We start from the raw sequence: 57,671 nt of genomic DNA on the forward strand, positions 1-57,671 counted from the left end.
CGATTTTTCAGGCTGTTCGCCATTAACCCGAACTCAATCAAAAATCATCAGCATGTCAAAGAACTATTGAATTTCGGCACAATGGCCGCTTGATTATTTATATTTTTTGAACAAACTATTGAATTAGATAAGTCAAACCTCTGTGATTAATTTGCAGAGGTTTTTTTTGTTAAATTCGTGTTCGTTTGGGAGTGAATTTATCCTTTAAAATTGTCGATTATGAAAAAGATACTCAATGTTCATCGGAATAACAACCCTGAAAAATACCAATGTATTGGCTGTTCACCACATAACCCAATTGGAATTAAATTAGAATTTTGGGATGATGGCGAAAACGTTATTGCGAACTGGAGTCCGCGTCCTGAATTTATGGGCTGGGAGAATGTATTACACGGCGGAATTCAGGCTACTTTGCTTGATGAAATTTCAGCTTGGGTTGTTTATACAAAGTGTAAAACGGCAGGAGTTACCGCTGAGATGCAGGTAAAGTACAAAAAACCGGTTTATACCAATCAAGGCGAATTAACAATAAAAGGAAAGTTAGTTGAGATGAATAAGAGATTAGCAATTATACATGCTGAGATCCTGGATCAGAATAGCCTGCTTTGTGCTGAAGCTGATGTTAAGTATTTCATTTTTCCGGAAGAAATTGCCCGTGAAAAATTTCACTACCCCGGAATCGAAGCTTTCTACGAATAATCGTTTTGATTAATTATGCTTCGGCTGGAATATTGAGATTGTTTTTCATCGGTCCCCAAGGTGCTGTAATTTCTGTTGATCCATAGCTACTGATACTATCTTCTTTGTCTTGTTTAATCGTCGGAAGCTGCTCATCACTGTGCTTAATCTCGGGAGTCGGTGTTATTTCAGCAGGAGCAGTAATCGAAACGCTATCCGGAATAAGCGGCTGATTAATTTTCACCTCATGGGTTAGTTTTAAACCTAGTAAATAAAAGACTGATGATGCAAGAATAATTAATTTCATGTGTTTCTATTTTTCAATTTAAGTTCGTGCAATTTCGATACTTAATACTGTCAAAATTACCCTTTTTTACTTCATGTATCCGAAAAATATCGATGAACGACCGATATTTTTCTTTAAAAAATGTTAATAGAGCTTTTAATCGTCTATTTCAATTTCAGAAATTGGTCGATCAAGTCTTCGAATAATTACACGTTGAGGTGGTAATTATCAAGTATTTTCAGGCAAGTAACTGATTTTCATCAGGCGAATTGAGGTCGTGCTCAGGATAAACAATTCCGCAATCGGCTCTCACGCGATCTAAAATTTCGATTAAATCAAGCGATTTTTGGAGAGACATTAAATTGCTTTCGGTTTTACCTTCATCCAAGCATTGCATAACATGTTGTGCCTCGAATTGGTAGCCAGTACCGTTAGTTTGTTCAACCGGAATGTTTAGTTCTTCGTTCATTCCCTCTTCCCAAATGGTCAGCGTAGTAGGCGTAAACCAGCGTTTGTTTAAGCGTAGGTAACCTTTTTCGAACCAAAACTCAGTTTGGGTAGATGAGTAAGCTGCAAACGACGCACTTAAGGATGCCATGGCACCATTTGAATAACTGAAGCTCATCAAAATACTCTCGTCGCAATTGGTAAAACCACATTGGACAAGCGTTTTTATTTGAGAGGGTTTGCCTAAAGCCAGAAGTGAAGCAAATACCGGATAGATACCAATATCAAGCAAAGCACCACCTCCGAGTTCTGGATTATACAAACGTTGTGCTGCATCTTTTGGGGAATTAAAAGCGAAATCGGAACGAACGATCTTTAGTTGGCCTAATCGTTTTGATTCAATGATTTCCATGGCCTTAATAAAGCTGGGTTGAAACCGAGTCCAAAAGGCTTCCATTAAAAAGGTGTTATTGGCTTTTGCACAAGCAATCATTTCTTTTACTTCTGTTGTGTTTATTGCAAATGCTTTTTCGCACAGGGTAGCCTTTTTATGCTGAAGAGAAAGTAGCGCGTGTTGACGGTGATGAGAGTGCGGCGTGGCAATATAAACGATATCAACTTTTGGGTCATTTACCAACTCTTCGTAACTCCCGTAAGCTTTTTCAAAATTAAATTTGGAGGCAAAAAGCTGCGATCGTTCTATGTTTCTCGAAGCGGCAGCATAGAGATTAGCTTGAGGGAGGAGTATTAAATCAGCAGCAAATTTGGATGCTATTTTCCCACAGCCTAAAATTGCCCAGTTGTATCTTTTTGTCATGCTTGCGATCTAAGTAGTGCGAATAATTTAATGTCATGTTTCGAGTCTTTAACAATTAGTGATAGAAGCGAAACCGAAAATATCAAATAGGTCCGTGACCTTAGATGGTTTTGATCGGGGAAAGATACAAAATATTGAATGAATAATTTTTCATCGAATGCCTCGTATTCATACAAAGAATAATTCTTGGTGCAAGTTTTTTCATTAACTTGTGTCAAGTAGGTAGTTTAAAATTGCCGATGGACGAAGAACAGTTAATTCAAGCAATACAGACGGGCGATGAGAGAGCTTTTAAAGAACTGGTAGAAAAATACCAGTTGTTGGTCGTGAACACATGCAAAAGCTTTGTACATAATATGCACGATGCCGAAGATATTAGTCAGGACGTGTTTATTGAGGTATTTAATTCTGCGCACAAATTTCGAGGAGAGTCGAAGCTATCAACCTGGATTTACCGGATTACTGTTAATAAATCATTGAACTTTATCCGCGATCATAAAAAGCAATCACTCTTTCAATCTATTGGGAATACCTTGTTTGGAACGAGTCAATCGTTGGATGTGAGATTAAACAGCTATGCCGACCGACCAGATTTTCAGGCTGAAAACAATGAGCGAAAAGCGAACTTATATCAAGCGATTGATGCACTCCCGGAACGGCAGCGGATTGCCTTTAACTTAAATAAGTTTGAAGATTTGTCGTATCGGGAAATAGCCGATGTAATGCAATTGTCGGTATCTTCGGTGGAGTCACTAATGCATCGGGCAAAACTGAATTTACAGAAGTCGTTGTATGCGTGTTATAAAAATGAAAATTGAATGCAAGTTTTTAACTTGCTTGGTGTCATATTATTAAATGTTTAGACTATGAAGCATCAGCAAATCAGGGATAAGCTAATTTTTTTTCGGGAACAGTCGTTGCCGGAAAATGAAACGAGAATCATTCAGGAGCATCTTGTTCACTGTAAAGAGTGTAGCCTGTTTCTTGATCGATTGAATGAAGATTTTGCTACTATTCAGTCTGAAAAGCTTGTTTCAGCCGATCCCTTCTATTATACCAGATTAAAAGCGAAAATGGAGCAGCATGAACAGTTGGGAGTCACGTCCAGATCATGGGCGCAAGTTGTTGTATTTTCTGTGCTATTGATCTTTGCAATAAGTGGTGGGATCATGCTTGGCAAGAATTTCTCAACTTTAGATTATCAGAACGAAACAGTAACCTCGGAATTGTTGCTTTTTGATGGCGTGAAGCAGGAACCAATTGAACAATTTTTATTGACTGAAGAATGATGATTGCGAAAACAAAAATATTAGCCTGGCTGGTGGTGATTCTGTTAGCTACCAATGTCTCAACAATCTTGTCGTTTGCTTACCACAGATATACTGAGCTAAAACAAGAGTCAAATGAAGAAATGACGCAAATCCCCGGAGAACAACGTACGCGCTATTTTAAAAAACAACTTGGATTGTCCCCTGGTCAGGTTGATCTTTTCAGAGAGGTTAACCGAAGCTATAATCAGCAGGCCCGAGGGATTACTCATGAACTGGAATTCCTCAGAGCAAGCCTTGTTGACGAAATGATACGTGATACTCCTGATCAAAGTCGTTTAAAGGAATTGTCTGTGCAAATTGGGGAGCAGCATGCCCAGTTAAAAACAATAACTTACTCGTTTTACCTTAGTTTAAAGAAGCTTTGTAATGACGAGCAAAAAGAACAGTTAGCTCATATTTTTAGATCGCTGGTATCGGCAGATCAAAATATTCAACTCCCTCAGCGAAACCGAGGAAAACATAAAGGACAATAGAAATTGCTTGGCTTTCCCATTAAGCGGCTTCACAGTTTTTGTGAAGCTTTTTTTTGAAAATAAATGAAATGAAGCGCAAGTATTTTCAGGAAGGTGTGTCTTATTAATAAATATTCAATTAAACATTTGCTTGTAACGTTTTTCAGGGAAAGCCTGTGGAAATAATTAATGATTTTAAAAATTAAAGAGATGAAAATTAAAGTAATGATTTTAAGTGTGCTGCTTGTACTCGCACTTTCAGTAGTTGGAATTAGTCAACCTAAGTCGTCGGGATCGCTCCCATGTATCAATGAAATTTCTAATTTGAGTGACAAGCAGAAAAGCCAGATTACGGAATTGGAAAAAACTCACCAGACGGAGATGAATACCTTTCGAGCAGAACGCAGAGCAACAACTGACTCGGATAAGAAAGATCAGGTTTACAATAAGATGCAGCAAGCAAAGAGCAATCATCGTAGCCAGGTTTTACAAATTCTGAATGAGGACCAAAAGAAAGAATACCTGGCTATTCAGAAATCGGGCAGAGGGCAATTTAGAAATAATTCGGGAAGACAATGTGGTGTCCCCAATGGCAAAGGTTTAGGTCAGGGACGTGGGAGAAAAGGGTCGGGGAACTGCAATGGCAATTTTCTTGGCAATAGAGGACAGGGACGAAATAGAGTGAATAATAATAGATAAAATAGAGGAGACTATAATGAAAAAATTAGCTCATATCTTTTTATTAGTTGGTATTGTATTGACAGCTTGCGAACAGCACGAAATGAGCGGAGCTGAACTATCAGAGCTTTCTTTACTTTCAGTAGGGCTTGATGGGAACACTGATTTATTAATTCATAGTTTGAAGTCAGCTTTGGTTGTTGAACCAACTGAATTAACTGATGCTGAAATCGAAGGTCTCAGATGGATGCGGGAAGAAGAAAAGCTCGCTGGTGATCTTTATGCATTATTCAATGCGGAGTATGCTATGCGGATTTTTGCTAATATTTCGCGCAGTGAGAATACCCATACCAATGCGGTGATTTATTTGCTTGAGCAATTCGAAATTGAAGACCCCGCAGTTGATGCTTCGGGGGTATTTGCGAATGAAACCTTACAAGGGATATATAGTGACCTGAAAGCGGCAGGCGAAGTTTCGCTGTTGGAAGCACTTAAGGTTGGAGCGTACGTTGAGGAGCTGGATATTTTGGACTTAGAACAGCGTTTGGAAGACACTTGTAACGAAGATATCGAGCTAGTGTACGAAAACTTACTACGTGGTTCGCGCAATCATCTGCGTGCATTTACTCGTGTGTTGGCTCAAAACGGGTTTGATTATGAGCCAACATTATTAAGTGACGAATATTATACGGAAACGATAGCTGCAGAAATGGAGCGAGGTCGTGGAGCTGGAAACTGCGCGCTTGGTTACGGCTACGCCAATCGTAAAAATGGCAATGGTGGTTTGAGTGGTGGATCCAGCTCATCTGTTTGTGATCGTATTCCAGCTTCAGGCGGGACGGGGCAATAGAATCGCTATAGGAATCGAAAAAGAGGGAACTAGTAATTTTTGATGAAAAGTCAAAGGGGAAACAATTGAATATTGTTTCCCCTTTTTAATTTACTTTTATTCTATGAGTCTTTTCAGCTCCAGGCTGAAGTAATAAAGTTCCTTTTTATAGAATTGAAAGTAGCTGGTGAGCACATCAATTTTTTCAAGGATAAAATCATTCAATTCTTCATCATTAGAGATCGCTGACAGTCTATCCAGAAATTCCCAACGATGATTCTCAAACCAACTTTCGTTTCGTAATTTTCGTCTACCACCATAATTACTGTAATAATAGACATACACATCCGTAGCGTGTTCTTTTGTCGGTTCCTCTAATAACCGCTTTAAACCACCGCTTAACGATCTCATTAAGAGCCAGTAGCGATTAAATTCCTCGCTATATTCGCAGAGGTATTTCAGATTTTTAACCTTAATATAGAATTCGTGGACTTCGTGCTTAATTAAGTTGGTTTCAAGCTCATCAATTATTTCAGGTGTATGGGTAATAAATTCTTTAACAAATTCATTTTCACTCTGCGGGTACGATGTATCATTACTTACCCGGTGTTCATTGTTAAAGTATTTATAAAACCTCTGAGCTGGAGTCATATTTTCTTGTATTGAGTAGCTAATTTCAGACATTTTGAGCTAATTGTCAATGGGTTATCGGGACGAGTTATTAAACCCTCACTTTTGGTTATCAAGACAGGTTGTACACTGACCGAAATCGATAACTAGTTAACGAGAAAAGGTATGATTTATTTCCTAATAACGACTGCGAGCGTTTAACCTGCTCAAATACATGCGGTTGGAAAAATCAGCACATTGTGGAATGCTAGTGGGTTTCAATTTTGTATAAGACTGGCTGATTATTAGTTGTTTGAAATGAGAAAAGGCAGAGAACTAATAATCTCTGCCTTTCAATATTTAATCGTAGCCTGTGTACTTTCTTTATTGTAGAGGGAAAATTTTCTTTTCCCGGATGTATTCGATCACCTTTTCAGGGTTATTCCCATTTTGAGTAGGATCAAGATTTAGTGCTGCATTTACCGGAGCTTCAAAAGGAATGTCAACTCCTGGAACATACTGGATTGTTTCATCTTCATACAAATCAGGCTTATTCTTTTTACAAAACTCAAGCGACGCATCCATATGAAATAGGTGGAATTGATTTTCACCGATTATTTCACCTACTTGTGTTCGTATCGATTCGTCGGGAGAAATGAACGAGCATATTGTGATAATACCCTGGTCGTTTAATAATCGACAAACTTCTGCTACCCGACGCAAGTGTTCAGCCCGGTCGGTTGGTGAGTAATCCAGTTCTTTTGACAGGCCGGAGCGAACCGAACTTCCATCAAGTAATACAACTGTTGCACCCATGTCAAATAGTTGCTTTTCAAGGCTGAAAGCAAATTCGTTTTTGCCCGATCCATGTAGGCCGGTTACCCAAAGAGTAGCTCCTTTTTGGTTGTATCGTTTCTGATATTCTTTTTGTGCAATTAATCCTTCTCCTTTTCGGATTTGATCGCGGTGTTTGTCACTAATTTTCGAGGGTAAATCATCCGGGCTTAATTTGTCGATGATCATTCCAACTGCAACCGTATTGTTGGTTACCGGGTGAATTAAAACAAATGCTCCAGTATTTTTATTCTTTTTATAAGGGTCGAAAAATAGTGGTTTGTTGGTTGTTAAAACTGCCCGCCCGATCTCATTCAGCTTCAAGTGATCAATTTCTGATTTTTGAAGGTTGTTGACATCAACTTTATATTTGACCTGATCGATACGCGCTTTTGTATTGTTGTTGGCATGCTTAATGAAAAACTGTGTGGTCGGATCCATTGGCGTTTCATCCATCCAAACCAGCATCGTTTCAAAATGGCGCTCAATTCGCGGTAAATTATCAGGGTGCACCAACATATCTCCCCGGGAAATGTCAATTTCATCTTCGAGTGTAACCGTAACAGCTTGTGGCGGAAATGCTTCCTCCAACTCACCATCATATGTAATAATGCTTTTTACCTTTGACTTTTTACGTGAAGGAAGCACCATCACTTCTTCACCTTTGCGAATTACTCCTGATGAAATTCTCGTCGAAAATCCACGGAAGTCGCGGTCGGGACGCAGCACATATTGTACAGGGTAACGCAGGTCGTCAAAATTACGATCGGAACTGATGTGTACCGATTCTAAAAAGTCGAGCATTGACTTTCCTTTGTACCATTCCATTTTGTCGGTTTTGTCGACAACATTATCTCCTTTTAAAGCTGAAATAGGAATGTAGTTAATATCCGGAATGTCCAACTGTGTCACAAAATCTTTATAGTCCGAGCAAATATCATCAAATATCTTCTGATCAAAATTAACCAGGTCCATTTTATTGACAGCCAACACAACGTGCTTAATTCCCAGTAATGAAACTAAAAACGTATGGCGACGTGTTTGAGTAATTACTCCCTTTGTTGCATCGATTAAAATGATTGCCAGGTTTGCAGTTGATGCTCCGGTTACCATGTTGCGCGTATACTGCTCATGCCCCGGGGTATCGGCAATAATAAATTTTCGCCGATTGGTTGAAAAGTAGCGATAAGCAACGTCGATGGTAATTCCCTGTTCTCGTTCGGCTTTTAGCCCGTCAAGTAGCAGGGCGTAGTCAATATCCTCACCGGCATGTCCCACTCGTTTGCTGTCACGCTGCAAAGCTGCCAATTGGTCTTCGTAAAGTCGTTTGCTGTCAAAAAGAAGTCGCCCGATTAAAGTCGATTTTCCATCATCTACTGATCCGGCTGTTAGCAAGCGGAGTAAATCCTTTTTTTCGTCCTGATCAAGAAATGCCTTTATATCCATGTGTCGTGTAATCTTCAATTAATAATTCAAAGTCGAATGTTGATTGTGGTGGTTTAGAAATAGCCTTCGCGTTTTTTCTGTTCCATACTTCCTTCCTGGTCAAAGTCAATAACCCGGGTTGTACGTTCCGAAACAGTCACAGTCATCATTTCTTCAACAATTTTTTCAATGTTGTCTGCTTCCGATTCAACAGCTCCGGTAAGAGGGTAACAACCCAGCGTACGAAAACGTACTTCTTTCATTTCGGCCTTGTCTGCTAACTCTTTTGGCATGCGCTCATCATCTGCCATAATCAGGTTGCCGTCAACTTCTACGATTGGGCGTTTTTTGGAATAATAAAGTGGAACGATTGGAATGTTTTCCAGTCTGATGTATTGCCATACGTCTAATTCGGTCCAGTTTGAAATGGGGAAAACCCTGATTGACTCGCCTTTGTGTACTTTGGCATTGTAGATATTCCAAAGCTCCGGACGTTGATTTTTAGGATCCCATTGGTGAAATTTATCACGAAAAGAGAAAATACGCTCTTTGGCTCTTGATTTTTCTTCATCACGACGAGCTCCTCCAAAAGCAGCATCGAACTTATACTTGGACAAACCTTCGAGCAAAGCCTGCGTTTTCATGACGTCGGTGTGCACCTTACTTCCATGGGTAAATGGCCCAACACCACTTTCAAATCCTTCTTTGTTGTGATGTACGATTAAGTCCCAACCATTTTCTTTGGCGTAATTATCGCGGAACTCAATCATCTCTTTGAATTTCCATTTCGAATCAATGTGCATCAATGGAAATGGAACTTTACCGGGGTAAAAGGCTTTTTCAGCCAAACGAACCATAACGGATGAGTCTTTCCCGATCGAATATAGCATAACGGGATTTTCAAACTCGGCTGCCACCTCACGGATAATGTGAATAGCTTCAGCTTCTAATTCACGTAAATGGGTCAGATTATATTTATTCATGATATCAATTTTTCAAGCGCATTTGCACGAGCAAGACTGTAAAAAATAATTAGGGTGCAAAAATAAGGTATTCTGACCGAAGTTTAATGAGTATTAACTCTTATTGTCCTTATTTAGAATGGCCAAATCATTGGAATGAGGGTGACAGATATAATAAACGCGATCAGATTCAAGGGTAATCCTACTTTGGTGTAGTCGCCAAATTTATAGTTTCCAAGTCCCTGAACCAGGAGGTTTGTTTGGTAACCGATTGGAGATGAGAAACTTGCTGACGCTGCAATGCAGATTGCAATAAAGAATGGCTTTGGATCTACTCCCATTTGAGTTGCGGCTGAAAAGGCAATCGGAAAAACCAGAGCTGCGGCAGCGTTATTTGTTATAATCTCGGTGAAAACTGTTGTAATTAAATAGATTGTGATCAGTACGCCAATCGGCCCAAATGATTTTGAAAAATTGATCGCGGTTGTTGCAATACTGTCCGCTGCTCCAGAATTTTGTAAGGCTTTACTTAATCCAAAAGCACAGGCAATGGTTATTAACACATCCCACGAAATTGCTTTGGTATATTTCCGGTTTGGAAGAATATTAATCCAGGCCATCAAAACGGCAACGATAGCCGCAAAGTAAAACATGTCCAATTTATTCCCGCCAACTTCGGGTAAATAGCGACCAATCGTCGCACCAACAATCATTAGTAAAACGAGTAATAATGCGAGTAGTCGTTGTCCTTTGTATCGTGGCGGGGGAATTTCCCCAATAAAAGAGGTCAGGTAAAATCCGGTAGATTCGCCCCAGTTTTTTATGAAATTTTCGTTTGTTAGAAGTACCAGGCTGTCACCTGCTTTCATCCGGAAATCTCCAACATTTGTTGATATGGTTTCTCCATTTCTATAGACTGCTAATACTTCGGCTTGGTAGTGGTTTAAAAAGTCAAATTGGTCAACTGTTTGATTAATCCCGGGAAAACGGGGAGCAATAACAGCTTCAATTTGTTTGATGTCGGTGCTTTTATAAAATTTACCAAATCCTTTAAGAGCTTTGAATTCTAATTTACGCTGAGGAATAAGGTTTTCAAGTATTTCAGACTTTACAGCAATAACAAGCTTATCATCCTGATGAAGGATATATTTTCCTTTGCGGGCATCAATAATTTCATGATCTCTTTCAATCGAATGGATAATGATATTTTTTAATTGATGCGTACGTCCATTATTAATTTCTTCGCCAGCAAGTGAGCTGTTGGGTGGGAGAGTCGCATCTAAAAAATACTCTTTGTAATCCAGGCTATCTCTTTTATTGTTGTTTTTTTTGCCCGGAAGCAGTCGATGTCCAATGAATGCCAAATAAATAAAACCGGTCAGGGCGATCCAGATGCCCACTTTCCCTAGTTCAAACATAAACAATCCATCAAACCCGTTTTCAAGCATTAGGCCGTGCACAACCAGATTTGTAGATGTTCCGATTAAGGTACAAATACCACCTAGAATAGTCGCATACGACAGAGGTATCAGAAACTTCTGAGGAGAAAGGTTCATTTTTTCTGCCCAGTTTTTTATCATCGGAGCAAAAATGATGACTACCGGCGTGTTGTTTAAGAAGGCTGAAATGAAAGAAACAGGAATCAAAATTTTAGTCAATGTGATGGGCATTTTACCTCTTCTTTTTGGTAGAAATGCACGGGCAACAATATTCAATGCCCCGGTTTGTCGAACTCCTTCACTAACCAAAAACAGGACAGCCACCGTGAGCATCCCTTTGTTTGAAAAGCCCGCAAGGCTCTCCTGGGTGGTGACAACTCCTGCCGACATTAACACGACAAGTGCTGAAAAGAGCAGCAGTCCTGGACGCATCCAATCGTTAATCAGTGCAATTATCATGACCACAATAACTGCAATAACAAAATAGCCTTCAAAAGTCATCAATGGTGATTTTTGAAACAAAAGTAAGTTTATTTACCTAACCACCTATGGAGTGAAATACTTAATTTAAAAGGAAACCTAGGTGAAGAAAAAAATACTGTTATAATTTACTCATTCCCTTAAAGTTGCCTGTTTTGTTGGCTGTGTGTGCTTTTTTTATTGATATTTTCTTTTGTCGTTTAGGTTGAAAAACATATTTTTGCACCGCCTTTAAACAAAAAGGCAACATACAGGATGACTCAGTAGCTCAGCTGGTAGAGCACATCCCTTTTAAGGATGGGGTCCTGGGTTCGAACCCCAGCTGAGTCACCAATTAAGAAATCAAAAAGACTTAAAAGCGCTTAAATCATAGGTTTAGGCGCTTTTTTATTTTGCGACAGACACCAAAATATGCACCAAATCGCAAAATAAACGAGACCATATCGAGACCTATCGTCAGAAAACCTTAAATAGGTCTCGGTAATCGACGTAGTTTTCTGATGATCAATTCATTTTGAATTATTTTGTTTCGTTTTGATGCTAGGAAATGAGACCCCAGCGGGATTAGTTTTAAGCATGGAAACGAGACCATTTTAAAACCAAAAAATGAGTTGATTTATGCGAATTACTGTAAGTTTTTCTTTAAAGAGGTCAAAGTCCCGTGCAGACGGGAAATGCCCGGTTTATGTCCGGTGCACGATGAATGGCCAACGTTTCGAATTATCTACTGGAATTTTTATTATCCAGGAATCCTGGGATGATGGAATGCAAAAGGTGATTGGAAGAACAGAAGAAGCAAAAATTCTAAACAACCGGTTGGATAAAATTGGTTCACGCGTGCAGGATGTGTACAATCAGTTGGAATCTAAAGGAAATCCCTTTTCCGTATTTCATGTAAAAAGCAGATTGCAAGGAGTGAGCGACGAAAAAGGAGTGATTGAAATCCTGGACAACATTATTAAAGGTATAGAGGCACGGGTTGGAAATGATTATTCAGAAGGAACATTGAAACACTACAAAACCAGCAGGGAGCGGCTGGCACATTTTTTCAAGATCAAACTTAGGAAAAATGACTTCCCTCTATCAATGGTTGACTACAGCTTTTTGAATTCATTTGACCTCTATCTTAAAACTGAGCACCGGCTAAAGCCGAACACTGTCCTCACCTATCATAAGCATTTGAAGAAGGTTCTAAATACGGCCATCGCCATGAATTTGCTTTCCCATAATCCATACAGTTCATTCAAAGTTAGCCGCAATGAAACTCACAGGGATTACCTGACAATCCAGGAACTGGAAAAAATCAAAAGTAAGGAGATCAACACACTCAGAATGGAGATTATCCGGGATGTATTCGTTTTTGCATGTTATACAGGGCTGGGGTATGCAGAACTCATTGAGCTTAGCCACAGCCATATTCATCAAGGGAATGACGGTGGCAAATGGATCATCATTGATCGGAATAAGACCAATATCCGGTGTCAGATTCCTTTATTACCCCAAGCCAAAGCCATATTGGGGAAATATGGTAATTTCCCTGAGAACAAAAATAAAGGAAAGCTGCTCCCTGTGCGCTCAAATCAAAAGATGAATGAATACCTAAAAGAATTAGCAGAAATTTGCGGGATAAAAAAGAAATTATCCATGCATGTGGCTCGCCATACTTTTGCCACAACGGTTACTTTAGCTAATGGAGTTCCTATTGAGACTGTTTCAAAGATGTTGGGACATACTTCGTTAAAAACGACTCAAATCTATGCAAGGATTGTGGATTCGAAGATTAGTAAGGATATGGAAAGACTAACTAGGGTTTTTAAATAAATCCCCTAGTAGATGCAAATTCCAATTATTATTCAAAAAGCGATATATTTGCAAACTACATTTTTTATAGCCTTGAAAAATTTAAAATCAAATAAGGAGCTTCTGATACTCATTCAAAAGGATGACAGGGTTGCTTTTTTCCACATTTATGAAAGGTACTATAATAGACTATATGGGTTTGTCCTAAAATATGTGAAACAGAAAGAAGATACAGAAGAAATTGTTCAGGAGGTTTTTGTGAAAATTTGGGAATCTCGAAGTAAAATTGACGCATATTCTTCGTTCGAATCATTTCTGTTTACCGTAGCTTACAATGCCACAATGAATATGCTGCGCAAGAAAGCTAATGAGAAGAAATATATTGAGTATATTAAATCATTGCAGCGCACCCATGATTCACCTGATTTAATCGATGAAATCCACTTTAATGAATTGAATAGTAAAGTACAATCGCTACTGAATGAATTGACTCCCCGTCAGAAAGAAATATTTCAGTTAAGTCGTGAACAAGGACTATCACATGATGAAATAGCCATTAAACTGAATATTTCGGTTAATACAGTAAAAAAACACATAGCAAATACACTTGCTTTTCTAAAATCTAAAATTGATAATGGACAGGCAATCAGTCTGTTATTTGTTTTCTTGTTTTTGAATTAAAAAAAAGTCACTTTTTACATACTTCGATTAGCCAGATTAAGTGTATAACTTTTAGAAACTTCAAAGAAGAAGTTTAATTTTGGTTTAAGCAGGTCGGTTAATTTATTGCCTTTCAAAGAATTTTGGAAGGTGTATTCAGATAAGAATGAAAAAAGAATTACTTATAAAATTTTTAAACAATCATTGCACAGATGCCGAAGTCGATGAGGTGTATAGTTGGATAAGGACTAATGCATTAAATGAAGAAGATACGAGATGGAGCATTGAGGTATGGAACTCCCACCAGGAGACCAACGATATATATGATGATGACTTTTATGCAATTTTTGATAAAATCCAGAAAAAAATAGATGATAACAATTCAAATAGCAATGGGAGAGAAAGCAAATCACTAAAATTATTTGTTCCACCAAATTGGTTGACAAAAGCTGCAGCTATTTTGCTAATACCAGTACTTACCATCTTACTTTATACTCTTTCTGAGAAAAGAATTGAATCTGATAAATATGCTAAACTTGCCGTTGATTCTCTAGAAGTTATTGCTCCATTTGGATCACAAACTGTAGTACAGCTATCTGATGGCTCAGAGGTGCAGTTAAATTATGGTAGCAAAATTAAATATCCGTATTTTTTTTCAAGTAACACACGGGAAGTAACTCTTACCGGTGAGGGCTTCTTTAAAGTCGCACATAATCCTGAAAAGCCGTTTATCGTAAAAGCTGGGAACTTAAACGTAAAAGCGGTTGGAACGACTTTCAATGTCTTAGCTTATCCTGATAATAATTTTATTGAAACTACGCTTGTTACCGGAAAGGTTATTTTGGAGCAAGAAAAGAAGGATGGGAAAACTGAAACGATTGGCACAATGAAACCCGGCTTGCATGTAAACTATAATTTGCTGAATGGATCAATTTCGAGTACTGACGGTAACATTGAAAAGTACATTTCATGGACTGAAGGCAAGCTAATCTTCATAGATACACCTATACTTCAGGTTACTGATAGACTGAGTCGAATGTTTAATGTTGATTTCGAAGTTAAAGATGAAATAAAGAATTATACATATACGGTCACCTTTACGGGTGATCCCCTAGACCAGATCTTAGACCTGATGGCTTTAGCAACTCCAATAGATTATAAAATATTACCCCGAAAAAAGTTACCGGATGGTTCGTACTCAAAGCAAAAAGTAATATTGGAAAAACGATAATAAAATTAAAACCTAACTAAAAGTGATTTGCCTATGATATAACCTAACAAAACGACAACAGGGAAATGCGCCAACACTTCCCTGAAGAGATTAAATTAAATCCCTGTCTGATATACAGGGTAATTATAAACTAATCAATACAAAAATATGAAAAAAAATCAGGATTTGTCTGGGGATATAAAATTTCCTGGGCATAAAAAAGTATTAAGGATTATGAAACTAACAGCCTTTTTGATCATGATTTCTATGTTCGGTGTTCTCGCGAACAAAACGTATTCGCAATCAAAAATGCTTAATCTCAACATGGAAAAAGCAACGGTTCGCGAAGTCCTATCTAAAATAGAGGATCAAAGTGAATTTCATTTTATGTATAGTGCTGAAGTCATCGATGTAAACAGGTTAGTTTCAATTAATGTTCAGGATACAAAAATAGATGAAGTTTTAAAATCGCTATTTGCGGGAACAAAGGTTGATTATACAATACAGGATAGATTTATTGTGCTAAGTCTTCCTGAAGATAGTAATGCCACTACAATACAGCAGAAGTCACTTACAGTTTTAGGTAAAGTAACCGATTCATCAAATATGCCGCTCCCTGGTGTAACCGTAGTCTTAAAAGGCACGACAAAGGGTACCATTACCGATTCCGATGGGAATTACATTCTTAATAATGTAGCGGGGGATGCCATTCTGGTATTCTCTTTCGTGGGAATGAAAGCACAGGAAATACCAGTTAATGAACAAACGTCAATTGACGTAACTCTTATAGAAGAGGCTATTGGGATTGAAGAAGTTGTGGCTATCGGATATGGGACGATGAAAAAAAGCGATCTGACAGGATCTGTTGTTTCTGCAAATATTGAAGCATTTCGTGAATCTCCCAATGTAAGTATTTTGCAATCGTTACAGGGTGCTGTACCTGGAGTAAGAATAGGACAAACTAATCAGGCAGGGCAAGAAGCTGGCATTTCAGTAAGAGGAACTTCAACTTTAAATGGATCAACAGATCCTTTAATAATTTTAGATGGCATTATTTACAATGGGAGTATTACCAGATTAAATCCTAATGATATTAAATCAGTTGATGTATTAAAAGACCCAAGTAGTAAAGCAATTTATGGAGCAAGGGCTGCAAACGGAGTTATACTGATAACTTCCAAAAGCGGTAAAGCAAATAAAAGACCGGAAATTAATTATACGGTATCTGCAACAATGCAAACACCAACAAATAATGCACGACTACTAAATCAGGAAGAATTTCTAAAAAAAATAAAAGATATAAACTACGAAACAGCTTATCTTGCCAGTGATTATTTGGAAGAAAATACGGATTGGGATTATTCTCAAAGCGAATTGGTTCTTGCAAACATTGAAGGGATAGAAAATGGAACTGATTTTGATTGGTGGGATGCTTTAACTTCTCCTGGGCATCTCGTAACACATAATCTTAGCCTTAGTGGAGGAACAAAAAATACATCTTATTTTGTGTCGGGGGGGTATACCGATTACGAAGGCTTTTTAATGAATGACGATTATCAACGCTCTTCGGTACGTATTAACATAGAAACGCAAGTAACTCCATGGCTAAAAGCTGGCATAAATACATTTGGCACATTCAATGATTATTCAGGAGTATGCCCTAATATGAGTAGCTTAGCAAAGACATCTCCCTTTGTTTTACCTAAAGATGAAAATGGAGACTATGTCGTTAATCATTTAGGAGACAACATTATAAACCCTTTTCTTGATGCCACGGCAGATGACGAAGATTTAAGGAACAGCATTTCAGGAAATTTTTATGGAATTGTTTCTATTCCCTGGATTAAAGGTTTAAGTTATCGTATTAACTATAGCAATAACCTGAGATGGCAGAGTCACTATTACAGTAACAAATACGACGAAAGTCAGACAGGATCAGCATACAAAGTAAATGCTTCGACAAATGATATGTTATTGGATAATATTGTTACTTATAATAAAAAAATCAATGAAGTACACAGTCTCGAGTTTACTATTGTTTATGGATGTACACAAACAGACTATGAAAAAACAACAGCTTTAGGAACAAATTTTTCGAACCTTGACTTATCGTATAACAGTCTCCAGCAGGCAACTGTCCAAAACATTTCTTCTTCAGCATGGAAAGAGTCATCGCTGTATCAGATGGGGCGTATGAATTACAATTACAAAAATCGCTATTTGTTAACGGCTACTATTCGTCGCGATGGCTTCAGCGGTTTTTCTAAAAATAATAAGTTCGGAATCTTTCCTTCAGTTGGTTTAGGTTGGGTACTATCGGATGAAAACTTTTATAACATTCCGTCTCTTGAATATTTCAAGTTAAGGGGCAGTTACGGTGAAAACGGGAATTTAACAACCCGTTATAGTTCGCTTGCCGTTGTCGAATCTGATGGTTATTCTCAATATGTATTTGGAGATGGAGCTTCAACATCAAATGGGCAAGAACCAACATCTTTAGCTAATAACGAACTAAGTTGGGAAACAACCACCGGATTTAATTTTGGGATAGATTTTGCAGCGTTTAACAATCGCTTAAGGGGTAATATTGAGTACTACCGCACAACAACCACAGATTTATTATGGGATATGACGTTACCTGAAATGACAGGTTTTTCGGACATAACAACTAATTTGGGGAAAATTGCTAATACTGGCTTTGAGCTGGCTGTTTTTACAACACCCGTTAAAGCGAGCAATTTTACATGGAATCTGGATCTTAATATTTCTACAAATAAAAATGAAATAAAAGAACTGATAGGAATAGACGAAGATGGTGATGGCGTTGAAGATGATTTGGTTTCAAGTGGGTTATTTATTGGCGAATCTATTGGTGCGATCTATACATACGAAATCGATGGAATGTGGCAGTTGGATGATGATATAATGACTGGTTTTTTCCCGGGAACATACAGGATCGTAGATCAAGATGGTGATGGAATAATTAGTGCGGCTAAGGATCGGAAAATCCTGGGACACACGGAGCCTGTATACCAATTTGGAATTCAAAATACTTTAAAATATAAAAATTTCACTCTTCGCTTTTTCATTAATTCTATCCAGGGAGGAAAAAATGGATATATGAAGGCCAATAATCCGAGTGGATATTCAACAGGCTTAGCTCAAAACTACAACTGGTTTAATTTTTATGATTACTGGTCTCCTTCTAATCCAAATGCAAAGTATAAGAATAGCTGGTTATCTCCGTCTATTAGTGCTTCTAGATATCAATCAAGAAGCTTTGTGAGGCTGCAGGATATTTCTTTAGCTTACAAGCTGGAGGCTTCATTGTTGAACAAACTGGGAATAGGAGATGCAAAAATATACATTAGTGGCAAAAACCTGTTGACCTTTACCAAATGGGATGGATGGGATCCTGAAACTGGGCAAGGTATTAGCAATGGTAGTGCATACCCTGTAATGAAATCCTATACATTAGGTCTCGACCTTACATTTTAACCTAATAATCTACGAAAAATGAAAATAATAATTAATAAATCGAAATACATTTTACTGTTTATTTTGTTTTCATGTCTCTTCTCGTGTAACGAAAGTGAATTTTTAGAAGAAGAAGCATTAAACTTTTACAGTCTCGAAAATTCGTATCTTACTCCCGAGCAATTCGAAAGTGCCCTTACAGATTTATATGCAAAAGTTCGAATTTACAATTTCGGCGGTGGTGATAATGAATATGGATTTGTCCACTTCTTGGCAACAGATATTGCTTTTCATGCCAGGGAAACTTCTGGCCGTTTTGGGGATTATGATGTTTATATGGTTCCTACGAATAACATTGTTGGAGATGTGTGGGATTTTTGGTACAAAGTAATTGCCAATGCCAACACCATTATTTCACGCTTGGAAAGCTCAGAATTAACCGATGAAGAACAAGTGCTTGTGGGAGTTGAAGCTAAATTTTTCAGGGCTTATGCTTACCGTTACCTAGTGTACCTGTATGGCGGTGTTCCTTTGATACTGGAAGAAGTGACTGCGCCAAAAGATGACTATGTCCGGGCTAGCAAAGAAGAAGTGTTAGAGCAAATGGTCAGCGACTTTAAAAATGCAGCAGAGAACCTTCCCTCCATAAGTGAGGTAACCGATGGGAGAGTTTCAAACCTTGTGGCTTATCATTACCTGGCAGAAACTTATATTTCTTTGGGAAAATATGATGAAGCAATTACGGCCGCTTCAGAAGTTATCAATGATGTAAATACATCCCTTATGACTGATCGTTTTGGAAGCCGGGCGAATGAAGATCCATATGACGAATTTTTGAAATTCACTAAACCCGGTGATGTTTTTTGGGATTTATTTCAGCCTAATAATCAAAACCGTAGGAGTGGAAATACAGAGGCCTTATGGGTCGCTCAAATGGAGGTGGACACGGATGGTGGTTTATTATCTTCGACTAGCAATACAGGAAATTGTTTAGAAAGATGGGCTGCTCCTGCAGGTGGCGGAATCTCTGTTTTTCTGGATCCTGATGGATATGCAGGTACATTAAGTAAAGCACAATCGAACTATAATTCGGCGGGAAGGGGTGTCTCTTTTATACAAAATACGGATTTCTTTTTAAATACTTTATGGGAGAGTGATTTTGATAACGACATTAGAAATTCGGAACATAATATTGTTCGTGATATTGTTTACAACAATCCTGAGTCGGCTTATTATGGGCAAAGTGCTGTTTTAGAAGATGGGACCCTGAATAGTCCAACATGGCAAAACCAACATTGGAGATGGTATCCATATCCAAGTAAAATAACCACACCGGGGAAACATCCTGATGCTTTATTCGAAGATAAAGATAATCTAACACTTACATCTGCTGCGGGGTCAACATATCGCGATATGTATATCTTACGACTTCCTGAAACTTATTTGCTTCGAGCAGAAGCTTATTTCGATAATGGAGATGCAACAAATGCTGCTGCCGATATAAATGTTGTAAGGGGAAGAGCTGAGGCTACTCCTGTAAATGCATCAGATGTAACATTGGATTATATACTGGACGAAAGAGCTCGAGAATTAGTTTATGAGGAGCCTCGCAGAATAACTCTAATGCGCACAAGTAAGCTTGTTGAACGTGTGCGCTTGTATAATCAGCTGAATAGTGATGAAATCAAAGATTATCATAATCTTTGGCCAATACCTTATGCTGATATTGAGGCTAATACAGGGGCAGTTTTAGAGCAAAACCCGGGATATGAGTAATTGTTGATATCCTTTAATCAAGGAAGTATACGAGAAAATCATCTTTAAAAAGCAAAGCTTAGTGATCTAAGCTTTGCTTTCAAAAAAATCTTCTGGATTGTATTAACCGGATATTACGGATTAGTAAATTACTGATTCGCAGATATCATGCAAAACAAAATAAACATATGTTTCTTAGAAAAACATTGGCATTGTTGTGCCTTATATTTTTGGTAACTGGAATAATTTCAGGACAAGACATTAAACAAATTTCGACGAATGATTTGGTCCGATCGGTTATAAAAAAAGGATTGGAAGATACGAACCTTGATCATTATACCGGGATTGTATTGCTTAATGCAATGACTGAATTTTCACTTCTTGAGGGTAATGAAGATATATTAACAGAAACAATAAAAAATTACAGAGAATTTGGCACTGGAGAGATCAAGCCCAAAGGAAACTTCATTTGTTACGAAGCTGGTGGTCCGGGGGCAGCATTCCTTGCCTGGAAAACTGGAGCTAATGAGTTAAAAGAACAGATTGCTGTTACCGCAGCGAAAATGATGAAAGAACAAGTAAGGTCTCCTGAAGGATTAATGACCTCGAAACATGTAACAGATGATACACATAAAGTTTTTATTGACATGGCTTATGCTGTTTCTGCCTATCTTTTATATGCAGGACTTGCTCTTGACAATCAAGAATATATAGATTTTGCTGTTTTTGAAACAGTTGAATTGTTTAAAATTCTTAAAGACAAAAGAACTGGGTTATTGCATCAATCCCGAGGATTCAACGGTCATGGAAATTTTTCAAACGACAATTGGAGCAGAGGAAATGGATGGGGTGCCATGGCCATCTCTAACTTAGCAAGGGATCTTCCTGATTCTCATCCAAGGAAAAACGAGGTGGTTAATTTGGCCCGACAATTTTTCACTGATTTAATTCAATATCAAAACAAAGAAGGATTATGGCACCAGGAAATAACCGATCCAAATTCATATGTAGAGACTTCCGGAAGTGGTTCAATTCTTTATGGCATGGGTATCATGCTTGAAAAAGCGTATCTGGATAAAAAGTATATGAATGATTTTAAAAGGGGCTTGCAGGGATATCTTGACTATATCGAAAAAAATGGATCAATTGGTAATACATGTATTGGGTGTTTATGTCCGGGGAATGGAACAAAGTCTGAATATGCAAAACATCCGTGGGCTTATAATGATCCACATGCCTTTGGTCCGGCAATCATGACTTTTGCCCAAGCTGAGAAAATGGGCATAAAAGAAGTGAGCCCTTTGAAAGAATTGGGATATTACGCTAGTACTCCCAGAACTTATGTCCGGTTTGCAAGGGGAAAAGAAATAGCATGGGAGAATGACCGCATAGCTTTCAGGGCATATGGACCCGCCGTTCAGCATCAGATTGGTAACGGGATTGATGTGTGGGCAAAATCTGTTGATTATCCCATTTTAGATAAGTGGTATGAATTAAATGCACAAGGAAAAGATTACCATACCGATAGAGGTGAAGGCTGTGATTTTTATAATATGGGGTTTAAACGTGGTTGTGGTGGCCTTGCAGTCTGGATAAATGGTAAACCATATCCTTCGGAAACATTCGATTCATATAAAATTAGAAGGAATTATTCTAATAAAATTGAATTTCAACTGAATTATAACACTTGGGATGTCCCGGATTTAGAACTACAGGAGTCTAAAATAATAGAAATGAAAAAGGGCACGAACCTTTTCAAAGTAACAAGTACTTTAAAATGTGAACAGGACAAAGAACTTACAATAGCTATTGGCCTGACCACTTTCGGCAATCCTGAAATTTATCAGGATAAGAAGCATGGTCTCTTGTCTGTATGGGAATCAATCAATGATGAATACGGAGAGCTGGGAACTGCAGTGCTTATCGATCCTGAAAAATTTGTTGGTTTTGCTTCATTTGATGGAGATGAATTTATTCTCATAAAGGTGAAGACAAATATACCTTTCAGTTACTATTCCGGAGCAGGATGGGAAAAAAGTGAATTTTTTAAAAATAATCATGACTGGAAGAAATACATAAAAGAAATTAGAAATACAAAGTTTTAATAGTCCTGTACACAACGCAAGCATTCAAAATAGTAAAACAAAAAATATATGGATAAGAAATTTTTATCGTTGGCAATCCTTTTTTTTGTGGTTGCCTTCACATATGCACAGCAAATTGGCTCATCACCAGAATATATAAAAGCACTAACGGCAGAATGGAAAGGGGAACGTTTCGCTGATGGAAGACCTAAAATTTCAGATAATTTGCTTGAAAGACTGAAGAAAATAACCATTGAGGAAGTATGGGCCGAATTGATCGAACTAGGTTATCACAATCAATTTGAAGGCGACTGGAAACTGATCGATGAAAATGAATCCAGTACAATGACCGGACGCGCAGTCACTGCACAGTTCATGCCAGCTCGTCTCGATTTTGAAAATTATGTTATTGAACAAGGGAAAAAGGAAGGAAGAGCTTGGGAACAACGTCGTACAGTTTCATGGGCGATCAGCACTCTGGTTGAAGGAGATATTTATGTGGCTGACGGATATTGTAAACCGTCATATGGAACAGTAATTGGGTCCAACCTTGGTAATGGTGTTTATGCCCGATCGAAAAATGGTGTAATTATTTATGGCAATGTGAGAGATCCTGAAGGTCTTAGAAAAATTGAAGGCTTTAATGGTTGGATAAAGGGAACCGACCCTTCTTACATGAGAAAAACCTTGTTAACTGGTATCAACACCCCAATACGTATTGGGCATGCAATTGTATTACCAGGCGATGCAGTTTTGGCTAAAAAAGACGGCGTAATTTTTATTCCTCCGCATCTGGTCGAACATATTGTGCTAACTGGTGAAGTGACACGTCTTTTCGACCTGTTTGGTCAGCAACGGATCAAAGAAGGAAAATATTCTGCTGGGGCGATTGATAGTGTTTGGACAGAGGAGATCAAAAATGATTTTCGCAATTGGGCAAAAGAAAATAAGGATAGAATCCCCATGTCTCTCAAGAAATTAGATGAGTATCTAGAAGCTCGAAACTTTTAAAATTTTTAAGAAACCGAAAATAAACATGTCTATGACTAAGTTATCTGTGGGGAAATGTGAATCCTTTTCTCGTTTTTATATTCTTTATATACTTTTTTTCACACTGCTTACTTTTTCTGTAAACGCCCAAATCCCGGGATTCTCAAAATTTAAGAATCAACCATTTGAACGTCCTTCTCACTTGCCTCAATTTACAGCTTCTGATTTTATAATTAACGTGGATCGCATGTCGTTGTATCCAGACGGCTTCATGTTTGGAGACAATCAAACATTGAAAGAACTATTTGATTTCCTTTTAAAAGAACCCAATGGACAAAAATTTTGGATTGAAGAAGCAACCAAAGTGGCAACTATCTTAAATAAATGGGATTTTGACACGAGTGGTTTTGGAGGAGATCGCTACTTCTGGTCTGCAAGACAGCTAAAAGACCTCTCTTTGGTGTATTTATTAACAGGACATGCAGCATTAGGGCAATTTATTCATAGTCATGTAATGAAAATTACCGGAATGCCTTATGAATTTTGGTTAAATGCTGAGTTAAGAGGTTATGATCATGATCATCCGGTAGGGGGATTGGAAACATCCATGTTGTGCAATACTTTTTCCGTCGTGCTTTCTGCTGCAGGAGGATTATTCTCTAGCGAGGAAAAAGAGCAAATTGATGATGCGTTATACAATAAAGGATTAATCCCCTGTTTAAACTGGTTTGAGAAACCATATAAAAGTAATTGGATGGCAGTGATGTGTAATGGGACTTTCGTTGCTTCAAAATATTTAAATAATAAGGAAGGTACATCAGTAGCCGTAAAGTATTTAAAAAAATACCTGAATGATTTAATTGATTCAGATGGTAGCTATGGAGAAGGCACAAGCTATTTCGACTTCCCGATACGATCGCTGCTCCCTACTATAATTGTTATGGAAAATGAGAAAGAACCAGACGTTTTCTCTGTATCAGGTCTTCGTTATTCTTCAAAATGGTTAGCTTATCATTATTTATTTTCACCGGATAAAGATGGGCAAACTTTGCCCAATGTTGTCGATTTTGGAGATAACGGATCGATGGGGAACAGCAGTTTTTCAGGACCTACAAAAAATACGACAAATTTGATATTAGCCATGATGTACAATGACGGTTTGGCAAGTTGGCTAATAAATAAATTTGGAGGATCACTGAATTTATTGGATCGACTGTTACTCTATTCTTACCATAATAAGAGAGGATTACCGAAGCCGAAATCCCCCGAAAAAGAAAAACTACCATTAATAAAGGCTTTTGATAGCGGAAATTGTTTTATCCGATCTTCATGGGACGATAACAGCATTGTCATGGCCATGTGGTCTGGAGGCCATGGCAAGACCGGTTTAACTCATCGACGTCCGGAAGTCAGTTCGATCTGCATGGGAGCCTATGGTGAATATCTTATTGTATCACCAGCTTCTGCTTCTTATCGAAGTCCCTTGCATTATTTATGGGATGCAACAACCCACGCTGCAAACACAATCACCATTGATGATAAAAATCAATTGTTCCCCGGGAAAGGGTCATCTATTTGGGTAAAAACTGATAATTCTGACTTTTGGGAACAAGGTCTGCCAAAATCAGAATTAGTTGAATGTAAGGAAGGAAGAATAGCAGATATACTGGTCAATGAGGCAGCACAGGCATATCACGTTCCAATGAAGTATGTGAGAAGGTCAATTATCTACGTTCGCGATCCGGGATATTTTGTGATTGTTGATAAAATAGAAGCGAGAAGCAGTTCTCATAAATATAGCTGGAGGTTGCATCTGAACAACAGAGATGAACAGGGATCTTTAAAGGAAATTGGAGATGGGCATTGGCAGTTTACACGACCATTGGCAGGACTTGACATTTCTCTTTTCGCAGATACCGAAATTGAAACCGAAATAGGAGAAGGATATTTACATGGTCCGATTCGGGATTATAGTCCTGAAGAAAAAAATGAAGGTAAGCTTGGAAGCTCAATTGAACTGGAAGCCTATAACCTCCAGAATTCCCAATCACTAACTTATTATGCTGTAATCTTTCCTACTAAAGATGGGATATCTGCTCCTGAAATAGAATATGAGAATAATTGTATAACTGTAAACCGAGAAGTTTTGAGTTTTAAAGAGGGGGAATGTACCATTAATCAGAAGGGAAGAATTGAAACGTTCAAACTCTGGTAATCGAAAAAGATAAGAAAATGCTGAATAATTTTGAAAACATAGAAAAGCAACAGAAAGATAAGTTTGAATTACCTACAAGGGGCAAACAGTATTTACACATTTTTCTGAACAAACTACATCTTAAGAAACTCTTATTTGTTGTCTTAATAGCTTCAATATTTTTTTCCTGCAGACAAGATTCTCCTGAAAATGTGAAAGATCTGTTGCGCAAACCAAGTACTGTTGACCAAGCAACTTGCCAGGCAAGGAAACTGACAGGATTGATGACATTGGAAGAACGGTTTAAGCTTGTACGTGGTAATGTTTTTGGCACTTTCCCAGTTGAACGGCTTGGTATTCCTGCTGTAAATTTTACGGATGCAAGCTCGGGTATTAGAATTACTAAAAACTATAGCTATGATAAAACGACATCTTTCCCCTGTCTGCAATTACTCGCTGCAACATGGGATACCACGATGGCCTATCAATATGCGAAATCAATAGGAGAAGAATGTCGAGGTAGTGGAATTCATTTTTTGTTGGGACCGGGAATGAACATTATGCGAAATTCCCTTTGCGGAAGGAATTTTGAATATGTTGGAGAAGATCCATTTTTAGCCGGAGAAATGGTTAAATCTTATGTATTAGGATTGCAATCTACCGGAACAGCAGCCACAATAAAACATTTTATTGGAAATGAAGCAGAATACAATAGGAAAATTAGCAATTCTGTAATATCAAAAAGGGCTTTGTATGAAATATACCTTCCTGCATTTAAAAAAGGTATCGATGCAGGAGCAAAGTCGGTAATGACTTCTTACAATCTGTTAAACGGGGAGTGGACTGCAGAAAGCAAACATTTGGTGACTGATATTTTAAGACATGAACTGAATTTTAAATGGTTAGTAATGTCTGACTGGGGATCGGTGTTTAACGGACAAAAATGCGTTCAGGCAGGTGTTGATATCGAAATGGGAATTGGAAGGGCAATCAGTAGGGATTCTTCCAAGGTTTATGGAACACCTGAGATTGATCGAATGGTTGAGAACATATTAAAGACATGCATTTATGCCGGATACTATGGTGATAATTATACAGATAGCACCTTGTTGTCCAACTGGGGAGAGAGAGAGAAAATAGCCTATCAAACCAATCTTGAAGGGATAGTGCTTTTGAAAAATAAAGGAATACTTCCCATCAGTCCAACAGACAAAAAAATTAAAATCCTTGTATCTGGGAACAATGCTAATAGGATGGAACTGTCAGCAGGAGGTTCTTCACATGTTAAAGGCTATAACAATAGGTCATATTTAATGACATTGCAGGAGACATTTGGAGAAGAGAACATTAGCTATACGGAGAAACCATCAGAAAGAGAATTAAAGTCTGCTACCAACATCCTTTTGTTTTGTGGTTTCCCTCAAAGAGGAAAAGGTTGTGAAAGCGAAGGTGTGGACCGACCTTTTGTGCTACCTGATGATGACCTGATAGCAAAAGCCGTATCTCTAAACAAAAATACAATAATCTGTATCCAAACAGGAGGGGCTGTAAAAATGGATTGGCAAATGCAAGCTGCGGCTATTGTTCAATCATTTTATGGGGGACAGACAGGAGCAAATGCTTTGAGGGATATCTTAATTGGAAAAGTAAATCCATCAGGGAAGCTCCCATACACTTTTGAAAAAAGATTTGAAGATTCACCTGCTGCCGATTACAATGCGGTCACTTCTAATAAATTGCGAAGAGTTCCTGATGATGAGGTGGTGGACGAAAAGTATGCTAACCTTTTTACAAACAGTAAGGACACAGCAAAATTTTACACCTATGATGTCTCTTATGATGAAGGGATTTTTGTAGGATACCGCTGGTATGATAAAAAGGGAATTGATGTCTGTTTCCCATTTGGGCATGGCCTGTCTTACACAACATTTACCTACGATAGCTTATCCGTTGAAAAAATGGATAAGGAAGTAATTGTTGCCTTCAATCTGGCAAATAAAGGAACAATAGCAGGAGATGAAATTGCTCAGTTATATGTAACCGATAAAGAATGTTCGGTTGAACGTCCTAAAAAGGAATTGAAAGGATTTAACCGTGTCTCTCTGCTTCCTGGTGAATCAAAAAAGGTTGAAATAATGCTCAGCCCTGATGCATTTAAATTCTGGGATGAAGATACAAACACATGGAAATTTGAACCCGGAATTTTTAATATAAAAGTCGGGGCTTCTTCGCATGACATAAGATTAAATGCGGATATCGTTTTTGATTAATTCCTGATTGATGCAGATACAGAAATAAGAATTTGTAAATCAAAATTGTATTAAAATGACAACAAATAAATTCATGTCTATTGTAGCTTTTTTCGTATTGACAATTTTCACAGCGTGTTCTTCTCTGCCGCCGAAGGAATTTGCAAAAACAGCAATCTCTATCGGTGTGGTTGTCGAAGATCTTAATAAATCATTGGATTTTTATACCAATGTCGTTGGTATGGTCCCGGTTCGGGAGTTTAGTATTGATGTTGAAAAAGCCAACCGCATGGGGTTGAGTAATGGTGAAAGCTTCGACATAAAAGTACTAAAACTTGAAAATGCAGAACAAGCCACTGAGCTAAAATTAATGTCGTTTAATAACAGCACCAATCACTCCGATCAAAATTACATCCCCGAAGCAAATGGAATAAGATACATGACCATTTTTGTTAATTCCCTGACCCCAATATTAGAACGAATTAAAAATAACCAAGTTGAAACTTTAGGTGAAACTCCAATCATGCTAGATGAAAACCGTCGTTTTGTAGCGATACAGGATCCGGATGGCAATTTTATCGAATTTATTGGATTTGTTAATTCCTTTTAAGTATTATTTATGTATAGTTTGATTGTAAATCAGAAAGAATTCGAAAATAAGAATAGAACATCGAAAATTCATGCTTTATTCTTAATAGGAATTTATTAGGAAACGATTGTTCGATGAGATTTGCATTAAATCTACGGTATGGTATTTAAATAAATTGTAGACATTAATAAAATTATATGATATGACTAGTAACTTAAAAACAAGAAAATTTGCACATGGTCTTCTATTGATAATACTACTGGCTTTATCAATTATTTCATGTAAGGAATCCAAGATTACAAATGAAATTGAAGAGGAAGAAACTTACGAAAGCAAGTATGAAGTAGAAACAATATCAGATGTGGATATAATTGTAGGGACACTTAAACAGGAAATTTTAAATTCGAAAACCGAAATTCATTCAGAAGGAGTTAGTTATTACGTTTCCAATAATGGTAATGATTCGAACGATGGAAAATCGCCAGCAACTGCATGGGCAACGTTGTCAAAAATTAACACAGCTTATTTAGTTTATGGATCAGTAGTCCATTTCGAACGGGGAGGTACTTGGCGAGGAATACTAATTACAAAGTCAGGCATTAGTTATTCTGCTTATGGGGAAGGCGAAAAACCTAAAATATATGGATCGCTTCAAAATTACTCGGTAAAAGAAAACTGGAAAATAACTAATATTCCTAATGTGTATGTTTATGATAAGGAATTTGATAAGGATGCCGGTCTCTTGGTATTTAACGAAGGGGAAGCCTGGTCATACAAAAAAGTAATTGATATTGATGGATTTTCAGGTTCTATAGGAGATTTGAAAAAGGACCTAGAAATGTATCACAATGTTGATGATAAGAAAATATATCTCTATTCAGCAAATGGGAACCCTGCTGACCGTTTTTCATCGATAGAATTTTGTTTAAAGAACACCATTGTACAAATAATGGGGGATAACACCCACATCGATAATCTTTGTGTAAAATACGGTGGGGCACATGGCATAGCTTCAGGTTCCAGAAATAATTTGACAATAACAAATTGTGAACTTGGGTGGATAGGTGGCTCAATCCTGTCTGGAAATTTACGTTATGGGAATGCCATTCAAATATGGGGGAGTTGTAAAAATTTTAAAGTAGATAATTGCTATATATACCAAATTTATGATACAGGTATAACCCATCAGTATAAAAACGAAACATCAACAACAACAATGGTTATGGAAAATGTGGAGTATAGTAATAATTTGATTGAATACTGTACATGGTCTATTGAATATTATCTTAATCAGCCAAATTCCCCAAATGATATTATGAAGAACATACGATTCACCCAGAATGTATGTCGTTTTGCCGGATATGGTTGGGGGGAGCAAAGACCAAATAAATATTATGCCCATATTAAAGGTGGTATAGTTGGGAAAGTAATAAAATTTCCAGCTGAGAATTTTTTTATTGATGGAAATATATTTGATCGAAGCGGGCAAATGTTACTGTCTATTAGTGCCTTAAAAGAAGGGCATCTCCCGGAAATGAAAAACAATATTTACATTCAGGAGAATAGAAAGGATTTTGGAATGTATGGTGTGGATGTAAATAAGGTTTATCCATTTAACCTTGGGATTGGTGAATTGCTGAAGCAAAAGGGAATTGAGGAAAATCCAACTATTATTATCGTTGATTAATACTAAAGGGAAAGTAAATTGAATATTATACTTTGAAAAATAATAACAAAATGAAACTAAAAGGATTAATGATATTTCTTGCATTTGTTATGTTTTGCTTAACTGGAAATGCAAAAAACTATGAAGTTAAATCACCAGACGGTAAGATTAAAATTATAGTGGATACGGAAGAACAAATTGTATGGTCTATAACAATGGATGGGAAGCAAATCCTAAACCAATCTGCTATTGCATTGCAGCTTGAAGAGGAGACCTTAGATAATAGTCCCAGACTAATAAAATCTTCAGTAAAAGAAATTAATGAAACGACTCAAGCAGTTGTCCCATACAAGTTTAAAAATGTAGTTGACCATTGCAATGAATTGTCGTTAAAATTCAAAGGGGACTTTGTATTAAGGTTTAGGGCATACAACAATGGGGCTGCTTACCGGATAGAACTCAGCAGAAAAGGAGAAGTAAAAGTAAAAAATGAAGTTTGTGAATTTAATTTTCCAGCTAATTGCTCTGTTTTGTTTCCTGAAGAAGAAGAACTAATATCACATCATGAAGCATTGTATATCGATACACTTTTAGCTGGAATAAATGATCAAAGGTATTGTGACCTTCCCGTTCTTGTAAATAATGGCGACGGTATCAAGATAGGCATTACAGAAACTGGTTTGTCAGATTTTCCTGAAATGTATTTAAAAGGTACAGGACGAAATGCACTAACGGCCCTATTTCAAAAGTTGCCCCTGAAAATAGAACGGTTAAATGATCGGTTCACATCTGAAAAAATAGTTGAAAATGCACCATATATAGCTCAGACATCAGGGGAGCGGACATTTCCATGGCGGTGCCTTATGTTTGCCCGTGAAGATAAAGAGTTAATTGAAAACAACCTTCCCTATATTTTGGCTGAAAAGTGTGTCTTAGAAGATGTCAGCTGGATCAAACCAGGGAAAGCAGCCTGGGAATGGTGGACTGCCTGTAATGTTTTTAATGTGGATTTTAAATCAGGGATAAATACTGAGACCTATAAGTATTACATTGATTTTGCATCAGACTATGGATTGGAATATATTGTAATGGACGGTCGCTGGTCAGATTACGTCAAATTAGACCAGCCCAATGCAGATGTAAATATCCGTGAAATAATAAGTTATGGGAAGAATAAAGGGGTTGGTTTGATTGTTTGGGCACATTGGCGCCCTTTGGTCGATAAACTTCAAGAATACCTGGATTTATATCAAAAATGGGGAGTAGTTGGGTTAAAGGTTGATTTTATGATCCGCAGTGACCAGCAAATGGTTAATTATTATGAGGAGATTGCAGCCGCAGCTGCTGAACGTAAACTGCTGGTTGATTTTCATGGTTCATTTAAACCAAGTGGGCTTCAACGAAAATATCCGAATGTTGTAAATTTCGAAGGTGTAATTGGAGGTGAACACAACAAATGGTCAGATTCGGTAACACCTGCACATAATCTGACTATTCCTTTTACGAGGATGTTGGCTGGTCCAATGGATTATACGCCCGGGGCAATGATTAATGAGACAACTTCAGGTTTTAGGGATAATAATGATATACCGATGAGCCAGGGTACACGTTGTCATCAGGTAGCAATGTATGTTGTTTATGAAGCCCCCCTTCAAATGCTGTGTGATAATGCTTCTCATTACCTAGCTGAACCAAAATTTACTCGTTTTATTTCCCAAATACCGACAACCTGGGACGAAACAATTGCCCTTGCCGGGAGAGTTAAAGAATATTTGGTTGTTGCACGTCGGAACGGTGATAAATGGTATGTCGGGGGGATGACCAATTGGACTGAAAGGGAACTGGAAGTTGATGTGGGCTTTCTTGGAGAGGGAGATTGGGAAATCCAATGTGTGTCAGATGGTGTAAATGCTGATCGTTATCCTTCAGATTATCTTCTTGGTATGGGAAAGTTGGAAAACAAGAAACTGAAAATACGCATGGCACCAGGAGGAGGCTATGCTGCGATACTCAGAAAATGTGATAAATGAGAAGAGTAGTCAACTAAGAATTTTAAAAACGATGATTAAGAAACTACTACTACTATTTTGCGTAGGCTTTACATTTTGCACAAAGCCTTCTAAAGAAGCAGACCTTCCAGATAAATTTGATAACGTATTCGTCTTAGGAAACTCAATTACTCTCGGGTTTGGGACACATGGTATGGCTTCCAGCGATATTAATACCGATTATTATTATTGGGTCCATCAGTATTTATATTTGAAAGATAATGAATTGGTTATGGAAAGGCATAGTGGTAAGCCATGGGAAGCTGGTAATGATGGGGCATTAGATGGACTTAGTGAAGTTCGTTTAGCCTATTTAGAAAACACCGTTGCTGAAAACATAGATGGAACAGAAGATCTTGTCATCATACAACTAGGAGATAATGTTAATACCGATGACAAGAAGAAGCATTTTAAAGAAGATGCAGTTGTTTTGATAAATTGGTTTAGAACAAAATGTCCTGATGCAAAAATCCTTTGGGTATATGGTTGGTATAATTTGACATCCAATATGCCACTTCTAAAAGAGGCAATTCTTGAAGCAGGAGGATGTGAGTTAGTTGATATATCTGGATATTCAAGCTATGCCAAATACAAAAGTGAAACAGGAAATAAATATGTTGACAGGAATGGAAACATTCAGAAGATCACCTCGACGGGTGTTGCAAGTCACCCCGGAGATTTGGGGATGGAAATGATTGCCAAGTCAATTTTGGAAGTATTGGAATAATATCAAACTATGCAATTTCAACCTCATCCTTTTTCCGGAAATATTGGGGATACCAACTAAACTTGATGATAATTGAATATAAACAATTAAAATAAAAACGAATGAAACTTAATTGCGCATTCTTAATACTAGTATCTGCAATGATATTTAGTTCTTGCAGTAATTCAAAATTAAAAAATACGGATACATCTGCTCCAGAAAAAGATGATTACTATGTAGCAGCCTACGTATGGCCATCATGCCATCATGATGAGCGTTTTGGCGATATGCTATGGCCTGAAGGCATTGGCGAATGGGAAGTCATAAAAAAGGGGGACCCCCGTTTTGAAGGGCATTACCAACCAAGACAACCTTTGTTGGGATATGGAATGGATAACGACCCGGAAGTAGTGGAAAAGTGGATTGATATGGCTGTTGACCATGGAGTAGATCTTTTTGTTTATGACTGGTATTGGTTTGACGGTGGCCCTTTTTTGGAGAGTGCACTTAATGACGGTTTTCTGAAAGCAAAAAACAATTCAGAAATGCAGTTCTACATCATGTGGGCCAACCATGATGTAAAACGTAATTATTGGAATGTACACAAATTTAAAGATGATACTTCTCTGCTTTGGGACGGAGCTGTTGATTTTGAAAATTTCAAAAATATTGTAGACAGGGTAATTAATCAGTACTTCAAACTGCCGAACTATTTTAAGATTGATGGGAAACCCGTGTTCTCGGTTTTCAGCTCGGGCAATTTAATCGAAGGTTTAGGAAGTCCTGAAGAAGCTCGCAAAGCATTGGATTATTTCAGGGACGAAGTTAGAAAGGCAGGTTTCCCAGGATTGCACATCCAGCAAAATAATGGAGGAGGCAATATCATGTCCCAAAAAGAAGCTTCTGATTTTTCTGAAAGAGTTACCAAATTGGGCTATAATAGTGTGGCCATGTACAATATGGGAGGTACCAAAGTTGATTATTTGGCATATGGTGCAAATTCACGGAAAATTCGGGCACAAATGGATTCTGTTTTAGATATACCTGTATTTCCATGCGTTTCTATTGGTTGGGATGATACGCCAAGATTTCCTGCTAAAGGGGAAGATAAAGTTGTTCATTATCACAATACACCGGAAAGTTTTGCTGCCTTGCTGCAAAAAGCTAAGGAATATACAGACAACCATCCGGAACAACCCAAGATCATAACCATTAATGCCTGGAATGAATGGGTAGAAGGCAGTTACCTATTACCAGATATGCTTAATGGTTTTGGTTATTTGGAGGCCGTGAAAGATGTTATTATAGAGGGAAAGTACGATAGGTATTAAGTGACTTTTATATAAAACCGAATAAAAACCAAAAAATGAACAACCTGTTTTTGAATAATAAATCGATAAAAAGATTAATCGTAAGATTATTACTTGTTTTCCTGCCATTCAATTTGATGGCAGAGATAAAGCTACCAGCTATTTTATCCGATAATATGGTATTGCAGCAGCAAAGCAATCCTCTTTTATGGGGAGAAGCAAAACCTTTCAGTGTTGTTAAAGTAGTAACATCCTGGAATAATAAGGACTATAAAACCAAAGCTGGTAATGATGGTTCCTGGAAAGTTCAAATTGAAACTCCGGAGGCAGGAGGCCCATACGAGATAACAATTGAAGACAATTCAAAACTCACCATTAAAAATGTACTAATCGGTGAAGTTTGGTATTGTTCTGGCCAATCAAACATGGGAATGCCCTTACGCGGTCATTATAATGCGCCTGTTCTGAATTCCAATGAAGTGATAGCTAAATCGACTAATGAATCAATTCGGCTATTTACAGTCGGTCGAAAAACCAGTTTTGAGCCTCTAACTAATGCAAAAGGACAATGGGATTTATGTGAGCCAAAAAATGTTGGTGATTTTAGTGCGACAGCCTACTTCTTTGGCCAAATGTTGCAGGAAGCCCTTCATGTTCCTGTTGGCTTAATTAATTCGAGTTGGGGAGGAACTAATATTGAAACATGGATGAGCCCCAATAGTATCAAACAGTTTGATTTTATTAATATTCCATCAAAAGATGAGACCGACAGACTTTCTGAAGCTTATCCCAAGACTCCATCGTTACTTTTCAATGGAATGGTATCCCCTATTTTGGATTTTACGATTCGTGGAGTAATTTGGTATCAGGGAGAGGATAATGTTACCCGTCCAGCAGAATATCAAAAGCTATTGCCTTCTCTGATAGAAGGCTGGAGAGAAGAATGGGGAATTGGAGAGTTTCCATTTTACTATGCTCAGATTACTCCTTTTTATTATGGTTCCAATTTGAACTCTGCCTTTTTAAGAGAAGCCCAGCTAAAAGCTTTAGAGAAGACTCAAAATACAGGTATGGCCTGTTTGCTTGATGTTGGGGAAGAGGCAGAAATACATCCTTCAAATAAAAAAGCAGTTGGACAAAGATTGGCTTTTCTTGCCTTGTCAAAAACCTATGATGTTCAGAAAATAGAATCTTCAGGCCCCATTTTAAAAGATATAACAATTCATGACAATATTGCTGAACTAACCTTTGATCATGCCTCAAAAGGCTTAACTTCCTTTGGCAGGGAATTATCAAATTTTGAGATAGCTGGTGCGAACAAACGCTTTTTTAACGCGAAAGCATTTATTACTAAAAAAGGAAGAGTTCGAGTCTACTCTGATTGGGTTGCTAAACCCGTAGCTGTGCGATACGCCTTCAAGAATTTTGTTGTTGGGGACTTATACAATACCGAAGGATTACCTGCATCTTCATTTCGAACAGATGATTGGGAGGAATAAAGCAGTTTGAGCCCAAGTACAACTAACTTGGTGAGTAAGGGAGTTCAACTATACTTTTAAAAGAATAAAAATCAACAGATAATAGAGATGTTAAATATGAAAATAAGAATAGTGTTCCAGTTATTTATTTTACTATGTTTTATCGGGATACATCAAGGTACTTATGCGGATAACCTAGAAAGTCCAATAAGATTGGGAATAGATAATGAAGAAAAGAAAATTGTTTTTTCCAGGGGTGACTCAATTTTGATACAGATTGATTCAATATGCTTTAATTTTCGCTCACCTGAAAGTATGTCAATAGTAAGTGAGAGCAATCAATTAACGGTATTGCAATTAACTTACAAATATATTCCGGATGTAAAGGGAGGTTCTGTTTACAAGGATTGGAAGGTTAAAGTTGAATTTATTTCCAATAGAAACTATTGGCATATAAAGGCTGACGCTCCATGGGCAAATAATTTTACTATTCATTTGGCCGATTCAGGAGAACACTTTTTTGGGGTACAGGAACGAAATTATCCAAGTAACCAGTTATCGCCTGATTTGAGAGGAGAATCAATAACTGTTGCTGTAAACGGCGCAGATTATCTCTATTCTGAGAATTTTGCTTCAGCATGGTCCGCCTTTTATTATAATAGCCTTGGCTATGCCTCTTTTTTTGATACGTTTTATGAAGGAGAGTACAAATTTGGCAACAGAGGGACAACACAATTATTTCATACAACTTCTGAATTGGATTGGTACCTCTTTTTTGGAAAGGACGGGAATGAAATTTTTAACGGCTATTATTCGGTAATTGGAACACCAAAATATATTCCTTTGTGGGCATGTGGATCAATTGTTTGGAGGGATGAAGCCAAAGGAGGGAAAGTACAAATACTGGATGATGCCAAATTATTTACTGATTTACAGATCCCAATTTCAGGGATGTTACTGGACAGACCTTATTCGGATGGTTCGCAACGCTGGTCGAAAATGAATTTCAACGAAAATTTTTCTTCACCTGAAGTATGGATCAAAGAATTGAAAGATGTTTATGGTTTAGAGCTTATTACATGGGTTGCGCCTATGACTTTTTCGGATCATGATTTTCCTGGATTGTTACCAGGATTTCAGGGATATATGGATTTAACTGACTCAGTTGCAATTAAAGAATTTGAAACTCGTTTAGCAAACGAGCAATACAAATATGGTGTAAAAGGTCACAAAATGGATCGGGCTGATGAGTTCTTTCCTTACGTTGAACATTGGTCAGATAAATCTTCTTATCGTACTCATAGAAATAAATACATTTTTTTGTATTCAAAAACAATAGATTCCTTTTTGGAAGAAGCATGGGGCAAAGATCAGTTTAATCTTTCCCGAAGCGGTTTTCAACGATGCCAACCTCATTTAAGTGCGATATGGGGAGGAGATCCCAGATCCAGTTGGGATGGAATGGCGGGCAATCTTGCCAACGCCATGCGAACAAGCTTTATGGGATTTCCTAACTGGGGATCTGATGTGGGAGGTTATCTGGGGGACACAGGTGTCATTCCTGATGAGTTATACATCAGGTGGTTACAATGGGGAGTATGGACTGGCCTTTTCGAGATTAAATATGATGGCGCAGGAGGAAATGGTTCAGATCGAGCTCCATGGAACTGCTCCGAGAATGTTCAAAGCACTTTCAGAAAAGCATGCATTCAAAGAAATCAGCTTGTCCCATATATTTATTCTAATTTGAATACAGCTTCAGTAAATGGGACGCTAATGAAACCACTAAGTATGATGTACCCAGGAGATGATCATACTTACCAGTTGTGGAATGAGTATTTGTTTGGTAATAATTTTTTGGTTGCTCCGGTTACTTCATCGGAGAATAAAAGAGAAGTTTATTTTCCTGAAGGAGTTTGGATAAATTATTACTCACCCGGCGAAAAGATTGCGGGCTCACAAACGAAATTGGTAGATTGTGGGTTGGAACACATACCCATTTATATAAAAGAGGGTTCTGTATTCGTAACAGGTGACATAAAACTGGGAAACAACAACCATTGGAAAAAAGGAAACGACTTTTTTGTGATCAATGCTTTTCCTTCAAATAAGAAAACGAATTCATATTTTGATTTGGTTGATATGTTCGATCAGGACAAAATCAAACATATCGTGATGGATAATAATTCAAACGAAATAAACATTATTTCACCACCGCTTTCACTTGATACCAAAATCAGCATACTTGTTCAGAAACAGCTATACAAAGTGTTTTTGAATGGGAAAAGGATTAGAAGTGAACGAAGTCAGGAAAATTTTTGTGAAATAAATATTAAAAAAGGAATTGAGATTAACCTAACAGTAAAATATGAGTAAATATACTTTCTTAAAGGTGTTCTATTAATGAAGCCATCAGGTTAAAACAAAGCAACCAATCATTTGGGAAAATGGAATAACGATTATTCCATTTTCCTAAATGATGAAGGTTTTACCTAAAGACGGTTAGCACGGCCTAAGGAGGCGTATTTACAGCGTAAGTTAAAACCATGAGAAATTGGAAAAAGCAAATATTGATTTTTTTAGTTACACTGTTATTAAATCCAATTGCAGGATTCAGTACTGATTCGGTTCTAAATCAAAGAACAGATTGGAACGCAAAATGGATTAACTGTGAAACCAATACTGATACCATAAATGCATGGACCATTTACCGCAAAACGTTTGCCGTCGAGAAAGCTGTAAAAAAGGCCATTGCCAATATTGCAGTTGATAGCAAATATTGGTTATGGATCAATGGTGAAATGGTTGTATTTGAAGGAGGGCTAAAAAGAGGCCCAAGCCCTGAAGATACATATTATGATGAAGTTGATTTAAGTTCATATATCCAGCAAGGTAAAAACAGTATTGCCATTCTAACCTGGTTTTTTGGGAAACATGGGTTTGCTCATAATTCAAGCGGTAAAGCCGGGTTGTTGTTCGAACTGGATATTGACGGCAAGACATCAGTTATATCCGATCAGTCATGGAAATGCATTAAAAATCCGGCATATTGGCATTCAACAGAAGGGACTCAGCCCAATTATAGATTATCTGAGTCCAATGTACTGTACGATGCCAGCAAGGAAATCGAAGGGTGGCAAACGAGTGGGTTTGATTGTTCGAACTTGAATAATGCGACGGAACAAGGGGAAGCAGGATGTGCTCCCTGGAACAAATTGATCAAGCGACCAATCCCATTATTTCAGGATTTTGGAATTCAGATTTTCGAAAAGCAATATCCATTTATTGCAGACGGAGATACCATCAAATGTAAATTACCGTACAATGCCCAAATAACTCCATTTTTGGATATTACTTCAGAGGCTGGTCAAGAAATTGCAATGTTAACCGACAATTACCTTGGAGGTTCAGCGCCCAATGTAAGGGCTGAATACATTACAAAATCAGGCGATCAGGAATATGAATCTTATGGTTGGATGAACGGTCATGAGCTTTGGTTTGTCATTCCGAAAGGAGTAACAGTCAATAAACTTGGTTACCGTGAGACTGGTTTTAATACCGAATTCGCAGGTTCATTCGAATGTAACGATTCTTTTTATAACCGATTGTGGCAAAAGTCACTACGTACCTTGTATATCACGATGCGGGATAATTACATGGATTGCCCCGACCGGGAACGTGCGCAGTGGTGGGGTGATGTGGTCAATGAAATGGGTGAAGCATTTTATGCCTTGGATGTTAATTCCCATTCGCTGGCTAAAAAGGGGATTTATGAGCTAATGAACTGGCAACGGGAAGACGGGACAATTTATTCACCGATTCCAGCAGGTAACCGGGATAAAGAATTACCCATGCAAATGCTCAATAGTGTTGGCTATTATGGTTTCTGGACCTATTACTGGTATACAGGCGACAAAGCGACCATTGAAGCTGTTTATCCAAAGGTGAAAAAATACCTTGATGTTTGGGAGTTGGGAGAAGATGGACTGGTTGTTCCCAGAAAGGGAGAATGGCCATGGGGCGACTGGGGTGACAATAAGGATATGACTATCCTTTATAACTGTTGGTATTACCTGGCATGCAAAGGCTATGCCCTAATGTCTGAATTGATGGATAACCCAACTGGAAAAGTTTGGGCAGAACAACAGATGAGTTCAATAGAAGCCAACTTTAATAAGACCTTTTGGACGGGGAAAGAATACCGTTCTTCTGATTACGACAAAGAAACCGATGATCGGGCTAATGCAATGGCCGTATTATGTGGTTTTGCCGAACCGAAGAATTATCACTTGTTAGAAGAGGTACTGGATGAACAGCGCCATGCAAGTCCATATATGGAAAAGTATGTTTTGGAAGCCCTGTTCAAAATGGGATATCCGGAATTAGCTTTGAGCAGGATGAAAAATCGTTTTTCAAAAATGGTAAACAGCGAAATGACAACCTTATGGGAAGGTTGGGGCATTGGCAAGCAAGGGTTTGGAGGTGGAACAATAAATCATGCTTGGAGTGGTGGTGGATTGACGCTGCTATCACAATATGTCGCTGGAATTGAGCCGCTAAAAGCCGGGTTTGAGAAAATACAGATAAAGCCTTACAAGACTCAATTAACTGATGTTAAAGCTGAAGTTGAGACAGTAAAAGGAAAACTTACTGTCAATCTTAAATATGGGGATAATGGTTTAACCCAACAAATAAGTTCCCCGGTATCCATGCAATTGACTTTCCCTTATGAGGTAAGCCAAATTCAATCAATCCTAATTAACGGGAAAGAATTATCTAAAATGAAACTAAGAACTTATAGAGAAAAGGCCTTCTTGACTTTACCCAAAGGGGATTATTACATAAATGTTATTGTTAGCTAATGATAAGAATACTGTTAGTTAGGTTTATTGTACTGCTTATGAAAAAGTACAGATGATTAAACGTGAAAATATAATGAGAGAGGATGGTAGTTGTTTGAAAATTAGTACTAAAAAATTAATTAAGAAGATGATAGATATTGAGGAAAGTATAGTGGATGGTGCTCATTAGGTAAAGTAAAATCATGATTATAATTTTTGGATTGTAATTTCTACACGAGTTAAACAAATTATTTTAAAATATTTATTTGGAAAGGAGGAAAAGTATACGAAAGAAAAAAAGTAAATATCTTTTTCATCGATTAAGATATAGCAGAACCAACGTGTGGAGAGGCGCTGAGGCAACAGGAACAGAGAAATTAAACAGTGGACATTTATGCTTTATTACGATTGGTGTAAATAAGGGACCCAATAAGCAATAAAGAAAACCTGTTTAAGCAATTTAGCCATGAAATCACATTTGAAGATTATTGAAGAATTAAACAATGCGTTATCGAAAACAAAGGAAGTTTCAGTTAAGCTCCCGGACCAAATGGAATATGCGATTGGCCACTGCAAGATTGCACTGGACGATATGCGTAAACTTGTAGTTAAAGACGGATTTGCTGATAAGGAATCAGAAATAGAGTTTTTTAAAAAACTGAAGCCTGAAGTTTACAGCAAGCTGCTGTATTACCGGGAAGTTTTTGACCTTGAAACCAAACGTCAGGATAACGATAAAGAAGGAACCCGGAAATACCTCCATAAAAAGCTGGATAAGATAATGGAATGTATGGTCCGAAATGATATGAAAGTGCAGTATTACCGTTGTAATTACAATCACCTGGATGAAAAGTACTTTTTGCGTGACGGAGCAGAAATCCCCTTGGAATTAAGGGATAACCATCATCTGTTGGATGAACAGTTTTTTACCTGGCATGACCATACCTTTTCAATGATTAGGGCCAATGAGATGTTGATCGATTACATCACAGGGGAATTACGAAAGCTGGATAGTTCTGAAGATCTGGCTGATACAACACCGGTGTCTTCGCTCTACTGGACAGGCAGTAAAATTGATGTGGCCGAAATCATCTACGCCTTATATTTTGCCAAGGTGATCAATGGAGGGAAGGTCACGATCAGGGAACTGGCCGAGGTGTTCAGTCGGTTCTTTAACCTTGATTTGACAAATGATGTCTACCGGTACTATGCAGAAATCCGGCAACGAAAGATCAATCAAACGAAATTTCTTGATGTTCTGCGTCATGTACTGCAACAGAAAATGGACGAAGCAAATGAATAAATATTGACAGATGAAACGATGACAAGAAATTACCAAAAACAGATCAATAAAGGATGTTTTTATATCTTTGTTATGAAAGACCGGAAGACAACTAATTATCGGGAATGTATCCTGATAAATTGAAAATATAGGAAGCGTTAGCTTTTATTCTTGCTCTCAAAATACGCCAAATTTTATGCATAACAAGAATAATAAGTATGACGCTCACGCTATGGCGTGGGCTGTGCTTATTTGTTATGCGGGTGATTGGCGTCACCTTGAGAGCAGATATGATACGGTTCACGCTTTTTTTGTTTATAAAAATCAAAAAACTAAAACCATGTCAATTAATACTCCCAAAATCCGTCAGAATGCTGATTTAATCCCGGCCTTTTCCGGCTGCCCGTTTGGCAATCCAGTTTCAGAATGCCCATTCATCCCGTACTATGAACTAAAAGATGAGAATCAGCAGATCAAGCAGATCGAAGTAATACCCCAGGAAAAACTGGATGAAATGCGCACCTTTCACCGGGCCTGTGTGGAGCGCTACAGGAAGGGTGAATGGCGGTAGATGCACCTACTTAACCATAAAAAATACCTGACCTGACAAGCTATTGATAACAGATTAAATCTGAAGGCTGCAATTTTGAATGGTATTAAAATAAATCATTCAAAACGAAATCTTATGCCATCAGAAATTCTGACCACCGATGACCTCCGGGAATTCAAGATCGAACTGCTTGCCGAACTCAGAAAACTAATAAGAGAAAACCAGGGATTATCCACCAAGAAATGGCTCCGTTCAGGAGAAGTGCGCCAACTACTGGGGATTTCCCCCGGTACACTTCAAAACATGCGGATCAACGGCACCCTTCCGTTTACAAGAATGGGAGGCGTTTTGTATTATGATTCCGGGGATATTCAAGAGATTCTGGAATCAGGCAAAAGCCAGTCGCAAATGAGATTTGGAAGCCGGAAATGAACTACCTGCGGCACCTGAACGGATTTTTTGACCGGCTGGATGAGGATCAACGCCTTTCGTCCTACCACATCAGCCTGTACCTGGCCCTGTTCCGGCAGTGGAATGCTTGCCGGTTTGGTGACCGCTTTGTTATTTCCCGGGCCGAGATGATGCAGCAGGCAAGAATTGGTTCAGCCAATACCTATGCCCGCTGTATGAAAGAACTAACCAGTTGGGGCTATATTCATTACAAGCCTTCGTCGAACCTCCACAAAGGAAGCACCGTTAGTTGCATTTCATTTGATCCGACTTCCAATACTGAATTCGATAGCGGTATTAAAAAAGATACCGCTACCGATACAGGAGAGGATACAACCGCTGCTGCCGGTACTGCCACGAATACCGAAAATGATATCAAAGGAAATGCCACCAAACGTACCGGTAACAAAACCAATACAGGAACTGACACCGCTGGTGATATCACAAGAAATACCCGCACCAACGGTGATACAAAAAGTGATACACCTGCAAGTATATCAAGCGATACGGGTACAGCTTCCGGTCGCCAAAGTGATATCGGAGCAGATACAGGTAACCATGAAGATAACCCTACAGGTATTCAATCTGATACCGGGGCTGATACAACAAGTGATACACTTCTTATAAACAATACAAAGAATATTAAACAAGAAGAGAAAAAAGAAAATCCAAAAGAAAAGGAGAGAGGACAAAAGGATAAGAATTTGAAAATATCCAGGGAAGAGAAAACCTCAATTCCTGAGTTTTCTGATGTGAAATCTTTTTTCAGGAAAAACGGTTTTCCGGAAAGCGAGGCCCAACAATTTTATGCCCGTTACCTGTCCCTGGGATGGAAAACAACAGACAATCAACCCATCGTTTCCTGGCAGGCCCTTGCCCGGAAATGGATGATCAATAACAATAAAAACAACAGTCATGAAAGACCATTCAATCAAATCGGGGCCGGCAGGTTCAGTGTCCCGACCGACAAGGATTATTCAGAGCCCTTATGACCAGGTTGCCCGGTTCAAGAGCGGCGTGTTTCACTTTAATTTCCAGCAAAGTGTGCTGTGGATGGAAGAAAAAGGAAAAATGCTATTCGGTAAACATTTTAGGATTGAGCCCGATGACCTGGAGTTGATCTACAAGCTGCTGGTGTATGCCATTGGTGATCAGGAGAATGCTGAAAGGCACGGTATGAGCCTTTCAAAAGGATTATTGATCTCCGGTCCAATTGGTTGTGGCAAGAGTACGCTGGCCCGGCTGATCAGTTATTTCTGTGCCAGGGAAAGCCAGTTTATGGTCAAGCCCACCCGGGAAATCAGTTTTGAGTTTGAAAAAGACGGGTATGCGGTGATTAACCGGTATAGCAAAGGGTCGTATTTTAAGATCGGTGGGATTCCTGTTCCTAAAGTGTACTGTTTTGATGACCTGGGATTGGAGCAGACACCAAAGCACTTCGGTAACGAGTGCAAGGTGATGGCCGAGATCCTGCTTGCCCGTTATGACCTGTTTATGACAAAGCGCATGCAGACCCATATTACCACCAACCTTTCCGCTTCTGAGCTGGAAGCCATTTATGGCAACCGGATCAGATCCCGGATGCGGGAGATGTTTAACCTGGTGGCTTTTGACCGGGAATCAAAGGATAAAAGACGGTAAGAATCTTTATTTTTTTCAGGATATTCTGCGGCCTGTTCGCCTTGTTTGCTTCGCACCAGACTTACACGCCTCGCTCAAAAAAGAAAGATGCCCGCTTTTGTTTCACCCACAGGAGCCAGGCGTGTGCCTGACTTCCCCGGGGTTTCACTAACGCAGACAACTTTCCTGTTTTTTAGGAGCTGATTGACTGTTATCAGGTTCCCGGTTGTTTTTATCAGGACTAATGCCTCAGCCCGGCGGAACCATCGCTGCGTTGCACTCATTCATTACCCGGACCCGCCGGACAGAGCTGGCGGAGCCAGTCACTCCTTCGCTTGACGATACGATGGACCCGCCGGGCACTTCGCGGCAAGAGAAGCCCATTCACTTCGCATTGCTTCGTTACTGGTCTACACTTGCCCTTTGCCTGCCCACCTTCTCAAAATTGTTCCTGTAGCTTGTTTAATTTCAGTCGAAAACTAAAAAGAAAAGCCAATTTAGCCGGTCTGCCTGCAACCCTCTGCCAGTAAAAATGCAAGGCCGGGCCCCGGGTGTTTCGCTTTTTTGTATCAGCTTCCAGCCATTGATTATCGGGGATGTCCAATACGCGGAACAGCCTTGCATTTTTGCATCGACCGGCTGCCAATCAGGCTTTCTTTCTTTTTTTGACTTTTTTTCTTTCTTTTCAAATGACTTTAATTTCATCAAAACTAATCAAACAGGACCATAGAAAAGGTGAAGCTTTCCTATATTTATCCATGCACCATTCAAGTGAAAGCAAAACGCGTTAAAAAAACACTTGAACTTCAAAACTTGATTAACAATAAAAAGTCCCTGACCTGACAAGGCCTGTACAACAACTACCATTTCACTTTCCAACCTTTGCATCGGTGACTGGTAAGCAGGTTTTCATTTTCCTTCCTGAGGTCACCGGAAATTAATCAACCAAAAAACTGATACCGAAATGTTTGGAATTGATCAGATCAGCTGGACCCGTTTCTGGGAATTTATTCTTTTTGTTTTGGCTATATGGTACCTGGGACTGCTTCTTTGGAGTTGGTATCAAAAAGAAAAAAGCAGCCAAAAACAGCTTTTTGTAGAGCATGCTTCAGGAGCCTTAATGGCGGAAGCGACCACCCCTTTCTCTGTTTGTTCCAGGGATTATCCATCAGGGCTGATCCCGATTCGCCTTTCGGAAGACATTCCATTACCGGTTTCCCTGTATGAAGAAGCGGGGATTGATGATGGCTATCCCATCGACTGTTTCACCCGGACCAGTCATCCCGAAATGTCAAAAATACTGGAGCAAGTCCAGTTTCAATAAGAATCCTTTAAATGATTTAAAAGTGAAAAAGTACATTCAACGGTTTTTCTTTCGAGTTACGGCGATAACCGCCACTCTTTTCCTTGGTGCTTACCGGGCCATGGCCCAGTCATCAGCAGGAATTGACCAGGCCACTGCCGAGGTAAGTTCGTATGTTGATCCGGTTTCCAACCTGATTATCGCCATAGGCGCAGTCGTTGGGCTGATCGGTGGGGTACGCGTGTATATTAAGTGGCAAAGTGGTGACCAGGATACCCAGAAAGCCATTATGGGCTGGTTTGGTGCCTGCTTGTTTTTGATCCTGGTGGGTGTGGTCATCAAAGCCTTTTTTGTCTGATGGAAACCACCAGCTACCCGGTAAAAAGAGTGGATACCCGGCTTTATATCAAAGGGCTTTCAGGCCCTTTGGTTTTCCGGGCGTTGTACGGGATCATTGCCGCTTTTTTCGGCTTTTCAGGAGTCTATATTTTGCTGGGAGCCTTCCCTGCAGTGCTGCTGATTGTCCCTGCCATGCTGGCCTACCTGTATCGGCTAAGCCGGATCCAGAAAACACACGGACCCGAAGGCTGGGACAAAAGGCAAACAGCCAAAAAGCTGCCCCAATTTATCTGTTGCAAACAACGGGTCTATCATACCCTAAAAGGAACACCTGAACAATAAAACAGACATTTATGAAAATTAAAAACCTGCAGGAGGTTCTTCCCCTGCTTGGATTTAACGGAGATATACTGGTCTCCAATAACCTGGATTTAAGCATCGGTTTTCGGCTAGGCCTGCCTGAAGTGCTATCGTCCAGTACAGAAAAGCTTTACCAGCTGCATGATACGTTCCAACGAATCATCAACCTGTTGCCTGCTGGTAGTTTCCTGCATAAGCAGGATCATTTCCTGGTCCGGGAGTTTGAGTTCAAGGGGCAGACTCCAACAAATTACAAGGCTGTCGCTGCCAGTTTGAATGAATCTTACTTAAACCATTTTCATGGGCGCAAATACCTTCGTCATGAGTGTTTCCTTTTTATCAGCCTGCTCAACCGCGGGCTATTGAGAAACTACCTGGAATCCTCACTGATCTTATCCAGAAAGGAGCGTAACATGGAAATGCTCCGCTTTGACAAGATTAATGAGCTCAAAATCAATCTGGCCGCTGTTTTTAGGCAAAACGGGATTACTTGTGAGCTGCTTTCCAGGGAAGAAGCTGCGGGAGGAGAAGATCGTCTGGGATTGATGGAACGCTTTTTAAGTCTGAACTTCACCGGTGACCATCCGGTGTTGGGAGGCATTGATTTCAGGGACCGGCTCAAGGTGATGGACCAGTTTGTGGAGATCATGAGTTTAAGTGATTATTCCCATATCCCGACTGAGCTCAGGCCTGTCTCTAAGCATCCGCAGACAGGCCTTGCGGCTTCGCTGGTGTACCCGGTCAGTTATCACCTGCCGTTTTCGCATGTGACCAACCAGTTTATCTATATCCCGGATCAGCAGGAGATCAAAGCTTCGCTGGAAGGAAGCTATAAAAAGATCTACAGCCTTTCGAAATTCTCCTCGGAAAACAAGGTCAACGCCGGGCTGATTGAATCCTTCCTGGACCAGGTACAGACCATGGGAGAGAAGATCGTGCAAACCCATTTTAACGTCATGCTGTTTGATTCATCGTTAAAAGACTTAAAGCAGCACAAAAGTGAGACGGCTTCCGCCTTTTCCCTGATGAACTGCTTTCCCTACCAGCACAGCCACGATCTGCCCGAGTTGTTTTTCTCCTGCGTGCCTTATTCAAGCCAGCTTCCGGAATCCGAGCTACTGATCACCCAGGTCCCACAGGCCTGCTGTTTCACAAATTTTGAAGGTGAAATTAAAAACAGCTTATCGGATTTTACCATCAGCCTCTCGAACCGGCTGGAGGGTTGCCCGGTCAGGATCGATATTTCGGATGAGCCCATGCAAAAACACCTGATCCATAACCGCAACAAGATCATTATCGGTGGATCGGGATCGGGGAAATCCTTTTTTACCAACCACCTGCTAAGGCAATACGCCGAAAGCGAAAACTGTCATGTCGTGTTGTTGGATGTAGGCCGGAGCTATGAGCTGCTGACCCTGTATCTGAATGAACGATTGAAAAAACAGGGAGGGGCGATGATGATCGAGTTTACGGCAGAAAATCCCATTTCGTTTAACCCGTTTATCCTGGAAGGTAAGCTGGATATTGAACGTAAACAGACCATCCTGTCGGTGATCTTCACCATTTACAAGGAGAACCTTTCGGAGATGGAAAAGGATGTGATCGCCCATTCGGTAACCGCCTTCTTTGAAACAGAAGAGGTGAACGACCGATCCTTTAACGGGTACTATGAGTTTTGCCGGGACTTTATTCCGGGGCTTGTCAAAGAGCAATCCATCCGGTTTAATGTCAACGAATTTTTCTTTATCCTCTCAAAATATTACCGAGGTGGTGAATACGATTATCTGTTGAACCGGCAGATGAATACTGATGAGTTTTTCCGCTGCCCGTTTATCGTCTTTGAGTTGGATCGTATAAAAGACCACGCCATTATTTTCCCGGTGGCAACGCTGATTATCATCGATATCTTCCTGCAGAAGATGAGACGGCTGAAGGGCGTTCGCAAGGTCCTGTGCGTGGAAGAAGCCTGGAAAGCGATTGCAACGCCTCAGATGGCTTCCTACCTGAAATACTTTTACAAGACCATCCGGAAATTCTTTGGCGAGGCGATGGTGGTCACCCAGGAAGTGGATGATGTGATCTCCTCACCGGTGATCCGCGATGCGATTATCAATAATGCCGATACAAGGATACTGCTGGATATGAGCAAATTTAAAAACAAGTTTGACTCGATTAGTGAAACCCTTGGTTTGTCGGAATTCCAAAAGGAGCAAATCCTGTCGATTAACAAAAACCTGCCATCGGACCGGAACCTGAAGGAAGTCTTTATCGGCCTGGGAGATCACTCGCAGGTCTATGCCCTGGAAGTGAGCAGGCCCGAATACTACTGCTACACTTCTGAACAAAGTGAAAAGCAGCAAATTCTTGAAAAGCTGGAGGAAAGAAAAGACCAGTGTTTTCTGTCAATCCTCAAATCCATGTCAACGAATCAAAAAACAATTTAAAACAATGATGATGAAAATGAAAACAAACCATTTAATGATCAGGCTGCTTTTTTTAGTGAGCCTGGCCGGACTACAACCCGCTTTGGCCCAGGCCCCGGTAACTGATGTCGGGGCGGGCATCCAGCGGGAAGCCTTATGGGAACAGGAAAAGGGCATCTTATCGGAAATCAACTGGTACAATGTGCTGATCAAAGTATTAAACGGTGACATCAAAGGGTTGACCGCCGAACTGGTAGGCATTGACCAGCAAAAGCTGGAGAGCCTGCAAAAGGTCTCCAACCTGATCAAGGATTACAAACGAATCCGGCAGACCAAAGAAATGCTGGTAAAGGTCATCGAAGTCTATACTGAAAAGCTTCCCCGGCTGGTTCAGGATCAGAATTTTACCACGCAGCAGGCAGCAGTGATTGTCCAGTCCTTTGACCTGATCCTGGATGACGCCAGCCAGCTGACTACCACAATCCTGAATACCATTGTCAAGGATGACCTTTTTCTAATGGACGACAAGCAGCGGTACGATACGATCAATGGTATCTACGAGGAAGTACGCTGCCATTACGGAACGATCTGCTACCTCTACAACAAACTGCTTTATGCCTCTTATCAGAAAAGCTTTGATTCGGGCAGCCTGGAAAGTTTCGCTTACTACTACACCCTTTATCATTAACTGCAGATTATCGTCAAAATATGAATTTCAGAACGGTGAAAAACAGGAAACGAATGCATTGCACGCTATTGATTATCCTGATACTGATCCTTTCAGTCAATTCACTGAAAGCTCAGTTACTGGATGTCAAACCCTGGCACGGGTATTACCCGGAGATGGAGGGTCGCTATCCCCTGTCTTTTATTGCCTTTAAAGGCTGGCTGTTCCCGGTTCCTCACGTGTTTATCCGCACCTGGCCTACCCATTATTACGTGGAAGTCGGGGCTTTGCCGGTTTCCGATGCCGAAGGCTATGCTGGTTCGCTTCGCATTAACCTGGTGAAAATAGCTTCCCGGCTGATAGAGAAAAAGCAAATAAAAGACCGCCATGAACACACTGCAGGAATACGGGACGATACCCAAACGCAGTACGAGATTGAAAAGATCATTGTTGATGCAGAAAGTGACCAGTTGCCGGATATCTACCTTATCACTTCGGGTTTTATACGACTCTATACCAGCATTGGCCGGCTGGACAAGCTGAAAGACTGTAGATGGCTCAAAGAGCTTTTAGAAAAGGAGGCCGATCAGTTATTGACCCGCTTTATTTCGGTTAACCTGTTCCTGGCAGAGCATGGCAAAAAGCTGGAAGCCTTTGGCGAAATTAAAACCGAACTGAACCGCCAGATCGGTGAGGTGGATTACACTTACCGGAAGGTACACCATTACCGGTTTTACATGAATAATGTCAGTCAGTCCTACATCTTCCTGACTCAGTGAAGTAACTATTCGGATCGGAATCCCAAAATCCGAACATCCCGAAATCTAAAATCTGAAAATCCTATAAATTATGCTATCACAGGTAATTACCACGAGAACTTTTTTTGACTTTACCGATGTCCTGATCCAGGGAGGCCTGGACAACGCCCGGCTGCTGGTGAACATGGCCCGGGCGATCGGTGGCATTGCTGCTTTCCTGTATATCTCCAAACGGATTTATGAGCAGCTGATTGCCGATAACCCGATCTCATTACTGCCCTTATTGCGTCCCTTTGCCCTGGTATTGGTGATTAGCTTCTGGGGACCCTTTGTTCAGCTATTAATGGTTCCAACCAAGGGGTTAACCAAGCTTTCAGAAGCTATTTATGCTGATAAAAAGCACCTGGTCGCTGAACGACTGGAAGAAAAGCAGGAAGCTATTTTTTATGCCGACCTCCCAGCTTTTCAGGAAAACCAGGAGAAGGAAGCGACCCTTTGGGATAAGGGGATCAATATGCTGCTGACCTCTTACAACATCATTTCCGGCAGAGCCCTGCAACACCAAATCAACTTTTACTTGATGGATAGTGTGCGTCAACTGATGGAATCGCTGTTTGAGGCCTTGGTTTACCTGGTGGCCTTTCTTAGGACTATATTTTGCGTGTTGCTGGTTATTTTTGGACCCTTGGTGTTTGCCATCTCCATTTTTGACGGGTTTCAGGATAACTACCTGGGATGGATTGCCCGCTTTGTCAATGTCAACCTCTACCTGCCCATTGCCCTGGTGATATTGTCGCTGGTGCAGGAAGTGCTCATCTTCGTGCTGGAAGCAGAAATCGCCAGTATCAAAGCTTCGCTGATCTACATGCCATCGATGTACTATGTTTCCAACCTGGTGGTACCGATCTGCGGGATAGTGGGACTGCTAATGGTCCCTAAAATCGCTTCGTGGATTATCAGTGCTTCGGGAACCAACACCGGCGGAGGAAGGTTGGTCCGGACAGCAGCGCTGATGGCGATCACCAAAGGTGCCATGAAATAACCCAACGATCAAACATCCATGAATCAATGATCCATATTCCAAAGAAAGAATCAACAATCCACTATCAATAATCATATCAATGAATAAGGTATTTGACATCCAACGAAAATTCCGGTTTACGGTCTATATCCTGTTAGTTGCCAGTCTGACTTTGATTGGCTTCAGCTCCTTCGTGTTCATTCAGTCGTTAAGGCTGGTGGAACGCTCCCGGCAGAAAATTTATGTGCTGGATAACGGCCAATCCCTTCTGCTGGCTCTGCGTGCAGATATATCGGATAACCGTCCGGCAGAAGGGCGCGATCACATCAAGCGTTTCCATGAGCTTTTCTTTACCATGGAACCGGACAAACAATACATTGAAAACAACGTACGGGAAGCCTTTTACCTGGCCGATGGATCGGTCCGGAAGCAATACCGCTCCTATAAGGAAAACAATGTGTACAACCAGGTGATCGCCTCGGATATCAGCATGACCCTGGTAACTGATTCCGTGTACATTGATTTTTCAGCCTATCCCTACCAGTTTTGCTTTTATGGAAAGCAGCGCATTGTTCGTAAATCAACGATCACGATGCGCAGTCTGGTAACCCGGGGCGAGCTTCGTAACTGTTCGCGGACAGATAATAACCCTCACGGTTTTTTGATCGAAAACTGGCTGATTACAGACAACAAAGACCTGGAGACCCAAAAACGAAAATCGTTCTGATCCTTTAAGACAAATCACCATGAAACAAATGAACAATGAACAGAAAACAGGAGAAGCGGGCAGACTGGCCCGCTTGATTGAAAAGTTGGATTCCCGGGACAGGAGTCTTGAACCGGTAAAACGCAGGCAAAAATGGATGCTGCTACTCGTGGCCCTTTTCCTGCTATACCTGGCTTCTTTTTTTCTTCCGGTACCCGGGATTTCCCATAAGAGAATTGACCCCAAAGCATCCGGTTGGCGGGAAGACTCCAACGGATGGCCAACACCCAAGCCACCTGGTCAAAAGTCCCTGACTTTTGAGATGCCGGTTGATTCTTTTGAAAACCTTTTAAAACAACGCATTGATGAAAGCAATCCTGAAAAGAAATAAAGCCCTGTTTGTACTACCCCTGGTGTTGATTCCTTTTGTGGTGCTGATCTTTTATGTGCTGGGTGGTGGAGAAAATGTCACCGGGAAAAAGCAAAAGCTGAGCGGACTGGATCCAATTACGGGAGCGAACTACAACCTGCCGGAAGCAGACCGAAGCCTGGAGATCGTGGACAAAATGGAGGTGGTCGAATCTGCTGACAAGATTTCCCTATACGATGCTGACAACATCCTGGGAGTCGTTGCAAAAGACAATGAGGATAGCCTGAAGGTGGAATCGGAAGCTAAGGATACATCCCAATTGGTGCAAAACGCCACTGAATTTTCCGGTATAATGCCGGAAAGCCATTTGACTGATCAGTCCGATCTGTTAAAGCACATTCAGCACCGTCAACAGCAAATCCGCTCAACGCTGAGAGCCGGAAAGGATGAGGCTCCAAATTTGCAATCCAAGGCTGAACCTATCCCTATGGCTAAAAAGTCAGGGTGGGCTGAAGATACCACTTCAAAAGCAAAACAGACAAATCCGGAGCTAACCATGACAGAAGCCGGCATTGAACAGCTGGACCAGGTGTTTCGGGAAAATGCCTACCTGAAAAAGCGCAATGATTCCCTGAGTTCTCAATTGAGGCAGGCACAAGTGATTCAACAAAAGCAGGATTCGGTGAGGAAGCATTATACCGTCCTTGAAAAACAAGGACAGTCCGCTTTTAAGCCCGGAAAGCAAACCGGCTCGATGCTGAAAGCAGAAATCTATGAGTCAGCCACCGTGCTGACAGGAAACCGTATTAAGCTTCGCTTGTTGGAAGATGGCTGGCTGGGTGGCGTGAAGATCCCAAAGGGTGCCTTTTTGTATGGCCTTTGTGAAGTAGCTGGTGAACGCCTGAAGATCACGATCCGCCAAATCCCTTTGAATGGAAATCTCATCCCGGTTAATATCACCGCTTGCGATCTGGACGGGATGGCTGGCTTGTATGTCCCGGACCATGCTGCCCGCAAGGTAGCTAAGAATGTGGGTGGTGGCATCAATACTTCTTCCATGTTTGGTGTGACGGGCAATCCCTTGACCTATGCCGGTGTGCAGGCAGCAGACCAAACCGCCCGGTCCCTGATCCGAATGGTTCGGATCAAAAAAGTGACAGTCAGGAAAAACACCTTAGTCTATTTAAGCAATAAACCCAAGTAAACGATGAAAGCAATAGTAATGATTATTTTTTGTGCTCAGGTTCAGCTGACAACCCTGGCGCAAGTTTTTTCCGATACCCTGAAAATCTCAGATACCAAGACCAGCCATTTGGTTTGCCCCGGTAAGGTTGACTATGTCCAGGTGGGCGATCACACCCTGGTTCAGGCAGAGGTTGTCCCTGAGCTTGCGAATATGGTCCGGATCAAAGCAACTGCTCCTTTTGAAAAGCCAAGTTCGCTGACAGTGGTATGCCAGGACCTGATCTATACATTTGAACTCCGTTATGGTAATGATGGCCCGATCACCTACCCGGTGGATAGTTTTCACGGGCAGGATGCCCGGACATTCTCAGGAAAACTGATGGCGGACCATGTGCTGAAAGAGCTCTGTGACCAGATTCTTGACAGACACCACCGCCGTGGTTGTTATCGCAAGCGCAAAGGGGAGAAAGACGGGATCAGGATCCGGCTTCATTCCATTCACTTAAAAAATGATGCTTTGTTTTTCGAGCTGGAACTAAAAAACGCAACCCAAATGGCTTATGATGTGGAAAGCATTTATTTCTGGATCACCGACAAACGAAAGGTCAAAGCCACCAATATCCAGGAATACCGGGTTGCGCCGGATTATCGGCACAACAAAGTCACAAGGATCCCCGGAAAGACCAGCGTTCGGGAAGTGTTTGTCTTCGAGAAGCTAACCATCCCGGATGGGCGTGTCCTGAAACTGGAGCTGAACGAAAAAGCCCTGAGAAACACGGGACGAAAGCTCAGCTTCAAGCTGAGAAACAAAGATATTCTGAAGGCCCGAAAGCTATGATTGACAGGGGAGCTTTAGAGATTCCATTGACAGATGATTTAAGAGGTTTATTTCATAATTCTTTAGCCATGAATAACGAACCACGGGAACTGACACGATTGCATGAAGGCTTTCGCTTTTTCAGCTACCTGCTTTTGATCGTATCCCTTTTCATGAGCTGCCTGCCATTTTTTACCCGCCACAATATCTGGATGGAGCAGTTGACCCCTTTGCTGGAAAAGATCAACGGGTTGATCTTTATTTCCGATGTGTATATCTCCAAATTGGTCTGCCTGGTTTTCCTGGCTATCACCTGTGTGGGAACCAAAGCCCATAAGGACCGGGATCTGGCAGTTGCAGTGATTGTTCGTCAGGTATTGGTTGGCTTGATCCTTTACTGGGGAAGCCTGGCAGTATTCAGACTGTATCCGTTGGCCTATCTGTTGCTGACCTTTGTTGGGTTTGTCTTACTGAACCTTGGCTTTGACAATATCTCGAAGCTGATCAATGTAAACCTGATGAAGGACCGATTTAACCTGGAGAATGAAAGTTTTCCCCAGGAGAACATCCTGAAGGCCAATGAATATTCGGTGAATCTGGCCAGCATCTACCAATACAGAGGTTCCAATCATGAAGGCTGGATCAATATCGTTAATCCTTTTCGGGCCACGATGGTCATTGGAACGCCGGGATCCGGAAAGTCTTTTTCTGTGGTTCTACCCTTTATCCGGCAACATCTGAAAAAAGGTTTTTCGATGTGTGTGTACGATTTTAAGTACCCGGACTTATCCCTGGTGACCTATAACCATTTTCTGAAAGCTAAGAAAAGCGGTACTCTGCCTGCCTCGGCTGAGTTTTATGTGATCAATTTTGAAGATATCCAAAAATCATTTCGATGCAATCCATTGGCCCCGGAGTGGATGGAAAGCCCCATTGATGCGTTCGAATCGTCACGTACGGTGCTGTACAATTTGAACCGGGAATGGATTCGCAAGCAGGGAGAGTTTTTCTCTGAATCGGCGGTTTCCTTTTTTGCAGCTGTGATCTGGTTTTTGAAAAAGTACCGCGATGGGGAGCTTTGCACCCTGCCGCATGCCATCGAACTCTTGCAGATGGATTATGACGATTTGTTTGCCCTCCTGGAACAGGAAAAGGATGTGGCCAACATTATCAATCCGTTTATCAATGCGCATAAGCGGGGAGCCAGCGAACAGCTGGAAGGGCAGCTGGGAAGCCTGAAAATTGCTATATCCAAGATCATCAGCCCGGAAATTTACTGGATCTGCAGTGGTGATGATTTCTCACTGGATATCAATTCGCCGGAGTCACCGAAGGTGGTTTGCCTGGCTAATAACCCGTTGAGAGTGGACATGTATGGGGCAGTCCTGTCGCTGTTTATCACCCGGATGCTGAAAGTGATTAATAAAAAGCACCAGCGGCCTTCCTCATTGATCTTTGATGAACTGCCAACCATTTATTTCCGGGGACTGGACACCTTGATTGCGACAGCGCGTAGTAACCGGATTTCGACCCTGCTGGGTGTGCAGACCATTGACCAGCTGATCCGGGATTACGGGAAAGAACAGGCCAATGCCATTACCAGCAATATCGGGAATGTCTTTTGCGGTCAGGCAGCAGGTGAGACCGCACGCTTTATCCAAAACAGGATGGGCAAGATCTTGCAGGAGAGGCAATCTCTGAACATCAATCGTAATACCCAATCCTCGACGTTTTCCACCCAGCTGGACTACCTGGTGCCAGAAGGAAAAATCGCAACGCTTCCACAAGGGGTTATGGTTGGTCAGGTGGCTGATAATTATGGGGAAGGGCTTAGCCAGAAAAACTTCAATGCCCTGATTCGGGTGGATGTGAAAAAGCAGCAGCAGGAAGAAAATCAATACGTCCCAATTCCGGACTTTTACCGCTTTGACAATGCCCGGGAGGTGCTGGATAGAAATCGTTACCGCATACAAAATGATATCCGCTCCATCTCGATAAAAAGATAAAACCGGATCAAAGAAAACTTCATAAACATGAGCAAAAACATGATTGAGAACACGACTTATATCAAATGCAGGCCATCCCAACTGCTAAACCTTGGTAATTTTCTATTAATACTGGTTTTAATACCATTACTTTTTCGTCTCGATGGACTGATCCGGGAAAAGCTTCCGGGTGGTTTCATATCCGAAGAATTTGAATTTCATATGCTTTATCTTCCGGTTTACCTGGGCATTATTGCCGGAGTGAACCTGGTCTACCACATCCTCCGGGTAAGATGCATCCGCTATGAGATCAGCCCGGAGGAGTTGGAATACCACTCCGGGATCTTTTACCGCAAACATGAGTACATTGAGCTCTATCGTGTCAAGGATTACCAGGTCGACCGCCCACTGCTTTACCGGATATTTGGTTTGGGTAACCTCATTATTAATACCTCAGATAAAACAATACCCGTGTTTCGGATGAAGGCCATCCGGAATCCGGAAGATATTTATACCGTGCTTCGGGCTTTTGTCGAGCGAAACCGCCGGGAAAAGCATGTCTACGAAGTAGATTAATCATCCTTAAAATTAAAAGATCATGGAACAAAACACACGCATGACAATGGACCAGGTGCCATTTGACAAACTGGAAAAAGCAGGTATTAAACGTGACCTGATTGAGAACATGGGAAAGCGGGAAATGACCGATTTTTTGAACGGTTTTCGCTCAGCCAGGTTGTATACTCTGAATGCCCGGATTGGTGATCAGGATTACAAGATCCCGGCTAAGATCCGTCTGCATAGTAAAGAAGACGGATCAGTGGATATTAAAGTACACCCCATTCAGCGGCTCAATGTCCCGGATGAATACATGGGGCACAAGTTTACCAAAGAAGAAAAAGGTGCTTTGCTGGGTGACAAGAACCTTGGAAAGACGGTGGAACTGACCAGTCGTAGCGGGCAGAAAGACAATTACTACCTGGCCATTGATCCCAAGACTAATGAGTTGATTCCTTTACGTGTCAGCTATATCCAGATCCCCGATAAGATCAAAGGGGTAAGCCTGACAGCTGATCAAAAGAACAAGCTGGCAGCTGGTCAGAAAGTGGAGGTGAAAGGCATGATGGGTAAAAATGATAAGAAATTTGGTGCAACGCTACAGGTGGATGCAGCAGGCAGGAACATTAGCTTTTCAGATTTTAAGCAGGAGAAGATGGAAAAAAGCAGAAGACCAGAAACAGGATGCCAAAGCTGAAAAGAAAGCCGGGTCCAAACAAAAAGTGAGTTAATAAAGTTATGTCTCGTTTCCATACCGAAGGGGAAATGCTGAAAGCAGGTTTCCCTTTCTTTTTAATAAGAGCAATCACAGATCAGAGAAAAAATGTGAAAACAAGTGAGGATAACTTAGATCAAAGAGGGGAATGCAAGTTGTGTTTTTGTATGCACAAAAACCTTTTCATCTTGCCCTGCGGGGCTAACGCCCATTCCCCAAAAACTAAATGATCCCCCTC

Annotated in this window: 48 protein-coding genes and 1 tRNA gene; 43 read left to right on the top strand and 6 right to left on the bottom strand. The window is 40.1% G+C overall.

Annotation, left to right across the window (positions count from 1 at the left end):
- Window positions 1-219: 219 nt before the first annotated feature.
- The gene (locus GR929_RS00005) at window positions 220-699 is read left to right on the top strand and encodes a PaaI family thioesterase (protein WP_159516866.1); all 480 of its coding nucleotides are present in this window, start codon (window positions 220-222) and stop codon (window positions 697-699) included.
- A 13-nt stretch (window positions 700-712) separates the two neighbouring features.
- Here the strand turns inward: GR929_RS00005 and GR929_RS00010 are convergent, their stop codons facing one another.
- Together GR929_RS00010 and GR929_RS00015 are read right to left on the bottom strand one after the other, a co-directional pair.
- Window positions 713-985, bottom strand: coding sequence for a hypothetical protein (locus GR929_RS00010; RefSeq protein WP_159516867.1), 273 nt, complete (start codon window positions 983-985; stop codon window positions 713-715).
- Between the two features lie 217 nt (window positions 986-1,202).
- On the bottom strand, window positions 1,203-2,228 hold the full coding sequence (locus GR929_RS00015; RefSeq protein WP_159516868.1) for a Gfo/Idh/MocA family protein: 1,026 nt from the start codon (window positions 2,226-2,228) through the stop codon (window positions 1,203-1,205).
- Between the two features lie 239 nt (window positions 2,229-2,467).
- On the opposite strand from GR929_RS00015, the gene GR929_RS00020 reads away from it, so the two are divergent.
- The 5 genes from GR929_RS00020 to GR929_RS00040 all read left to right on the top strand — a co-directional run bounded on the left by GR929_RS00020 (window position 2,468) and on the right by GR929_RS00040 (window position 5,539).
- On the top strand, window positions 2,468-3,046 hold the full coding sequence (locus GR929_RS00020) for an RNA polymerase sigma factor (protein ID WP_159516869.1): 579 nt from the start codon (window positions 2,468-2,470) through the stop codon (window positions 3,044-3,046).
- Between the two features lie 48 nt (window positions 3,047-3,094).
- Complete coding sequence (locus tag GR929_RS00025; RefSeq protein WP_159516870.1) at window positions 3,095-3,517, top strand: anti-sigma factor; 423 nt, start codon at window positions 3,095-3,097, stop codon at window positions 3,515-3,517.
- The gene (locus GR929_RS00030; protein WP_159516871.1) at window positions 3,514-4,032 is read left to right on the top strand and encodes a periplasmic heavy metal sensor; all 519 of its coding nucleotides are present in this window, start codon (window positions 3,514-3,516) and stop codon (window positions 4,030-4,032) included. The genes GR929_RS00025 and GR929_RS00030 overlap by 4 nt, the downstream gene beginning before the upstream one ends.
- 189 nt (window positions 4,033-4,221) lie before the next feature.
- Window positions 4,222-4,710, top strand: a complete 489-nt coding sequence (locus tag GR929_RS00035) for a hypothetical protein (RefSeq protein WP_159516872.1) — start codon at window positions 4,222-4,224, stop codon at window positions 4,708-4,710.
- A gap of 16 nt (window positions 4,711-4,726) precedes the next feature.
- Entirely contained in the window at window positions 4,727-5,539 is an 813-nt protein-coding gene (locus GR929_RS00040) for a DUF2202 domain-containing protein (RefSeq protein ID WP_159516873.1), read from the top strand.
- Window positions 5,540-5,635: 96 nt separating this feature from the next.
- Here the strand turns inward: GR929_RS00040 and GR929_RS00045 are convergent, their stop codons facing one another.
- The 4 genes from GR929_RS00045 to GR929_RS00060 all read right to left on the bottom strand — a co-directional run bounded on the left by GR929_RS00045 (window position 5,636) and on the right by GR929_RS00060 (window position 11,288).
- The gene (locus GR929_RS00045; RefSeq protein ID WP_159516874.1) at window positions 5,636-6,169 is read right to left on the bottom strand and encodes a hypothetical protein; all 534 of its coding nucleotides are present in this window, start codon (window positions 6,167-6,169) and stop codon (window positions 5,636-5,638) included.
- Window positions 6,170-6,511: 342 nt separating this feature from the next.
- The gene (gene cysN, locus GR929_RS00050) at window positions 6,512-8,407 is read right to left on the bottom strand and encodes a sulfate adenylyltransferase subunit CysN (RefSeq protein WP_159516875.1); all 1,896 of its coding nucleotides are present in this window, start codon (window positions 8,405-8,407) and stop codon (window positions 6,512-6,514) included.
- A gap of 53 nt (window positions 8,408-8,460) precedes the next feature.
- Entirely contained in the window at window positions 8,461-9,369 is a 909-nt protein-coding gene (cysD, locus tag GR929_RS00055) for a sulfate adenylyltransferase subunit CysD (protein WP_159516876.1), read from the bottom strand.
- A gap of 113 nt (window positions 9,370-9,482) precedes the next feature.
- Window positions 9,483-11,288, bottom strand: coding sequence for an SLC13 family permease (locus GR929_RS00060; RefSeq protein ID WP_159516877.1), 1,806 nt, complete (start codon window positions 11,286-11,288; stop codon window positions 9,483-9,485).
- 236 nt (window positions 11,289-11,524) lie between these two features.
- On the opposite strand from GR929_RS00060, the gene GR929_RS00065 reads away from it, so the two are divergent.
- The 37 genes from GR929_RS00065 to GR929_RS00245 all read left to right on the top strand — a co-directional run bounded on the left by GR929_RS00065 (window position 11,525) and on the right by GR929_RS00245 (window position 57,415).
- Window positions 11,525-11,600 (top strand) — tRNA-Lys (locus GR929_RS00065).
- Window positions 11,601-11,885: 285 nt separating this feature from the next.
- Window positions 11,886-13,088: a site-specific integrase gene (locus GR929_RS00070; RefSeq protein WP_159516878.1), complete on the top strand. Its 1,203-nt coding sequence runs from the start codon at window positions 11,886-11,888 to the stop codon at window positions 13,086-13,088.
- 12 nt (window positions 13,089-13,100) lie between these two features.
- A complete protein-coding gene (locus GR929_RS00075) occupies window positions 13,101-13,748 on the top strand; it encodes an RNA polymerase sigma factor (protein ID WP_159516879.1) in 648 nt (215 codons plus the stop codon).
- 145 nt (window positions 13,749-13,893) lie between these two features.
- Window positions 13,894-14,958 carry a FecR family protein gene (locus tag GR929_RS00080; RefSeq protein WP_159516880.1) on the top strand — a complete coding sequence of 355 codons (1,065 nt, stop codon included), beginning with the start codon at window positions 13,894-13,896 and terminating at the stop codon, window positions 14,956-14,958.
- A 147-nt stretch (window positions 14,959-15,105) separates the two neighbouring features.
- The gene (locus GR929_RS00085) at window positions 15,106-18,435 is read left to right on the top strand and encodes a TonB-dependent receptor (protein ID WP_201300855.1); all 3,330 of its coding nucleotides are present in this window, start codon (window positions 15,106-15,108) and stop codon (window positions 18,433-18,435) included.
- A gap of 18 nt (window positions 18,436-18,453) precedes the next feature.
- Entirely contained in the window at window positions 18,454-20,190 is a 1,737-nt protein-coding gene (locus GR929_RS00090) for a RagB/SusD family nutrient uptake outer membrane protein (RefSeq protein WP_159516881.1), read from the top strand.
- Between the two features lie 167 nt (window positions 20,191-20,357).
- Entirely contained in the window at window positions 20,358-22,274 is a 1,917-nt protein-coding gene (locus GR929_RS00095; protein WP_262886031.1) for a DUF4861 family protein, read from the top strand.
- Window positions 22,275-22,322: 48 nt separating this feature from the next.
- Window positions 22,323-23,264, top strand: a complete 942-nt coding sequence (locus GR929_RS00100; protein ID WP_159516883.1) for an RraA family protein — start codon at window positions 22,323-22,325, stop codon at window positions 23,262-23,264.
- Window positions 23,265-23,295: 31 nt separating this feature from the next.
- Window positions 23,296-25,458: a heparinase II/III domain-containing protein gene (locus GR929_RS00105; RefSeq protein ID WP_159516884.1), complete on the top strand. Its 2,163-nt coding sequence runs from the start codon at window positions 23,296-23,298 to the stop codon at window positions 25,456-25,458.
- Window positions 25,459-25,721: 263 nt separating this feature from the next.
- A complete protein-coding gene (locus GR929_RS00110; RefSeq protein WP_235934031.1) occupies window positions 25,722-27,707 on the top strand; it encodes a beta-glucosidase in 1,986 nt (661 codons plus the stop codon).
- A gap of 55 nt (window positions 27,708-27,762) precedes the next feature.
- A complete protein-coding gene (locus tag GR929_RS00115; protein WP_159516886.1) occupies window positions 27,763-28,296 on the top strand; it encodes a VOC family protein in 534 nt (177 codons plus the stop codon).
- A gap of 181 nt (window positions 28,297-28,477) precedes the next feature.
- Complete coding sequence (locus GR929_RS00120; RefSeq protein ID WP_159516887.1) at window positions 28,478-29,962, top strand: hypothetical protein; 1,485 nt, start codon at window positions 28,478-28,480, stop codon at window positions 29,960-29,962.
- 50 nt (window positions 29,963-30,012) lie between these two features.
- Window positions 30,013-31,971, top strand: a complete 1,959-nt coding sequence (locus tag GR929_RS00125; RefSeq protein WP_159516888.1) for a glycoside hydrolase family 97 protein — start codon at window positions 30,013-30,015, stop codon at window positions 31,969-31,971.
- A gap of 31 nt (window positions 31,972-32,002) precedes the next feature.
- Window positions 32,003-32,716: an SGNH/GDSL hydrolase family protein gene (locus GR929_RS00130; RefSeq protein ID WP_159516889.1), complete on the top strand. Its 714-nt coding sequence runs from the start codon at window positions 32,003-32,005 to the stop codon at window positions 32,714-32,716.
- Window positions 32,717-32,817: 101 nt separating this feature from the next.
- Window positions 32,818-34,026, top strand: coding sequence for a glycosyltransferase WbsX family protein (locus tag GR929_RS00135; RefSeq protein WP_159516890.1), 1,209 nt, complete (start codon window positions 32,818-32,820; stop codon window positions 34,024-34,026).
- A gap of 50 nt (window positions 34,027-34,076) precedes the next feature.
- Window positions 34,077-35,504, top strand: a complete 1,428-nt coding sequence (locus tag GR929_RS00140) for a sialate O-acetylesterase (RefSeq protein WP_201300856.1) — start codon at window positions 34,077-34,079, stop codon at window positions 35,502-35,504.
- Window positions 35,505-35,798: 294 nt separating this feature from the next.
- A complete protein-coding gene (locus tag GR929_RS00145; protein WP_159516892.1) occupies window positions 35,799-37,859 on the top strand; it encodes a TIM-barrel domain-containing protein in 2,061 nt (686 codons plus the stop codon).
- A 170-nt stretch (window positions 37,860-38,029) separates the two neighbouring features.
- Window positions 38,030-40,345, top strand: coding sequence for an alpha-L-rhamnosidase-related protein (locus GR929_RS00150; RefSeq protein ID WP_159516893.1), 2,316 nt, complete (start codon window positions 38,030-38,032; stop codon window positions 40,343-40,345).
- Between the two features lie 445 nt (window positions 40,346-40,790).
- Window positions 40,791-41,627 (top strand): RteC domain-containing protein, encoded by an 837-nt coding sequence (locus GR929_RS00155; protein ID WP_159516894.1) that lies wholly within the window; start codon window positions 40,791-40,793, stop codon window positions 41,625-41,627.
- A gap of 175 nt (window positions 41,628-41,802) precedes the next feature.
- On the top strand, window positions 41,803-42,177 hold the full coding sequence (locus GR929_RS00160; RefSeq protein ID WP_159516895.1) for a hypothetical protein: 375 nt from the start codon (window positions 41,803-41,805) through the stop codon (window positions 42,175-42,177).
- 114 nt (window positions 42,178-42,291) lie between these two features.
- Entirely contained in the window at window positions 42,292-42,588 is a 297-nt protein-coding gene (locus GR929_RS00165; protein WP_159516896.1) for a helix-turn-helix domain-containing protein, read from the top strand.
- Window positions 42,585-43,598, top strand: a complete 1,014-nt coding sequence (locus GR929_RS00170; protein ID WP_159516897.1) for a hypothetical protein — start codon at window positions 42,585-42,587, stop codon at window positions 43,596-43,598. The genes GR929_RS00165 and GR929_RS00170 overlap by 4 nt, the downstream gene beginning before the upstream one ends.
- Complete coding sequence (locus GR929_RS00175; RefSeq protein ID WP_201300857.1) at window positions 43,522-44,247, top strand: P-loop NTPase family protein; 726 nt, start codon at window positions 43,522-43,524, stop codon at window positions 44,245-44,247. The genes GR929_RS00170 and GR929_RS00175 overlap by 77 nt, the downstream gene beginning before the upstream one ends.
- A gap of 943 nt (window positions 44,248-45,190) precedes the next feature.
- Window positions 45,191-45,550 (top strand): hypothetical protein, encoded by a 360-nt coding sequence (locus GR929_RS00180; protein ID WP_159516898.1) that lies wholly within the window; start codon window positions 45,191-45,193, stop codon window positions 45,548-45,550.
- Entirely contained in the window at window positions 45,450-45,887 is a 438-nt protein-coding gene (locus GR929_RS21965; protein ID WP_449654856.1) for a DUF4134 domain-containing protein, read from the top strand. Before GR929_RS00180 ends, GR929_RS21965 begins: the two co-directional genes overlap by 101 nt.
- Window positions 45,887-46,210, top strand: coding sequence for a DUF4133 domain-containing protein (locus GR929_RS00190; protein ID WP_159516899.1), 324 nt, complete (start codon window positions 45,887-45,889; stop codon window positions 46,208-46,210). The genes GR929_RS21965 and GR929_RS00190 overlap by 1 nt, the downstream gene beginning before the upstream one ends.
- Window positions 46,211-46,221: 11 nt before the next feature.
- Window positions 46,222-48,672, top strand: coding sequence for a TraG family conjugative transposon ATPase (locus GR929_RS00195; RefSeq protein ID WP_159516900.1), 2,451 nt, complete (start codon window positions 46,222-46,224; stop codon window positions 48,670-48,672).
- On the top strand, window positions 48,593-49,339 hold the full coding sequence (locus GR929_RS00200) for a hypothetical protein (protein ID WP_235933981.1): 747 nt from the start codon (window positions 48,593-48,595) through the stop codon (window positions 49,337-49,339). Before GR929_RS00195 ends, GR929_RS00200 begins: the two co-directional genes overlap by 80 nt.
- A 20-nt stretch (window positions 49,340-49,359) precedes the next feature.
- Window positions 49,360-50,097, top strand: coding sequence for a hypothetical protein (locus tag GR929_RS00205; RefSeq protein WP_159516902.1), 738 nt, complete (start codon window positions 49,360-49,362; stop codon window positions 50,095-50,097).
- 70 nt (window positions 50,098-50,167) lie between these two features.
- Window positions 50,168-51,118, top strand: a complete 951-nt coding sequence (locus GR929_RS00210; RefSeq protein ID WP_159516903.1) for a hypothetical protein — start codon at window positions 50,168-50,170, stop codon at window positions 51,116-51,118.
- 79 nt (window positions 51,119-51,197) lie between these two features.
- Window positions 51,198-51,824: a conjugative transposon protein TraK gene (traK, locus tag GR929_RS00215; protein WP_159516904.1), complete on the top strand. Its 627-nt coding sequence runs from the start codon at window positions 51,198-51,200 to the stop codon at window positions 51,822-51,824.
- Window positions 51,825-51,843: 19 nt separating this feature from the next.
- Window positions 51,844-52,194: a hypothetical protein gene (locus GR929_RS00220; protein WP_159516905.1), complete on the top strand. Its 351-nt coding sequence runs from the start codon at window positions 51,844-51,846 to the stop codon at window positions 52,192-52,194.
- Entirely contained in the window at window positions 52,169-53,377 is a 1,209-nt protein-coding gene (traM, locus tag GR929_RS00225) for a conjugative transposon protein TraM (protein WP_159516906.1), read from the top strand. The genes GR929_RS00220 and traM overlap by 26 nt, the downstream gene beginning before the upstream one ends.
- A 3-nt stretch (window positions 53,378-53,380) precedes the next feature.
- Window positions 53,381-54,196: a DUF4138 domain-containing protein gene (locus GR929_RS00230; RefSeq protein WP_159516907.1), complete on the top strand. Its 816-nt coding sequence runs from the start codon at window positions 53,381-53,383 to the stop codon at window positions 54,194-54,196.
- Complete coding sequence (locus GR929_RS00235) at window positions 54,193-56,181, top strand: type IV secretory system conjugative DNA transfer family protein (RefSeq protein ID WP_235933985.1); 1,989 nt, start codon at window positions 54,193-54,195, stop codon at window positions 56,179-56,181. The genes GR929_RS00230 and GR929_RS00235 overlap by 4 nt, the downstream gene beginning before the upstream one ends.
- A 27-nt stretch (window positions 56,182-56,208) precedes the next feature.
- Window positions 56,209-56,736, top strand: coding sequence for a PH domain-containing protein (locus GR929_RS00240; protein WP_159516909.1), 528 nt, complete (start codon window positions 56,209-56,211; stop codon window positions 56,734-56,736).
- Window positions 56,737-56,758: 22 nt separating this feature from the next.
- A complete protein-coding gene (locus GR929_RS00245; protein ID WP_159516910.1) occupies window positions 56,759-57,415 on the top strand; it encodes a DUF3945 domain-containing protein in 657 nt (218 codons plus the stop codon).
- The last annotated feature ends 256 nt before the right edge of the window (window positions 57,416-57,671 follow it).

This window comes from Sunxiuqinia indica (assembly GCF_009847015.1).
GTDB lineage: Bacteria > Bacteroidota > Bacteroidia > Bacteroidales > Prolixibacteraceae > Sunxiuqinia > Sunxiuqinia indica.

Coding starts and splice junctions, on each gene's coding strand:
- GR929_RS00205 (WP_159516902.1), top strand. CDS start 49,360: ATGAATTTCAGAACGGTGAAAAACAGGAAACGAATGCATTGCACGCTA.
- GR929_RS00095 (WP_262886031.1), top strand. CDS start 20,358: ATGTTTCTTAGAAAAACATTGGCATTGTTGTGCCTTATATTTTTGGTA.
- GR929_RS00030 (WP_159516871.1), top strand. CDS start 3,514: ATGATGATTGCGAAAACAAAAATATTAGCCTGGCTGGTGGTGATTCTG.
- GR929_RS00130 (WP_159516889.1), top strand. CDS start 32,003: ATGATTAAGAAACTACTACTACTATTTTGCGTAGGCTTTACATTTTGC.
- GR929_RS00160 (WP_159516895.1), top strand. CDS start 41,803: ATGCATAACAAGAATAATAAGTATGACGCTCACGCTATGGCGTGGGCT.
- GR929_RS21965 (WP_449654856.1), top strand. CDS start 45,450: ATGAAGAAGCGGGGATTGATGATGGCTATCCCATCGACTGTTTCACCC.
- GR929_RS00150 (WP_159516893.1), top strand. CDS start 38,030: ATGAGAAATTGGAAAAAGCAAATATTGATTTTTTTAGTTACACTGTTA.
- GR929_RS00235 (WP_235933985.1), top strand. CDS start 54,193: ATGATTGACAGGGGAGCTTTAGAGATTCCATTGACAGATGATTTAAGA.
- traM (WP_159516906.1), top strand. CDS start 52,169: ATGAAAGCAATCCTGAAAAGAAATAAAGCCCTGTTTGTACTACCCCTG.
- GR929_RS00210 (WP_159516903.1), top strand. CDS start 50,168: ATGCTATCACAGGTAATTACCACGAGAACTTTTTTTGACTTTACCGAT.
- GR929_RS00080 (WP_159516880.1), top strand. CDS start 13,894: ATGAAAAAAGAATTACTTATAAAATTTTTAAACAATCATTGCACAGAT.
- GR929_RS00125 (WP_159516888.1), top strand. CDS start 30,013: ATGAAACTAAAAGGATTAATGATATTTCTTGCATTTGTTATGTTTTGC.
- GR929_RS00090 (WP_159516881.1), top strand. CDS start 18,454: ATGAAAATAATAATTAATAAATCGAAATACATTTTACTGTTTATTTTG.
- GR929_RS00075 (WP_159516879.1), top strand. CDS start 13,101: ATGCAAATTCCAATTATTATTCAAAAAGCGATATATTTGCAAACTACA.
- GR929_RS00135 (WP_159516890.1), top strand. CDS start 32,818: ATGAAACTTAATTGCGCATTCTTAATACTAGTATCTGCAATGATATTT.
- GR929_RS00110 (WP_235934031.1), top strand. CDS start 25,722: ATGACATTGGAAGAACGGTTTAAGCTTGTACGTGGTAATGTTTTTGGC.
- GR929_RS00170 (WP_159516897.1), top strand. CDS start 42,585: ATGAACTACCTGCGGCACCTGAACGGATTTTTTGACCGGCTGGATGAG.
- cysD (WP_159516876.1), bottom strand. CDS start 9,369: ATGAATAAATATAATCTGACCCATTTACGTGAATTAGAAGCTGAAGCT.
- GR929_RS00105 (WP_159516884.1), top strand. CDS start 23,296: ATGACTAAGTTATCTGTGGGGAAATGTGAATCCTTTTCTCGTTTTTAT.
- GR929_RS00155 (WP_159516894.1), top strand. CDS start 40,791: ATGAAATCACATTTGAAGATTATTGAAGAATTAAACAATGCGTTATCG.
- GR929_RS00025 (WP_159516870.1), top strand. CDS start 3,095: ATGAAGCATCAGCAAATCAGGGATAAGCTAATTTTTTTTCGGGAACAG.
- traK (WP_159516904.1), top strand. CDS start 51,198: ATGAATAAGGTATTTGACATCCAACGAAAATTCCGGTTTACGGTCTAT.
- GR929_RS00100 (WP_159516883.1), top strand. CDS start 22,323: ATGGATAAGAAATTTTTATCGTTGGCAATCCTTTTTTTTGTGGTTGCC.
- GR929_RS00015 (WP_159516868.1), bottom strand. CDS start 2,228: ATGACAAAAAGATACAACTGGGCAATTTTAGGCTGTGGGAAAATAGCA.
- GR929_RS00175 (WP_201300857.1), top strand. CDS start 43,522: ATGAAAGACCATTCAATCAAATCGGGGCCGGCAGGTTCAGTGTCCCGA.
- cysN (WP_159516875.1), bottom strand. CDS start 8,407: ATGGATATAAAGGCATTTCTTGATCAGGACGAAAAAAAGGATTTACTC.
- GR929_RS00010 (WP_159516867.1), bottom strand. CDS start 985: ATGAAATTAATTATTCTTGCATCATCAGTCTTTTATTTACTAGGTTTA.
- GR929_RS00145 (WP_159516892.1), top strand. CDS start 35,799: ATGTCAATAGTAAGTGAGAGCAATCAATTAACGGTATTGCAATTAACT.
- GR929_RS00005 (WP_159516866.1), top strand. CDS start 220: ATGAAAAAGATACTCAATGTTCATCGGAATAACAACCCTGAAAAATAC.
- GR929_RS00245 (WP_159516910.1), top strand. CDS start 56,759: ATGGAACAAAACACACGCATGACAATGGACCAGGTGCCATTTGACAAA.
- GR929_RS00040 (WP_159516873.1), top strand. CDS start 4,727: ATGAAAAAATTAGCTCATATCTTTTTATTAGTTGGTATTGTATTGACA.
- GR929_RS00180 (WP_159516898.1), top strand. CDS start 45,191: ATGTTTGGAATTGATCAGATCAGCTGGACCCGTTTCTGGGAATTTATT.
- GR929_RS00195 (WP_159516900.1), top strand. CDS start 46,222: ATGAAAATTAAAAACCTGCAGGAGGTTCTTCCCCTGCTTGGATTTAAC.
- GR929_RS00115 (WP_159516886.1), top strand. CDS start 27,763: ATGACAACAAATAAATTCATGTCTATTGTAGCTTTTTTCGTATTGACA.
- GR929_RS00120 (WP_159516887.1), top strand. CDS start 28,478: ATGACTAGTAACTTAAAAACAAGAAAATTTGCACATGGTCTTCTATTG.
- GR929_RS00240 (WP_159516909.1), top strand. CDS start 56,209: ATGAGCAAAAACATGATTGAGAACACGACTTATATCAAATGCAGGCCA.
- GR929_RS00060 (WP_159516877.1), bottom strand. CDS start 11,288: ATGACTTTTGAAGGCTATTTTGTTATTGCAGTTATTGTGGTCATGATA.
- GR929_RS00085 (WP_201300855.1), top strand. CDS start 15,106: ATGAAAAAAAATCAGGATTTGTCTGGGGATATAAAATTTCCTGGGCAT.
- GR929_RS00220 (WP_159516905.1), top strand. CDS start 51,844: ATGAAACAAATGAACAATGAACAGAAAACAGGAGAAGCGGGCAGACTG.
- GR929_RS00165 (WP_159516896.1), top strand. CDS start 42,292: ATGCCATCAGAAATTCTGACCACCGATGACCTCCGGGAATTCAAGATC.
- GR929_RS00035 (WP_159516872.1), top strand. CDS start 4,222: ATGAAAATTAAAGTAATGATTTTAAGTGTGCTGCTTGTACTCGCACTT.
- GR929_RS00230 (WP_159516907.1), top strand. CDS start 53,381: ATGAAAGCAATAGTAATGATTATTTTTTGTGCTCAGGTTCAGCTGACA.
- GR929_RS00045 (WP_159516874.1), bottom strand. CDS start 6,169: ATGACTCCAGCTCAGAGGTTTTATAAATACTTTAACAATGAACACCGG.
- GR929_RS00190 (WP_159516899.1), top strand. CDS start 45,887: ATGGAAACCACCAGCTACCCGGTAAAAAGAGTGGATACCCGGCTTTAT.
- GR929_RS00070 (WP_159516878.1), top strand. CDS start 11,886: ATGCGAATTACTGTAAGTTTTTCTTTAAAGAGGTCAAAGTCCCGTGCA.
- GR929_RS00020 (WP_159516869.1), top strand. CDS start 2,468: ATGGACGAAGAACAGTTAATTCAAGCAATACAGACGGGCGATGAGAGA.